Raw genomic sequence first — 57,671 nt, forward strand, 5'->3', positions numbered from 1 at the left:
CATGGATGAAATATTCTTACCATACATGCTTAACAAGCAAGGACAGACTTTCTTCCAAGCATACCAACAAAAATTACTAGAATAATAAAATCTGATTTTTAAATTACACAGGGTGGCTGAATTTTAGGCTACCCTTTAGGAGGTGCTAAATATGTACGAGTTATTAAACATTGAGGTTAAAGATGGTAAGCAGCTAATTAGTGGTAGAGAGTTACATGAAAAATTAAAGGTACAACAAGATTTTAGTGATTGGATGAAAAAACAACTTGAATTAGTAGATGCGGAAGAAAATATTGATTATACTCGCTTCCCTTTTAAAAGGGCAGGGAATAATGCAACATTGATAGAGTATTCACTAACCGTTGATATTGCTAAAGAAATATGTATGGTTGTTGGTGCTTCTCCTAGGACTAATGAGGAGACTAGAATATTAAGTAAGAAAATTAGAAAGTATTTCATAGGATGCGAGAAATTAGCTAAGCAACTTACTACTTACTATGATGAAAAATTTGCAATTATCTCCGACAGGTTGGATCGTACGGAGAAGCTCATAGGGCTTAGAAGTAAATCTGTATTCAATTATGGAAGGTACATAAAAAATAAGATGGGTATTAACAGAGCTACCAAGGACTATGACAATGTTAAGATGGTTCTTTTCGCTGAACTTGGTGTGAATATGTGGGAGCAAATTGACTACTCTTTAGATGTTATCGCCAAGAGAGAGTATTAAATTGCATATGAGTGTTAAGCAGCCAGGGGAAGCATTTTGGCAGAGTAAATATGGACCGGCTAAAAGCACACAAACTTTAAGAGGTTGGGTAGGAGATATGTGTAAGATACTTAAGAAGTTAGATCCAAACGCACCACATTTCACACCTCATTCATTTAGGCATAGTTTCTTAGAGAACACAACAAATGGAACACATTATTTATGTGAAGAAATAGGAAGGCCATTAACTATGGAAGAGGCCCAGCTATTAGCACATCACAAGTCAATCGACATGACCAAGTCTTACTTAAAGCCAAAGGATAATGAGTTGATTTTCGGACTATTTGGCATAAAAATAGCATAGTAAACGAGTTTATGTATGCAATAACTCTTACTAGTATGGGTTTATGTATGCAATAACTCTGTTCAAATGGCTTTAAATACACTTTTGTACTACAGAAACACCCAAAGTATAGTAAAGTAAATAAAAGTATAGTATAGAAAAGTAAAGGAAAGAAGAAATAAAATAAACCAAAACCGTGTTGTTGTCAAGACCTTTTTTGAAAAGTTTGGAGGGATACACATTGGACATTATTAAGACTCTTAAGGATATCAAATATATAAAAATGGAAGCTGATTATACAAAGGATAAACTAGAAGAGATAAGAGAGAGAAGAAAAAGTATTAAATCATCTAGCAATAGTAATATAGCACCAGGTAGTCACGTTTCCACACCAAATAGTAGCATGATAGATTCTATCGTAAGTATTGAAGAACTAGAAAAGATGCTAGATGCTAAATTATCTCATATGTATAAATTAGAAAATGAAGTTGTAGAGAAATTAGAAGTACTAGAACCTAAAGAAAGAGTGGTTATTAAACTCCATTATTTTGAAGGAGAAACATTAGAACATATTTGTGGAGTTATAAAATATAGTTGGAGACACACTATGAGGATTTACAAAGGAGCTATGGAAAAACTTAAAAAGATGGCATAGAATGTCATATAGAAAATGTGATATTGTTAAAATGTGCTTATTAAATAAATGGTAAATCGTTGCTACCTGAAGAACAGTAGGATGCAACAAAAACAAAACGGAATATATTACATAAAGAGAGTATGGGTTAGCCTTGTAGTGGTGTGCAGCTTCCATACTCTTTTTGTTTTAGAAAGGAGAGTGGCATTATGGCAAAGGAGTTTAGTAAAAGATTCTACAACTCTAAACACTGGAAAAGATGTAGAGAGAGCTATATAAATAAAACCATAGATAAGCTTTGTGAAAGATGTGGAGAGCCAGGCGTAGAAGTGCACCACAAGATACATTTAACACCTAAAAATATCAATGACACAAACATAAAACTTAGCCACAATAACTTAGAGTTACTTTGTTATGACTGCCATCAAAACGAGCACTACAGAAAGAGCGATGTTAAAAGTGATGATGTTATGTTTGATGGTAACGGAGACTTAGTGTATAGTCCCCCCATAAAACAATTGTATGGTCAAATTCACAAGACCGAGAGTTCGAGCTTCAAATAACACACAGGAAATTTTCATATAACCCCACCCCATGAAAGGAGATGAATTTATGGGAACTTCAATAAACAAAGATTATATTTCAAAAGAGAATAAGAGACTTACTAAGATTTTCAAGGACATTGACCCAAAAAAGAAACAGACAGTACAAGGGCTCATAGAGGAAGCTGCTTTTATGCGTGGAACTATGAATGCGCTCAAGGAAGATTTGCTGGAAGAAGGCCCTATTGATGAAATGTGCCAAGGAGAGTATACAATACTTAGAGAGCACCCTAGCGCAAAGCTCTACAACACAACCATACAGCGCTACACAGCCATTATAGACAAGCTAACTAACTTGCTCCCAAAAGATGTGCCAAAGAATACAGATGATGGTTTTGACGGATTTATGGGTGGATAAGTATGGCTAAAATAATCCAAAAGAAACTTAAAATCATCTATGAGTTAACTTACAATCCAATCTTTGAATATTGGGAGCAGATAAAAAACAAAGAGGTTGTTGTAAGCATTAAGGTTTATAAAGTCTACAAAGAGATTGTAAGGTTTTTGAATGATCCAGAGTCAGAATGGGAGTACGACAATAAAAAAGCTAACCATGCTTTAGAGTTTATAGAGAACTTCTGCAAGCATAGCAAGGGTAAGCTGGGCGGCAAGCCATTTATTATGGAACTGTGGCAAAAAGCTTTAGTTGGCGCAGCTTTTGGGATAGTACACAAGATAGATGGACTTAGAAAATACCAAGAAGTCTTACTTATTGTGGCACGTAAAAATGGCAAATCTACTTTAGCAGCAGCAATAGGTTTATATCTACAAATTGCAGATGGAGAGCCAGGTGCAGAAATTTATGCAGCAGCTACCAAGAAAGATCAAGCTAAAATTATTTGGCTAGAAGCTAAGAGAATGGTTAAGAAATCTCCTGTTCTATCTAAGAGAATAAAGGGGCTTGTTGCAGAACTTGTTAGTGACTATAACGACAGCGCTTTTAAACCATTAGGTAGTGATAGCGATACACTAGACGGTCTAAATGTCCATGGTGCCCTACTAGACGAGATACACGCATGGAAAGATAAAAATCTATATGACGTTATAGTTGACGGTTGCACAGCAAGAGAGCAACCTTTAATATTTATAACCACAACAGCAGGAACCATACGAGAGTGTGTATATGATATCAAGTATGATGAAGCTGAAATGGTTATAAATGGCTATGGTCAAGAAGATGGATACAAAAACGAGCGCATGCTTCCAATAATTTATGAATTAGACAGCAGGGAAGAATGGACAGATGAAAATTGTTGGCAAAAAGCTAATCCAGGGCTAGGCACTATCAAAAAAATAAGTCAACTATCAGACAAAGTAAATAAGGCCATTGCAAACAATAAGCTAGTCAAAAACCTATTGTGTAAAGATTTTAATATACGAGAAACAAGCACAGAAGCATGGCTGAGCTTTGAACAAATAAACAATACAGCAAGATTTGATATAACTGAACTAAAACCAAGATATGGCATAGGTGGTATAGACTTGTCTAAAACAACAGACTTAACTTGCGCAACAGTTTTGTTTATGGTTCCAGGAGATACAAATATATATGTAAATCAGATGTACTGGATACCAGAAGACCTTCTAGAACAACGAGCAAAAGAGGACAAGGTGCCTTATGTTTTATGGCACGATCAAGGATTGCTTAGAACCTGCCAAGGTAGAGACATAAACCCTAAAGATGTATCAGATTGGTTTATGGAAATGCAAATAGAACATGACATATACCTTTACGATATCGGATATGATGCATGGTCTACTAAGTATTTTATAAATGATATGGAAAGCAGGTTTGGAAAAATACTTAATCCTGTTATACAAGGAAAGAAAACTCTTAGCGGACCTATGTATCAACTTGAAGCAGATCTAACAGCTAAGAAGATTATATATAACAACAATCCTATACTTAAATGGTGTCTAACTAATACAGCGATAGAAAAGGACAAGAACTTAAACATACAACCATGTAAAACTAATAACGAACGAAGGCGAATAGATGGAATGGCGAGTCTATTAGATGCCTATGTAAGATTAAGAGAGAAGTACGAGGAATACCAGTGTGTTATCTAACTGTAAATCTATAGCCGAAAGAAACCTTTAGGAGTGTGGAGTAAGTTACTACAGTTATTATACAGTCTTTAAGCAACAGACTTTAAACAGGCTTTATTTTTATGCTTAAGGAAAGGAGGAAATATAGTTTGAACCCTTTTAACAGATTTTTTAACAAGAATCCAACAGGAACAAGATTAAAAATGGTTACACAGCATGGTGCAAGTTTCTACGCTTGGAATGGCAAAATGTATGATAGTGATATTGTTAGATCATGTATAAGACCTTTTTACAAAGCAATAGGTAAATTAGTAGCTAAACACATCATTGACAATGGTAAAGAACTTAAAGTCAACATAGAGCCATATATTAAGATACTATTAGAAGATCCTAACCCTTATATGACAGGTCAGATGCTACAAGAGAAGCTCGCTATACAACTCAAGCTTAATAATAATGCCTTTGCTTATATCAACCGAGACGATAACGGATATGCAAATGAGATTTATCCTATACCTGCGACGTTTGCAGAAGCTGTCCATTTACCTAGTGGATACCTAGATATTAAATTCACACTTAAAAATGGGAATATTCTTCAATTTCCGTATGAAGATATTATTCATATCAGACAAGATTTTAATGAGGATGATATTTTTGGAACTAGTCAAATCAAGGCCATATCTAGTTTGATGAATATTGTAACCACAACAGACCAAGGTATTGTAAATGCAATCAAAAATAGCGCAGTTATTAGGTGGCTATTAAAATTTAGTAGTTCGCTTAGGCCAGAAGACTTGGAGAAGAATGCAAAAGATTTCGCTGACAGCTTTTTAAGCACAGAATCCAACGGAACAGGAGTTGCAGCAGTAGATGTTAAAGCAGATGCGCAGCAAATAAAGCAAGATGATTATGTTCCTAACTCTAGCCAGATGGATAGAACAACAGTAAGACTTTATAACCTATTCGGCACTAATGAAAAGATTGTACAGAGCAAATACAACGAGGATGAGTGGAATGCTTATTATGAAAGTGAAATTGAACCTATAGCTATACAGTTAGCCAATGAGTATTCGCGTAAGATTTTTTCGCGTAGGGAGCGTGCTTTTGGAAATAAAATTGTATTTGAAAGCAGTAGCTTGCAATACGCTGCAATGTCTACAAAGCTACAACTTATGCAAATGGTAGATAGAGGAGCTATGACACCTAACGAGTGGAGAAAGGTAATGAACCTAGGGCCTATAGAGGGCGGTGAAAAGGCAATAAGAAGGTTAGACACAGCAGTTGTCAAGGAAGGAGGTAAGTAATGGCAAAAGTAAAAATTAAGGGGGCTATTATAAACAATAGCCAAAAGTGGATTTACGATTGGTTTGAAATGGATAGCACATGCCCTAATGATGTGGTAAAAGCCCTAGCTATGGACAACGAAGATGTAGAAGTAGAAATTAATAGTGGCGGAGGCGATATTTTTGCAGGTAGTGAAATTTACACCATACTAAGAGCAGAAAAACGTTCTAAAAAATGCTATATAGTTGGTTTAGCAGCAAGTGCAGCAAGTGTAATAGCTATGGCTTGTGAAACATACATGAGTCCAACATCTATGATGATGGTACATAATGTATCGACTTATGCGGATGGTGATTGCAACGTCATGCAACATACAGCAGACACGTTAAAAAGTGCCAATCAATCCATAGCGCAATCTTATGTTGACAAAACAGGGATGAGTATGGAAGATGCACTTGAAATGATGAATAAAGAAACATGGCTAACAGCACAGCAAGCAAAAGAAAAAAAATTAGTAGACGGTATCATGTTTGAAAACAGTCAACCAGCAAGTTTGGTAGCTAGTTTTGAAAACGGAATGATACCTTTTTCTATTATTAAAAAAATGCAAAATGAAAGACTAGATAATTTCACAACAGAGAAGAGACAGAAGTTAAACAACAAATACAAATTCCTAAAAATGAAAGGGGAAATATAAAATGCAATTTAAAAATAAAGAAGATTACCAAAACCAAAGAACACAGTTATTGGCAAATGTGAAAGAACTCATTGATGCTGAAAAGCATGGTGATGCAGAAGTGAAAATGAATGAAGTTGAAACACTTGACAGCAAGTGGGCAGAAGATGCTAAGGAATTAGCCAATAAAGCAGCTCTCGAAGACCGCTTTAAAGCATTAAGTTTAGAGAATAAATCTCAAGCTAGAACAGGAGTAACAGTAGGAACATTAGATAACACTTTTGAGAGCGATATCTACAACAGCAAAGAGTATCGTGTAGCATTTATGAACTATGTTACAAAAGGCGTATCTATTCCATCACAATTCCAAAATGCAGATGCTAATACAAAAACAACAGATGTTGGAGCTATGATCCCATCTACTGTACTTGAGAAAATTGTTGAAAAGATGGAAGCAACAGGGATGATACTTCCACTTGTTACTCGTACATCAATCAAGGGCGGTGTAACAGTTCCAATTTCTAATGTTAAACCTGTTGCAACATGGGTAGCAGAAGGCTCAGGAAGCGATAAGCAAAAGAAAACAACAGGCACAATCACATTTGCTTACCACAAATTAAGATGTGCTGTATCTGTATCTTTAGAAACAGATACTATGGCGCTTCAAATTTTCGAAACTACACTTATCAGCAATGTTGCAGAAGCTATGGTTAAAGCTATTGAGCAATCAATTTTAACAGGTACAGGCATTGGACAACCAAAAGGAATTTTGAAAGAAACAGTAGTTGCAGGACAAAACATAGACATTGCCAAAGCAGGCTCTATTGAATATGCAACGCTTGTTGCAGCAGAAGCAGCTCTGCCACTTGCTTATGAAGCTGATGCAGTATGGTTGATGACTAAAAAGACATTTATGCAGTTTATCGGTATGGTAGATGCTCAAAAGCAACCTATTGCTAGAGTAAACTACGGTATTAGTGGTAAACCAGAAAGAATATTACTTGGAAGAACTGTAATTTGCAACGATTACATGGAAAGCTATGTAGCAGCACCAGCAGCAGATTCTGTCGTAGCAGCGTTATTCAACATGAAAGATTATGCACTTAACACCAACTTGGACATGACAATTAAACGCTATGAGGACAATGATACAGATGATCAAGTAACAAAAGCGATTATGCTCGTGGATGGTAAAGTGCTAGATGTTAACTCTCTTGTTACAGTAACTAAGAAAAGTGCTTAATTAAGGGCGGTCACAGCACCGCCTTTTAAATTTATGAAGGGTGGTGAGAATATGCCAGAAGAACAAAGTGCACTGCTTATAAAATGCAAAATGTATGTCCGCAAGTTTAAAAAGGATGTGCTAGACGAGGAGATACAAGATCTTATTGACTCCGCAAAGGCTGACTTAAAACTAAGTGGAGTAATTAATCAAGATGAAACTGACCCTCTAATAATACGTGCTATAACTTGCTACTGTAAGGCTAACTTTGGTTATGAAAATAAAGAAGCAGAACGCTTTGACAAGTCCTATGAAATGCTCAAGCAGCACCTAAGCCTATGTGAAGAATATACTAAGCCAAAGGTGGTGAGTGATAATGGGTGATTTTATTACACTAATAACTACAATAGAAAGTGATGGGCCATTTGGAGAAAAAACGATAGAAAGTGAGCCTATATATGCAGAAATAAGGTCTATTGGTATGCAGGAATTTTACCAGGCGAAAGGACAAGATATTAAAGTTGATATTAAGCTTGTTTTATATGCTAACGAGTATCAAAATCAAGATAAGCTAAAATACAATAATGAAACATACAGAATTGTAAGGACATACAGAACTGGATTAGATAAAATCGAGTTAGTATGTGCAAGGGCTTAATTATGAGTATGAAGATGACCGTAAGCAATGATGAAATAGATTTAAAGGTTATCATAAATGACAGCAAAATTGCAGGAGATAATATCTTAAAAGCCTGTGGCAAAATACTTAAGGCTAGAGTTGTAGGTAATCTCAATGCGATAAGAACAAATATCGAACACAGGCACATGGCTGATGATGTACAGTCTAGAATCGTAAAGGATAAGTTTGGTTATGATGTGCTTAAAGTTGGTGGGGGAAGTGCTACAGGCACCAAGTGGCATATTGTTAATGATGGGAACTACGGAAACCAAGGCACACACTTTATGGACAGGGCCATTGAACGTAGTCAGCCAGAAATAGAGGAATTGATTGATGAAGAACTTCGGAAGGCAGGTTTTTAAATGTATGCAATTATAAACACCAAAACTAAAAAATTTGTAAGTGGAACTGACTACAGAGGAAGACCATTCAAGCAAATAACATCATATGAAAAAGCTTTAACATATGAGCACTTAGAAGTGGTGGAATGTGAGTTTAAAACTAGAGAGTGTGGCAAAAAATATAAGATAGTAAATGTTAAGCTTGTCGTTTTGGGGGATGATTGCAATGATAAATAAAGTATATGAAATGCTTCAGGCTTGTAATGTACCATTATCGTACATTAGCAGGCCTTCTTTTAATGAGAAAGGAATAGTAATTTCTTATCACTTCTTTGGAGAAGGTGGAGAAGTGTTTGAGGAAGGAGAAGAAGTTGAAACAAGTGGAACTTTGCAAATAGACCTGTTTGCAAAAGAGAATGTTGATTTTACAACTATTAAGAAACAGATTAAAGAATTGTTAAAAATAAATGGATTTTTAGGCCCTTCAAGTTATGATACACAAGAAAATACAGACGGTATAGGACTTATTAATCATTTAGTAATCACGTCAAACTATTTAGAAAGTGAGGCATTAGGAAATGGGTAAAAGTATAAATGTAAAGAATTACTACCTAGCAGAAATCACAGAAGATGAATCTGGGGTTATTACGCATGGGGTACCAGAGAAGGTTTACGGTCTTATGAAAGCAAGTAGAGTTCCTCAAGCAGCAAGTGGAGAACTATACGAAGAAGGGGTTTTATCTGAGCAGTTAGATGAACTTGTGAGTCATAATTTAGCATTTGATTTCGGTAATTTGCCTCAGAAATGGAGAGCATGGATGAATGGATACAAAGTTGAAACTGGTGTTATGGCTGATGAAGGGCCATGTAGTCCGAAACCATTTGCGGTAGGATGGGAAGTTATTGGTACTAAAGGCAGAAGGCAAATGATGTGGTACATATATTGCAAGGCTAAACCTATTGAGGACAATGATGAGCAACGCACAAAAGATATTAAAATTAGTAATGATACAATTAATGTTGTAGCATTTAAAAAAGAACAGTTCTCATATAAAGGATTTGTACTTATTGATAGTGCAAATTCTGATGTAACTGAAACTATGTTGGATGATTTTTTTAAGAAAGTACAAACGACATACACAATAGAATCGCCAACACCATAAAGTCCCTAGGAATAGGGGCTTTTATTTTTGTATTAGAAAGGAGATTGCAATATGTCTATTGTAAAATGTATGCCAGTAGAACCTATTGTTTTGAAATTTAATGATGGTACAATCCTTAAATGCTATATAAACATAAAAGCAATAGGATTGCTTATAGCAGAATTTGGTGATTTTGAAAATGTAGTTAAACAAGCAGAAGAGGAGCCTTTTACATTCTATGCAAAGCTTTTATATGCTGGCATAAAGGTAAATAAAACTAGTTTTACACTAGAAGAAGCTGAGTCAATAATCTGCTCAAATTGTGGGAATCTAATTGAGGAATTGACAGATGCTTACATACGTTGTTGTGGAGATGTAGGTGGAGAAGATTTCTCAAAAAAATATATAGCCAAGATAGAGGAATATCTAGCAGAAAAGTAGATTTCAATCTAGATACTCTATTCTTTGGCTATTGCATAATGTTAAAAAGACCAGTGGATGAATTTTTCAAATCAACCCTATCACACGTTTACAATGTGCTTGAACAATATAAAAACTTAATGTGTGGTGATGAAGAAACAGAAACGCAATGTGAAGATATGATAGATTTCCTAGCGTAGAGAAAGGAGGAAATATGAGTAACTACAAAGGGTACAAGCGTACCATACAGCTGGATTTCAATTATGACAAGGTAAAAGAAGGAGTGTCAAAGGTTAATCAACAAATGGCACTCCTTAATGCCGAGTTTAGAAAGACTAGTGCACAAGTAGAAGCCTCTGGGAATAGCTTTGATAAATTAGGAATTAAGCAAGAACTATCCGCTAATAAAGTGAAAATACAAAAAGATAAAATATCAGAACTTGAAAGAGAACTCGAAAAACTTAACACAGCAGAAAACAAAAACGAAAAGGCTATTGCTAGTAAAACTATTGAATTGAAAAATGCACAGGCGCAATTAATGAAGATGGAAAAGGAACTCAAAAATGTAAATGAAGAAGTTGCAGCTCAAACTAGCAAGTTAGGAATTGTAAGTACAAAGTGGTCTGATTTCAAATCAAACATGAATGATGCAGGAATTAACATGGAAGAGCTTGGAGTCAACCTGACAAAAGTAGGTTTAGCTATGGCGAGCGTTGGTGCCATAGGTACAACAATGAGCATCAATTTCGACCAAAGCATTGTTAAGTCTAGGACTATTATGGATGAGACACAAGTAAGTTATGAGAATCTTAGAAAAGGTGCACTTAGAGTAAGTAGTGATGTAAATATGGCAGCTAATGATGTTGCTAATGGTCTTTATGATATTATAAGCTCAAACATTGAAACTAAAGATAGTTTAGTTGTTTTAGAAGCAAGTGCAAAGAATGCTAAAGCAGGGTTTACAGATGTAGCAACAAGTGCTGATCTACTTACGACTATGCTTAACGCTTATAAGAAAGAGGCTAAAGATGCAACAATGTATTCGGATCAGCTTGTTATTACTCAAAAATTAGCTAAGGCTACTATTGGAGATTTAGGTAAGGACTTTGGTAAGGTAGCTGGATTGGCAGCTACAGCTAAAGTAGAATTTGCGCAGGTAGGAGCAGCTGTTGCAGTACTTACTACAAATGGTATTAAGAGTAATGAGGCAATAACAGGATTAAAGGCTGTATTAAGCGCTGTTGTAAAACCAAGTGCAGAGGCTAAGAAAGCAGCAGAAGAAATGGGATTAAAATTTAATATTACTAACTTGCAAGCTAAAGGATTGGCTGATTTTTTAGGAGAAGTACAAAATAAGTGCAAAGGTAATACAGAGGAAATGGCTAAATTATTTGGTAGTGTAGAAGCTTTAAATGCTGTATTAGTGCTTACAAATAAAGAAGGAATGTCACAATTTAATAGTAACTTACAAACCATAAATAATAGTAGTGGTGCCACAGAAGAAGCTCTAAGTAAGTTAAAAACACCAGGAGAGGAACTAAGCAAGTCATTCAATAACCTTAAAAACACAATGATAGAAGTTGGAGATAGCTTTGCACCTGTAGTTACTTTAGTTGCTGGATTCTTTAGCATATTGGGACAGGTTCCTCCTGGTGTGCTTGTTACTATAGCTGTGTTAGGTACAATGATAGCAACTATAGGCGGTGTTATAACAGCTATAAATTCTACAATGACAGCAGTAAGTAATGTATCTACCATAGCAGCTAAGGTAAGTGGTGGGTTAAGCCCTATGGAATCTAAAATATTAAAAATAGGTGCAGCAGTAATGGTTGTTGTTTTGGCATTAACAGCATTATTAGCTATATGGGCTGTAATAAGGGGAAGAAGCAATGAAGTAAAGTCTACAATGGACAGTATTGGTAATAGCTTTAGTAATATGAATAGTAATGTAGATGAAATAAAAAGAAGTGCATATTCTTCAAATTCTAGAGGTTTTGCAACAGGTACAAACTTTGTTAAAGAAAATGGGATGTATCGTGTAAACGAATATGGCCAAGAAGAAATATATCTACCAAGGGGAAGCAAGGTTAAAAACGCAAGCCAAACTAGGAGTGAAATGCAAAATACTGACATGAGCGAAACAAACTCTCTTTTGAAAACACTTATAGCCAAAGTAGACAGCTTTGAAAGAACAACAGCTAATTTGCCTCGAACAGCCAATTATCTTAATCGTGGTACACCTATAGGAGGTGCTATGTAATGGCAAATGTGATAAGTATAATAGCCAGTAAAGCATGTTCAACAAATAGGCAGGACACTAGTAAATCAACGAACTTTTTGGCGGTAAACAATAGAGTGCTAAATTATAAGTGGTATGATTACGAAACTGCACTATTTTGGGATAATAGCAACATTGAGGACGATATAACTTATAATTTAAAGTATTATATTGAATCAGTATCATACGGAAGTTATATGCCAAGTGGTGAGGATAGATATATATCTTTAGGATGCTACACAACAGGAAAAACGTACGATACAGTTGCTTGGGATGATGCTAGAACGTATATTGGTCAGATTAAGCAGCCGAAGGTTGGGCAACAAACTATACAAGTTACAGGAGCACAAATAAAAAAAGGATTAGTATTGTACACAGAACGGTCTCAGCAAAATAGCATTTGGGAATTAGGTGCAGATTTAGGTAGGATTACACAAGGTGAGCCTTATGCGCCACGTTTAGAGTTTGTCATAGAAGATGCTACAGTATCTAATCTAGTTTTAGATCAATTAGACACAGACAAAAACATAGTTTGCTCCTGGAGCAGCACAAATCAAAAGTATCTTGAATTACAAGCTTTGCAAGGTAGTAATGTGGTATACAGCATAAATGGTACAACAGTAAATAGTGTATCAATACCTTATAATACTCTACCAGCAGGAGAGGTAAAATTTAGGGTACGTGTAGGGAATGGTTTTGGAAGTAATATATATTGGTCTAACTGGATAGAGACTACAAAAACACTTATTAAAAAGACTCCAAGCGTACCTTTACTAGAACCAGATAGGATACAAGTTAGGAGAGAAATACCTATAAGTGTTACAGCTACTGCTAGTAACGTTACAAATTGGATTTATGAATGCATACAGAATGGTATAACTAAATTTACAGATAGTGGCACAGCAGCCATAGCAACTACCATACCTTCCAATGTATTAAGCAATGGCACTGCAAAAAATAGGATTATAGCAACATATATTCCAGAATGGGCCACAAGTAGTGCAGATTATAGAACAGCAGTGAAAGAAACAGAGTTTACAGTATACGGAAAACCTTCCAATCCAATCTTACAATTAGATACTACTTACAGCACACCTTATCCGCTATTTAGATGGGCTAATGCTACAGAGCAAATAAGTTATAGGCTTAAAATAAAAGATGGTGCTGCAGTTATTTTGGATAGCTCGGAAGTCTTTGGTGCAAGTGTAAGAGAGCACAAGTTTACAAATACATTGCCCAATAAAAAGACTTACACTGCTGAATTGCAAATTAAAAATCAATATGGTCTATGGAGCGATGTTGTAACAGCTACTTTTAAAGTAGATTTTGCAGAACTTGCACAGCCTACATTTAACGTCTATGCTGATCCAACAAATGCATCTATAGTAATAAACCTAGAATCCGTTGAGGATGCAAATTTCCACTTCCATGAAATACACCGGAGGGAAATTAACGGTACATGGATTAGGATGGCAATAGACCTTCAGTTGATTGACGAATATAAGGATTATGGTGTTGCCAGTGGAGTGGAATATGAGTATAAGGTTAGAGCTGTAGATGCCAATACAGCCTACACAGACAGCGTTATTAAACCATGTAAGGTAAGTTTTAATAAGACCATTCTAAGCGTGCCCTTTTCAGACGCAGTTTTTTCTGTACGCTATAATCTTAAAAAATCTATAGATAATGCAGAAGATAAGACGTTTGTGCTCTATAGTGGCTTGAATAAACCCAAAATGATAGAAGGCACAGCAGATTATAAAATTATTGGTCTTAGTTGTAGTTTTAAAAGCCCTGTAGAGTTGGAAGAATTTAAAGCTATTGCAAGACAGAGAGTTTTGCTTCTTAGAGATGGAAGAGGACTTAAACTGTATGGAAATATACACAGCATAAAAGATACATACGAGGATCCTAATTATTATAATGTAAGCTTTACATTTACTGAAACTTATTACAAGGAGGGAGATTGGATTGAAGCTGAACAGTTACCTCTTAGATTTGTTGACTCAGAGTGGTAGGAAGGAATCCTATATCTTTGAGTTACTTGACTATCAAGATAATCATAAAACCTACCTCAAAAACTGTAGGAGTTTTAAGTTAGATTACAGTTCGCTAGATAGTATTAAGGGAAAGGCTAGTATTACTATGACGGATGATAGTCAAATTAATTTTTTAACGGATAGAATAAAAATAACAATGCAAATAGACACCATGGGAATGAGATTTTTATTTCCTTTAGGTGTCTTTCTTATGTCTAGTCCTAGTGCTAATCGTAATGGCGATACAAAAGAATTAAGCACAGATGTGCGTGATGTACAGATGTATGACAAGCTATATATCCTATATAATGATCCAGTGCTAGATGAACATATAATAATTAATGGGACTAGCATAGACAACGAAATAGCTAGACTACTAGGTACACATTTATACAATATACCAACAAGTGGTAGGTTTACTACAATAGATAAGGTCTTTCCGGTAGGTACTAGAAAGCTAGAGATTATCAATTATTTACTTGATGTAATTAATTATCATAGTCTTTGCGTAGATGGTGATGGAATGTACTATGCCTACCCTTATATAAGACCAGATGAACGTTCTATAGATATTGAGTATCTTAGTACAAAAAACAACGCTTTAGAGGTACAATTTCAAGACGAACTAGATATATTCAACATCCCTAATATTTTCTTTTTTACCACCAATAACGCAGATGGCACAAACTACAGTTATGTCTATACTAATAGCAACCCTGATAGCCCTACAAGTACCGTAAGCAGACACATGAATATAGGCAGCGAAGTGCAGACAGTAGATGATTGTAATAGCCTAGACGACCTTATCACTAAGGCTAAGAATTATGCTAGCGGAGTAACAACTAAGTATAGGCATATTAAGATTAATACAATGATAATGCCTATACATGGATATCTTAACTGCGTACTGGTTCAAAATGAAAAATATAATGGCAAGACAATAGAGACAAGCTGGGGCATAGATAGTCAGGCTAAAAGTATGTACCACAACTTAAGAGAGGCGGTGGCTATATAGTGGTAATTGGAGAAATTAGATTTGGTAAGGCAACAGAGGTCGCATCTAGTGGTGTTAAGGTTATATTTCCAACGCAAACACTACCTAGTAATATATATTATAAAAAGTATAAGCATGTTACTGTTAATGTAAATGATACAGTAGCGATGAAATGGACTGGAAACACCTATATATGCGAGGGGGTGATATAGTGGGTTTAAAACAATATTTTGGAGATATATTGCTCCATAAAATACTTAAGGTAAATTTGCCTACAGGTAGAGTAGCAGGAGATCATTTATACTTTACTAAGGACTCTAATAGTAAATATAGTATGTATGTTACAGATCAAGATGGTAGCTTAAAAGAATGTACATATAATAGTGAGTTAGATGATAAAATCAATATTTTAAACAATAAAAATTTATTAGCTAAAGCACTACTTAAAATTAATACTGGACAGATGTGTAAAATTTGTTGCTACGGAGATAGTGTTACTCATGGGTATAATGCAACAACACCTTATACTACAGTATTACAAGAGAAATACAGAAAAATAACACACAATGACAATATTACAGTAGTAAACTGTGGACACGATAACTGGACTAGCAATAATGGGCTTATTGGAATAGATGAAGTAATGGAGCATAGTCCCGAAGTTTGTATTTTGATGTTTGGTATAAATGATGCTAATACTAACATTTCATTAGATACTTATTATAGTAATGTGTCAAAAATGTGCGACATATTAAACGGATTGGGCGTGGCAGTAATATTAATGACTTCTAATCCTATATTTAAACTCAATCTATCATTTAAACTTAAAGCCTATGTGGATTGCATAAGAGAAATTGCTTTAAAAAAATCGCTATGTTTAATAGATATAAATGAAATTTTTAACGATTTATTTATGAGAAAAATAGCAATTCCTCTTGCTTTGATTCCAGACGAAATACATCCCAACAATCTAGGACTTAGTTATATTGCAGATAATGCTATAGCTACCATGCAATCACTTTTGAAAGTTAGAGAGGCATCATATTTTGCTTTTTATAACAACTCAGATGTAAAAACAGACATTACAAATAACTATTCCGATACTGGCATGACTTGTCTTAAAAACTATTACTATATGCCGTCATATGGTACATATTTTGTATTTCCGTTTTTTATAGATAAATTAACATCAATTCTAAGTTTAGAAACATTAAAATTTACAAATTGTGCATCTTACAATGTTAGAATTGATGGAGAAATCGTTAAAGAAGTAAATGGCTATAGTGCGAACTTGACAAAAAACGTACAAGAACAAATTGCTACAGTTGGCTATGGTTTGCATTTTCTAGAAGTATTGCAAAATGATAAAACTACAACATCTACAGGAACTAATTTTCATTTGTGTGCATTGATGACAAATTGACGATTCGCAACAACAAACGAAGATTTTATCTAAATCGAATGAGGAGCTTACAGCAGAGAATGAACTGCTAAAAGCACAGGTAGAAGCTCTTAGTACTCAATCAACATTTCTAGAAGATTGTTTACTAGAAGTAGGTCAGATAGTCTATGCTTAAAGCCATAAAGCATTTACTAATAAAAATTATAATCAAAGGAGATGATGGGATGATGGCTATGTTATTTGCAAGTAAGGTTATATTAGGAAGTATTACATGGGAGCAGGTACCAAGGCTACTTAAACAACCAGTAGCTGATATTCTTATTGAGAATGGTTGTGAGTTTTTAATTACAGAGGAAGAATACTTACCACAGCAAGCATAATAATTAAAGCAAGGCATAGGAGAGCAGCTTAATAGGCTGTATTTTTTATGCCTTATTTTATTAACAAACTAATTAAAATCCAAGGAGGAAACAAAAATGAGTTATGGATATTTAGATAAATACGGTATTTTACATGTGGTAAGCGACGAGGGAACAGCAAAGACCTACGCTAAGAATGGTAAGTATGTAAAGACGGATGTAGCAAATAGAGGCGGATATCCTTGCTTGCTCAAAGAGGTTGTAGTTTATTCACAGTCTGAAGCGTACATAGAAGGCAATAGGGGTGATGGAAAGAAAATAAGGCTATCAGAGTGCAAGGATATTGAAGCCTTATACAAACAATTAATATAGGAGGTGTGAGCATGGAAAAATATTTTAATAATTTTTCGTTGGTACTAGGTGCTATTGGTGGATTTTCTGCAGGAATGTTGGGAGGGTGGGACATACTCTTAAAAACAATGATTATTTTAATTATTTTAGATTATGTCACTGGGATTTTAAAAGGTATATATAATAAAGAGTTGTCTAGTGCAGTAGGTTATAAGGGTATTATAAAAAAGGTAATGATTCTTATTTTAATAGCCCTTGCCTATGCCCTACAAAGTAGCATAGATACGTCTTTACCACTTAGAGAGATTGTTAATACCTTCTTTATAGCAAATGAAGGTATTAGCATCTTAGAAAACGCTGTAGGTTGTGGGTTGCCTATTCCGGCGAAACTCAAAGAATTACTAATACAGCTAAGAGGAGATGATGAAGATGCAGATACAGCAAGCATTGCTAACCATAAATAAATACAGTAGACCAGGTACAAAAATAGGACCTATAAAAAATATTGTGGTGCACTGGGTAGGAAATGCTGGTAGTAAGGGGATAAGTAATAGAAACTATTTTGAGAGCCTTAAAGATAAAAAGACATATGCTAGTAGTCACTATATCGTAGGGCTAGACGGTGAGGTTATACTTTGTGTGCCTGAGACAGAGATAGCCTACCATGCTACAGTGGCAAATAGTAGAGCAATAGGCATAGAGTGTTGCCACCCTGATTGGGAAGGTCAGTTTAATCACAAAACCTATACTAGCCTTATAGAGTTACTAGCAGATTTATGTAAGAGATATAATCTTAATCCTCAAATAGATATCTTACGACATTACGATATAACAGGTAAAGAGTGTCCAAAGTACTATGTAAAAAATAATCTAGCATGGACAAAGCTAAAAAATGATGTAGCTGTAGAACTAAAAAAACTAGATGTAGATCAAGAACTCATATCTGCTATAAATAAACTTATAGCAGAAGGTGTAATGATGAACGCTTGCAACTGGAACTCTATAGATAAGATGGATTTAAGGTATGCAGAAACACTCATACTTCGTATAGGAGCATTGTTTGGCTTTAGTGACTATAAAGCTACCATAGATTACTTACAAGGCAAGGAAGTCATTACAGACCGTACGTTATGGGATAGGAAAGAGTTTGTGCCTAAGTACATTAGAACAATATTAATAAGAGTATCAAAATTAGTTTAGGTAGGGCTTAGGCTCTACCTATTTTTTTATGCCCAAAATGCAGATTTGATTGTAGAGAGGTGTTAAGATACTGATTTTAGTTGTCTTAATAATCTGATATACTATAATATAGATTAAATTATAAAGATAGGCAGGGGAAAATGTGAAGAATGAATTTTTGGATTATAACAGAAAGATTTTAGAAAAAAGCAATTTATCTCTAGAATATACAGAAGCGAAAGAAAAAGAGGAAATAAGGTTAAAGGATGGAATAGAGAGAGTATATAAGACAAAGTATTTAACGCTTCATGATAGAATAGGTGTGCAGCCTATAGATTTACAGTCGAATCCAATACTCGCTAATTTATGCGTATTTAGTATGTTTGATATGAATATTGATATAATCTATCCTACTGCTGAAGGGAAAAGCTTTAAAGCGAAGTATGATTTAATTGAATGTGATGATAATATTGGGATTATCACAAAAGCATTTTATCGTATTTTTAAAGTAATCAGGAATGCAATGACACATAGCATAGATAGTATAAAAATGGAGCAAGGCAATAATATAATAGATTATACATTTAAGGGAACAAAATTTTATTTAGAAATAAGTGATAAGTCTCTGGTAGAATTATACACAGCAACTATAATCTTATTAGATTCTAAGATTTCAGAAAAAAGGGGGTCTAAATTTAAAGAAGGAATATTATCATATTATTACAATCAGATAATAGAGAACATAACAATAAAAGATGATATTTCTCAAAGCAATGGTTTTACCCAACTAATATATGAGTTAGATCCAAGAAGAGAGATAGTTGTAAATGCTGTATACAGTATTGAAGGTAATAAAATAAAGATAAAAAATGCAGAGTTAGACAATACAGAAAAAAGAGATTTTGTAATAAAATATAATGATAAATGTTATATTATACCATTAGAAGTATTAGAGGAAAATTGTATAAACATAGGTAATTTACTAGAGTGGGAAGCTGATAATAGTTATTTAACAATTTAATAAAAATATCGTTTGTTTATAATGTAGAATTTAAGGCTATACTCCTAAAAAGGAGCGTGGCCTATTTTGGTTAAGTGTAGTGGAGATTGCAAAAACTATTGGTGGATCTGGACTTGTATTTTAAAGCTGCCTATATTGGATTAACAATTAATATTTATCCCCTTCATTTGTTGCAATAATATATTATTTTCTGTATATTATTAACTAGAGAGGGTGATCGAATGAATGAAATTAATATTGATGGGAAAAAGCAAAAGAAAGTTGCCATAAATTTAATTATATTTTTTATACTTCCTATCATCTTGTTGCTATTTGGTATTATATATGTAATAATAGAATCAAATTTTATAACAACTAAAGTAGTTAAAAATACAGTATTTGATTGTTTTAATGTGGGTAAACCTTATTATCCTATTAATGGGATTAATGATGCAGGTGATGGATATTTAATGATAAGTGCTAATGCAGATAATCAGATAGTAGCTATGGAGCAACTCAAAAATGTATATCATAAGCTTAGTAAAAAGATATCTATCGGAAAGATTGACAAAGTATCTATAACAATATATGCACCAGACAAGCAAACAATATTACTTACATCAGATATATGGATAAAAGATTTAAAAGCTACAAATTGGCTTGCTATAAATAAATATGATGATTTCATTGACAAAGCTGATATAATATTAAAATAAATTACTCCTAGCTAATTGCTATGGCCTTTTTTATACATAAAATTGTAAGCTGTAGTAATTGATAAGTATATCCAAAAATATACGTAAGAATATACGTAAACTAGACGTTCTTGATGCTATATTTAATATGAGATAGTGCGAATAAAAATGAAGCGTATCTCTTGATATACAAAGAAAATTTTATATATATCAATGATTTCGAAATTACTAAAATTAGAGTAGCTCATTCGTAATGAGCAAGTCAGGGGTTCGAGCCCCCTTATCGGCTTATTAAAGTTTGGTAATACCAAAAGATGGACGCTAAAGTAAGCGTCTATTTTTTTGGTTTATATAGGCAAGTAGTTCCATTAAAAACATTAAATTTAAACAAACCCTCATTTAGGAATAGGTATATAAAAAGACATTTAGCCATAAAAAATAATTCATGTGGTAGAAAGGAGGAGATGGGGTTTTCTAGAAAAAGCATTGTAAAAGGATAAATCATTGTAAATTAAGGAGAAGATCATATGAAGAAGAACGGAAAAAATGAAAAGAAAGGCATAACAAGTATTAAATTTAAATTAATAGCCCTTATTATCCCACTTGTAATTTTAACTATAAGCATATTGTTAAATATAACTTACAAAAAATCAAGAGAGATGATAGTTAATTATGCACAGCAATTAGTACAAGCCCTTACAGTATCTAATGAGCATGAGATTGAAACTTGGTCACAGGATATTATATCAGGTTTAAATCAGATAAAAAATACTATTGATGCTATGGAATTAAAGGATGATGAATTACTCGGTTATTTAAAAACAACAATGAATAAAAATGATAGTTATAAGAACGGTGTGTACATAGGAGAAGCAAATAATAAAATAGTTGATCCTTCAGGTTGGATTCCAGATAAGAATTATGTTGTGACAGAAAGGGATTGGTATAAAGAAGGATTACAAAATGAAGAAAAATTTAATTTTGGAAAAGCCTACTTAGATGAAGATACTGGTGAATACGTCATAAGTGCAACTGCTAAGCTTAAATCAATAGAAGGAATAAGTCGTGTGGCAGGAGCAGATGTTTCTTTAAAAACAATTTCTGATATTGTGGGTTCAAAAAGCATATTAAATACAGGCCGATTATTTCTTGTAGATAGTGCAAATAATAAAATTATTGCAATAGGAGAAGAAGAACTTATTCATACAGAATTTAATGATAACAATCAAAATGAACTAATTAGGGATATTGCAAAGCACACAAGTATGAGTGAAAAGGGTATTTTAGAAGTAACATCAGGAGGAGATACCTATTCAATATGTGTTCAAACTATTAATCATACACCATGGAAATTAATAGGTTACATATCCTATGAAGAAGTACTTGCTTCTCTTAAGGGATTTCAAAAAGCTGTATTAGGTATTTTTATTTTAACCTTAATTCTATTAATAGTATTAATAGAAAGGACTATTCATCATATAATAAAGCCTATAAAAAGCTTAAACCATACAATTCATAGAATTACAGAGGGAGACTTTACTAGTGAGGTTAAAGTCAAGGGAAATGATGAAATAGCAACAATAGGTAGAAGTATGAAAAGATTCATTGAAACCATGCGTGAAATCATCCGTGAGGTAAATAAAATGTCAGATAAGCTTGAACAGCAAGCAGAAAATAGTAGCCATGTGGCAATAGAATTATATGAATCAGCAGAAGTGCAGTCTACTTCGATGTCGGAACTAAATCAGACAGTGGATGAATTAGCTCGGGCAGTTACAGAGGTAGCTGAGAATACCTCCACACTTTCTATGGTAGTTGCAGAAACAGATCAAAGTGGTCAAGAGGCAAGTGAAAAAATGAAGAATACAGTATCCTTATCTGAAAAGGGAAAAGCAGATATGGGACAAGTCTCCTTAGCAGTAAAAAATCTTGATGAAACAGTAGAAAAGCTTATAGAGTCTGTTGAAGAGGTAGATAACTCCAGTGAAAAGATTAATGGTATTGTAGAATTAATTGGAAATATTGCGAACCAGACAAATTTATTAGCTTTAAACGCTGCAATAGAGGCAGCAAGGGCAGGAGAAGCAGGAAGAGGCTTTTCAGTAGTAGCAGAAGAAATAAGAAAGTTAGCAGAGACAAGTCAACAATCTGTGAAAAGTATTACTCATCTTACCAGTAATATTAAAAACCTAGTGAATAATACCATTGATAAATCACAGCAAAGTGCCAAAAGTATTAAGCAAAGTATAGAGTTAGTAGCTACAGCAGAAGATACTTATGGAGTTATTTATAGCATGTTAAATGAAACAAATGCCATTGTTCAAGAAATGATTCAAAAGGTAAGTAAAGTAGATGAGGTAGCCAGTTCCGTAGCAGCAATTACACAAGAACAGTCAGCCGCGGCGGAACAAATACTTGCAACATCAGAGAATCTCTCCAATCATGCAAAAAAAGTTACTAATAATAGTTATAGAGTAGAAAAAGATGCAGCTGAATTATCAGAAACAGCAGAAAATCTAAACAATCAAATGAAACTCTTTAAGATTTAATAGAATACAAAAGTTAAACCTTTATAGACAAGAGAACTTATTTAAATTCTTGTTTATAAAGGTTTTTTAGTTTATTGTATAAAGTGCAATAGGGAACTATTTATATAAATCTATGAATAGTTATATTTTACAATATAAAATTTTAAAAAGTTAAAAATATACTATGAATATTAAAAATGTACGGTTTGTTTTGTATAAAACATCTAGTATAATAAATACATGAAGTCGTAAGTACGACGAGTAGTGTGTAATCAAATAGGAGGGAAAAAAGATGAATAAAAAAATAGTAGCAACACTTTTAAGCGCATTAATGGTGGCTTCCATGTCAGGTTGTGGATTAAAATCTCCAGAGGCACCAGCAGCACCAGCTGCATCAACTGCACCAGCAAAGGAAGAGGCAAAAGCAGAAGAACCAAAGAAGGAAGATACAGCAGCAACACCAGAGGTTACTCTTGTATATGCAGAAGTTAACCCACTAGATACCATTGTTGGGCAAACAGGTACTGCATTTAAAGAAAAAGTTGAAGAACTTTCAGGTGGAAAAATTAAAATTGATGTTCAAGCAAGTGGTGTATTAGGTTCAGAAAATGATGTACTTGATACCATGCTTGGTGGTGGCGGAACTATTGATATGTCTCGTATCTCCGCATTTGCTCTTACAAGCTATGGCGGAGCAAAATCAAAGCTTCTTTCCATCCCTTATACATTCGTAAGTCGTGATCATTTTTGGAATTTTGCAACATCAGACTTAGCTCCAGAATTCCTTCTTGAACCACATGAAAATGGCAGTGGTGTAAGAGGTTTATTCTATGGGGAAGAAGGATTCCGTCACTTCTTTACAGTTAAACCAGTTAACACAATGGAAGATTTAAAAGGTATGAAGATTCGTGTATCCAATGACCCTGTTATGAATGGTATGGTAGAAGGACTTGGTGCTTCTCCAACAGTTGTATCTTTTGGTGAACTTTACTCAGCATTACAAACAGGTGTTGTAGATGGTGCTGAACAACCTATTGCTAACTACAAATCAAATGCATTTCCAGAAGTTGCTCCAAACTTAATTCTTGATGGTCATACACTTGGGGCTATTCAAGTTATTATTACAGATGAAGCTTGGGATAAACTTACAGAAGAACAACAAAATATCCTTGTAGAAGCTGGTAAATATGCTTCAGAATTTAATAGAAAGATTTCACAAGAAGCTGAAAACAAAGTGCTTGAAGAGTTAAAAGCAGATGGAGTAAATGTAGTAGAAGTTAAAGATATCACACCATGGCAAGAAGCATGTAAAGATGTTATTACTTCTTCAACAGCAGATAATGCTGAACTTTATCAACAAATTCTTGATATGAAGTAAGAATTTTATAAAAACGAATAAATTGACTAAGTATAAATAAATTGATATGTTTAAAAGGTACAGAGGAGGAGTTTAACCTCTGTACCTATAACTTTTTAAGGAGGTAAAAAATGCCTAAGATTTTTGAAGCAATTGATAAAATAAAACCGGCATATGATGTAGCTTACAAATTTGTACTTTTTGTATGTAAGATACTTCTAGTGATTGATATTTTAATCACTACTATGGCTGTAGCAGGTAGATACATAGCTTTTATTCCTGACCCAGCATGGAGTGAAGAAATTGTTTTAACATGTATGGCGTATATGGCGGTTTTATCTGCAGCTTTAGCTATTAGAAGAAATGCCCATATTCGTATGACCGCATTTGATAAATATTTACCTAAGAAATTCGTAAAAACTTTAGACATTATTGCAGACGTAGCTGTTCTAGCACTAGCAGTAGTGATGCTGGTAGTAGGCTGGAACTATGCAATGCAAATTGGTGCAAAGGGAAGCTATGTAAGTATGCCAAGTGTTTCTCGGTTTTGGATGTATTTCCCTGTTCCAGTTGCAGGTATGGCAATGATAATTTTTGAAATAGAATCTATCTATAATCACATAAAGGCATTTTTTATAGAGGAGGGGGATAACGCATGAGTGCTGAGAGTTTAGCGATATTAGTTTTGCTAGGTAGCTTTTTTATAATGATATTTTTAAGATTTCCTATTGCTTATGCAGTAGCTCTTTCATCTTTATTTTGTCTTTTGTACCAAGGACTTCCACTTACAACTATTTGTCAACAGATGGTAAAAGGAATTAGTTCTTTTAGTCTTATGGCAGTACCTTTCTTTATTACCATGGGATGTTTAATGGGTTCAGGTGGTATCTCTGAAAAGCTCATTGCATTAGCTAATGCATGTGTTGGTTGGATGCGTGGAGGAATGGCAATGGTTAATATCGTTGCATCTTATTTCTTTGGAGGTATTTCTGGTTCTGCTTCTGCAGATACCGCTTCTCTTGGTACTATTTTAATTCCTATGATGGTAGAACAAGGTTATGATGATGATTTTTCAACAGCTGTTACCATTACTTCATCTTGTGAAGGACTTTTAGTTCCTCCTAGTCATAATATGGTTATTTATGCGACAACAGCAGGTGGTATTTCAGTAGGCAGTCTTTTCCTTGCAGGCTATATACCTGGTGCATTACTTGCATTAAGTTTAATGATTGGTTCTTATATTATTTCTGTTAAGAGAAATTATCCAAAAGGTGAGAAATTTAGTCTTAAAAACTTATTAAAACAATTAAGTATATCTTTCTGGGCACTTGCAGCAGTTTTAATTGTTGTATTCGGTGTAGTTGGTGGGGTATTTACAGCTACAGAGTCGGCAGCTATTGCAGTTATTTATAGTTTGATTGTTAGTGTATTTATTTATAAAGGGCTTGATTGGAAAGGTGTTTGGAGAGTGTTGGGAGATTGTGTGGACACACTTTCTATTGTATTGATCCTTATCTCAACCTCAAGTATTTTTGGTTATTGTTTAACCCGTTTACACGTACCTGAGTTAGCAGCTAATTGGATTATTGGTGTAACAGATAACCCAATTCTTTTAGCATTACTCTTAAACCTTATTCTTTTAGTACTTGGTTGTATTATGGATATGGCTCCTATTATCTTGATTGCCACACCTATTTTACTTCCAATTGCAACCTCAATTGGTATTGATCCTATTCAATTTGGAATCATGGTTGTATTAAACTGTGGTATTGGTCTTTTAACACCACCGGTTGGAGCCGTACTCTTTATAGGTTCCGCCATTGCTAAAGTACCAATGGAACGTGTTGTAAAAGCTACATTGCCATTCTATGTTTGTATGATTATTACACTTCTACTGATTACCTTTATTCCAGCTATTAGTTTATGGCTTCCAGCAGTGCTGGGGTAAGAAGTGATATGAAATATAAATTTTCTTATCAAACAACTCCTTTTGATTTCTGGCAGCTGTCTATGTACTATACTTATGGTTCTATAGTAGGTGTGTGTAATATTCTGTTTACCGTGGCGATGTTTATACTTACTCTAAAATTTTGGAGTAATGTAAATGATTTTGTAAAAATACTTTTAATTATCGCATGTAGTTTATTTACAGTTATTCAACCTTTAGTGGTTTATAGAAAAGCCAAAAAACAGGTAGCAACTCTTCCAAAAGATATGGAAATAGGCTTTGATGAACGAGGGATTCATGTAAAAGCAGGAAATCAAAGCTCTTATTTAAAATGGAATACTATAAAGCGTATATCGAAGAAGCCTAGTATGCTTGTAATCTTTTCTAATACCACACATGGTTTTATTTTAACAAATAAAACATTGGGAAAGCAAAAAGAAGAATTTTATACTTATGTAGTTTCAAAAATGAAAAAATAATATTTAATTATTAATAGAAAATAAAGTTGTATTTACATAACATGTACTTACAGCTTTATTTTTTTTGTGAAAAAGTACTGAAATATGTTATAATTAATAAGAGTATTTACGGAAGGAAGAAGTACATGAAAAAAAAGACTTGGAGATATAAGTGGCATGATACATGGCTGTCTTTAACCATTAAGAAAAAAATTAGTTTTTTTACAGGTGTTGTATTTCTTATTATTTTATTATCAGTAATGTTTGATGTTTGGGTAGTAAACTTTTCTTTAAATGATTTTAGGGTTATTTTAGAAGATAATGCAAGAAGTAATGATTTTATGGAAGCAATAGAAAATGAAAGTAATTGCTTTGAAGTCTATGTAAAAAACCCCATGGATGAGAACCTAGAAAAATTAGAAGAAGCCTATAAAGAAACGCGTTTAGCTATTTCAAGACTACCTTATGACTCATCTATAGGAGCTTATCGGTATGCAAAAACATGGTCTATCCGAAATAGCTACACAGTCTATGAGGAGAAAAGAGATCTTCTCTTAAAAATGGATGAAGAAAATCCAGGTTATATTCAAGAACTATATAAAGTTTATAATATGCAGAGCTTTTTACAGGATTATGCAAGAGCACTTATGCGCTATACCCTTGAAGAAGGAACGGAAACCTATATTAAAAAGATACCTAATTTAAGAAGGGTTCCTATAGTAGTTTTCATTTTTGGTGTTTTATTACTTTGGGGAATTATTAGTTTAGCACGCCTGATGAATAAAACAATTATTTTGCCCATTGTCAATTTAGTAAGTGCATCCAAGAGGATTGCCACAAATGATTTCTTTGTAGAAGATGTAAAGGTTGAAAACAAGGATGAAATGGGAGAATTAGTAACAGCTTTTAATAAAATGAAATATGCGACAGGGCAGTATATTATGGCGCTAGAAGAAAAAAGAGAAATGCTTCATTTACTCCATAAAGAAGAGCTAGAAAAACTAGAGGTAGAAAAGCGTCTAGAAGCTACAAATTTAGAGCTATTAAAGAATCAAATCAATCCTCATTTTTTATTTAATACATTGAATGTAATAGGTGGTATGGCAAATTTAGAGGAAGCAAAAATAACTGAAAAGATGACAAAGGCGCTAAGTTCTTTGTTTCGTTATAATTTAAAAACTCCAGAGGCTGAAGTAGTGCTAGCACAAGAACTTAAGATTGCAAGAGATTATATGTATTTGCAACAAATGCGCTTTGGCAGTCGTATTCGTTATGAAATACAATGTAAATTAGATACAGATAAAGTAAAAGTCCCCACTTTTTCTTTTCAACCCTTAATAGAAAATGCTGTTATACACGGATTATCTAAAAAAGAAGAGGGAGGAAAGGTGAGTATACGTATTTGGCGGCAAGGATACTATGTGATGATTACTGTTGTGGATACTGGTGTGGGAATGACTCAAGAGGAATTAGAAAAGCTAAGGAGTGCCTTTAAAGAAGGTGCTACTGAACGGATTGGGATTGGCTTAGGGAATATTTATAAAAGGGTACATGGTATGTACCAAGATGGGGAAGTGGAAGTTTTTAGTAAGAAAAATAAAGGAACAGCTGTACGAGTAAAAATTCCATATAGAGAGCAGGAGGAATAAGATGTATCGCGTATTAATTGCAGATGATGAACCAATAGAAAGGGTAGTGGTAAGTAGGACGCTTCACAAGTATTTTCAAGATCAACTAGAAATTATTCAAGCAGTAAACGGAAGGGAAGCTATTGAGAAATGTCAGGAGCAAAGATGCCAAATTGTGATTTTGGACGTTGAAATGCCTGGTATCAATGGCTTGGAGGCAGCAGAGCAAATAAGGCGATATGACAAAGAGTGTAGCATTATTTTTTTAACAGCCTTTGATTATTTTACATATGCAAAAAAAGCAATTACCGTAAGGGCACTGGATTATTTATTAAAACCAAGTTCGGAAGAAGAACTTATAGCTGTAGTAGAGGAAGGTATGCGATTGGCTGATGCACAGAAGGAAGATGGTGTTTCAGAAATAGCTGTGGCCAATGAAGCTTTTGTAACAGAAGGTGAAAAAATAGAATGTATTCGTATGAATATAGTACAAGAAAAGATTCTTGATTTTATTCAAAATCACTATACAGAAGATATTTCCCTACAAGATGTTGCAAGAGCAATGAATTATTCGGATGCCTATTTCTGTAAGCTATTTAAACAATGCTTTGAAAAAAGCTTTACCACTTATCTTTCTGAATTCAGAATAGAGAAAGCGAAGCAATTACTAGTTGATGTGACAATTAATGTAAAGGAAATTAGTGATAAGGTGGGGTATAGGGATTCCAATTATTTTGCTAAAGTATTTAAACGAAGAGAAGGAGTTACTCCAAGTGAATACCGCATCCTAGCTTTAGGAAAATAATAGAAGCTCAATCATTCAGAAAGTGGCAAGGTGATTAGATGAAAAAGGGAATAATAAGACTAATAGTATGTCTTTCTATAGTTGGATTATTTGTAAGTTGTGTTGGAAAAAAACAAGCAGGAGTTAAAGCACCTGAATTTGTGTTTTTCTATGCAGAGAATCAACCAGAGGATTATCCTACTACGTTAGGAGCCTATAAGTTTGCAGAACTAGTAGAAGAAAGAACAGAGGGGCGCATAAAAATTATTGTACAAGCTGAAAGTGCTTTAGGCTATGAAAAAGATGTTATTAAACAGCTTCAGTTTGGTGGAATTGATTTTGCACGTATTTCTTTATCTCAATTAGCAGAGGTGGTTCAGCTATTTAATGTATTACAAATGCCCTATTTGTATAGGAACTCCAAGCATATGTGGGAAGTACTAGATGGTGAGATTGGGGAAGATTTTTTGGATGCTGCAGAAGCGTTTGATATGGTAGGGCTCTCTTGGTATGATGCCGGTGCTCGAAACTTTTATAACTCTGTAAGGCCAATTACTTCATTAGAGGATATAAAGGGATTAAAAATCCGTGTACAAGAATCAGAAGTAATGGCACACATGGTAGAAGCATTAGGCGCAACAGCAGTACCACTTGATTATAGTGATGTTTATTCAGGTTTGCAACAAAGGAGTATTGATGGTGCAGAGAATAACTGGCCGTCCTATGAATCCATGGATCATTATGAAGTGGCTAAATATTATACAATAGATGAACATACGCGTGTACCAGAATTGCAGTTATGTGCGAAAGCAACATGGGATAAACTTTCGCTAGAAGATCAAAAAATTATCCGTGAATGCGCCAAGGAATCTGCTTTATATGAAAGAAAACTGTGGGTAGAAAGAGAAAAGCAATCCGAAAAAATTGCTATTGCAAATGGTACGCAGGTTACAGTTTTATCAGCAGAAGAAAAGGCAAAATTTCAGGCTGCTGTAGCAAAGGTATATGAGAAATACTGCATCGAATATATGGATATTATAGAGGCCATTATTGCAACAGGGAAATGAGAAGTATTTAATAGAATTTCCTTTTAAAAAAACTTGTAGATAGAAGACGTTTCATATAGAATAATAAGGAGAAAATGGATATTAAGTAGTTTAGGATGGAAAAGTAATTTTTTGCACATTTTATCAATAAACTATGGGGATAATAAGTAAAAAGATAAAAGGAAATAAGAGAAAAATAATGACACTAAAAAAAATTAATCAAAAGGGATTTAAGATACTGCAAGATAGAATCCTATTTATGGCGGTTGTAATAGGAGCTATGTTTGCTGTGCTTTTTTTGAAATTTTATAAATTACAAATTCTAGATCATGATAAATATGCAGGAGACTTAAGAGCAAGTGTAGAACGTACGGTAGAAATTCCTTCAACACGTGGCATGATTTATGACCGTTATGGTAAACCATTAGCGATTAATAAACCTGTCTATGTACTTAAAATAGATCAACAAGCTGTGATGAAGAAAAAAGATCTCAATGCCCTTTTACTCAAGGTAATACAGCTCCTTGAAAAGAATGGGGATACATATAAGGACATGATTCCTCTTTCTAAGACAGAGCCTTTTAGCTTTACAGAAAGTGAAACAGCTGTAAGGTCATTTATTACGAATTATTTGCCATATAATGGAATAGAACATCGTGATGAGTTAGCGGCTTTAAGTGCAGAGGAGCTCTTTCATTATTTGAGGGGAGAGGATGTTTTTCAAATTGATCCAGCTATTAGCAATGAGGATGCACGCAAGATTATGGCTCTTCGTGTAGAAATGTATCAATACAGTTATCAAAAGTATAAAAAAGTAATTTTAGCAGAAAACATTTCAGAGAAAACCTTAGCAACAATTGATGAAAACCAAAATGAATATCCAAGTATTTTAGCAGAAGTAGATGCTAAACGCTATTATCCTTATGGGAAAGAATTTGGAAATGTACTAGGCTATACACGTGCCATCACAGCCAATCAGTATGAAAGTATGAAGGAAAAAGGCTATGATAAAGATGATATCATTGGACAAATGGGTATAGAACTTAGTATGGAGGAAGAGTTAAAAGGTCAAAAGGGTATAGAACTTATTGAAGTAGATAATGTTGGACGGAAAGTATTTACACTGGATAAAACAGATGCAGTACAGGGAAACAATGTCTTTCTAACAATTGATGCAGATTTGCAACTCTCTGCCTACCAAGCTATTGAAAAACGTTTAAGCGAAGCCATTGTTCAGCGTATTAAAGGAGGCATGCGTAATGTGCAGCCTTTAACAGGACGAGAAATTCTGGTTTCTATGGTTCGAACCAATCAGCTTAATCTAAAAACCATGGAAAAAGCACCTAAAGAGCATATGCAAAGGCAGCTTTATGAAAAAATAAAGGCAAGCTATGATGAAACAATAAAGAGTTTGCCAAAGACCACTGTAAATGAAGAGGGAGAAGAGGTAGAAGTTAAAATCCCAACACTTAAAGAACATTTTGTAACCTTATTAGAAGCAGATCAGTCAGTGATCACTAATAGAGAACTTTTACTTGCTTTATCGGAGCAAGGAAGCTTAAAGCTAGATGAGAATTTAGTTGAAAAAATATGGAATAATGCCTATCCAAGCCTGGAAAGTATCTTAATTCAAGAATTAGAATCAGGTGATTTAAAGCCAGACCAGCTCTGTGTGGATCCTTTTAGCGCATCAGCAGTAGTAGTAGATGTTAAGACGGGAGAAGTATTAACCCTTGTAGGTTATCCGTCTTATGATAGTAATGAGATGACTAATAACTTTAATAGCTACTATACGCAGTTACAAGATGAGTTAGATAAAAGACATTTACTTACCAATAGAGCCCTTCGAGCAGCTGATGCACCAGGCTCTACATTTAAAATGATAGTGGCTCTTGCAGGACTAGAAGAAGGAGTTATTACTGCTAATACTCAAATAAATGATACGGGTATTTATACAAAAGCAGGTACGCCTTACCCAAAATGTTGGATTCAAACTAATAGTGGACATGGACATGGCTTGGTGGATTTAAAACGAGCTTTAGAAGTTTCCTGTAACTTTTATTTCTATGATGTAGCTTACCGTTTAGGCCTTAAAAGTAGTGACATCTATGGTGGTATTGATGCATTAACCAAATATGCTTTAATGTTTGGCTTGGATCAAAAAACAGGGATTGAATTAGAGGAAATGGCACCGAACATTTCTCATCCGAGTAGTATTGTAAAGACGAATATGGCAAGGGCTATTAATATTATTAAAGATACAAGTGATGAGCGTAAAAAAGAGCTTCGTGAGCGTATTGGAAATGCTTTAGAGAAAGGCTTTTATCCTTATGGAAGTTCTAAAGCAACAGATATAGAGGGAAGAATTGATTATCTTACACAATATGAGATGAAGTTATTCATTGATAGTGCACTTCAAGAAGTATTAAGTGATAATATTGAAGTGATATGGGAGAAGATGTTGGAGGACTTTCAAAAAGAGATAGGTAAAGATAGCCAGGGAATTACGAATCAGCTCATTGAGCAAGTATTAAATGATACTTCAGATAGTTCTCTAAAAAGCAAATCTCAAATTTATTTAAATGAAAAGCTTCTTGCTATGGTGTCTTCTTCTACAAATAAATTAATTACAAAAAGCATCAATAATTTGCCAAAGGAAACGGTAGAAGACGCTTATTATAAGGTCTATAGCAACGCTATAAGACGTAATCAAAACAAGGAAAATGAAAAGCAGTATGTGGAGGAAATGGAAAGACGCTTACAGGAAATTGAAGCAGGTACTTTTGATGCCAATGAGCGATTAGTGGCTAAAGTAAAGGAATCCCTTATGGATATTTTACTTGCTTATTTATTTGAAAATATTGATATGACATGGAATACAGGCATTACAGTTCGTACAGCCATAGGTCAAGGTCAAAATGCTTTTACCCCTGTGCAAATGGCACGTTATATAGCGGGTCTAGCCAATGGTGAGGAGGTTTACGATTTAAGAGTTGTAAATGGCATATTTGATAACAAAGAAACAGGCGCTTATGAAGCGACTACACCTAAAATTTATAATACACTTCATTTTAAAAAAGAACATTTAGAGGCAGTTTATCAAGGCATGTACAATGTAGCTAAAGGAAGAGAGGGAACTGCACGTACTCACTTTACAGATTATCCTATTGAGATTGGTGCCAAAACAGGAACGGTCCAAAAAAATAATACAGAAAATGCTTTTTTTGTAGGATTTGCTCCTTATGATAATCCTCAAATTGCCGTTGTGACGAATATGTATGTAGCAGATGGCCTGGGAACCTATAATACACAATTAGCAAAAGATATTTTATCAGCATACTTCAAATTAAATCAAGAACCACAAAATACGACTATAGATAATCAATTAGTACCTTAATAAAAGGCTGGCTCTGTTTATGAGCCAGCTTTTTTGAGGTTAAGGTGTACGAATACCTTCAATATGGATAAAGCGTGCAAAGAAATAGTCATAGGTAGCTAATGGGCGATAATCAGAGTCGAGAGTATGAGTGGCAATAAGAAGGTTAGAAGGAGAAGGGGACCCTAAAACAGCAACAATAAGAAGGGAATGATAAAAGGTGTTTTCAGCATTAGCTAGTTGAATAATATCTCCAGGTAGAACTTCATCTATGGTAACTTCTTTACCAAAGGGACCGATGCCTTCATTTTGTGTTAAGAATTTATGAAGAAATTTCACACCCGTCCAAGAAGCTGTACGCTGAGAAGGCGACCAATAATACCAGCCATAAACAGGTGTGGGATTCATGATTTCACAACCTGCATAGAGGCACTGAGAAATAAAGTTCGTACAATCTCCTCCTAAAAGAGAAAAGTCCATATAATTAGGATTACGAAAATAACTCCAAGCATGGGCATAACGTAAAGCATTTTTACGATTATAAGGTTTTAGATTAAACATGCTATCCTCCATCTTTCTAATTACTCTATAGATATTAGTAATAAGAAGGACTTTATAACTATTTTTTAAAATTTGTCATAAAGTGGACAGGTTTTAAATAGATTGTAAAGAATATATTTTTAAAAGGGGGATAAAAGCATGGGGAAATCAAAAAGAGGTAAAGCCATTAAAGGAATTGTTAATTGGAGAGGTACATGTCCAGTTTGCAATAGACCTCGCGTAAAGTTAGTATGGCAAAAGGGTCCAGGGAAGGATGCTATTAAAATATGCAAGGCTTGTTATGGGAATATAAATAGAAAATAGCTTAAAAGTTTTAGGTAATTCTTAGGAAAATATGATATAATATAAAGAAATAAGGCTTTTAATTCATAACAGAATAAAAATAGGACATTCTATACATAAAGGCTTTTAATTATTTTTCTAGGAGGAACAAATATGGCAACACCACATAATGCAGCAAAACCAGGAGATATTGCAGAAACAATACTTTTACCAGGTGACCCTTTACGTGCCAAATTTATTGCAGATAACTTTTTAGAAGATGTTAAAGAGTATAATACCGTTAGGAATATGTTTGGTTATACAGGAACTTATAAAGGTAAAAAAGTTTCTGTACAAGGGACAGGTATGGGGATGCCCTCTATTGGAATTTATGCACATGAGCTGATTCACTTCTATGGCTGCAAAAATCTTATCCGTATTGGCTCAGCAGGAAGCATGCGTGAGGATTTACCATTACGTCATATTGTATTTGGGATGGGGGCTTGTACAAATTCTAATTTTGCAAGTCAATTTAATTTACCAGGTACTTATGCACCCATTGCAAGCTATGAATTATTAGAAAAAGCAGTGGCAGCAGCTAAATCACATGGAGCAGACTATCGTGTAGGAAATATTCTTTCTTCTGATATTTTCTATAATGCAGATCCAACTGTAACAGAGAAGTGGTCTAAGATGAATGTCTTGGCTGTAGAAATGGAAGCAGCGGCACTTTATATGGAAGCAGCAGCAGCAGGTGTAAATGCCCTTGCTATGGTAACCATTTCAGATAACCTGATTACAGGGGAAGAAACAACAGCAGAAGAAAGACAAAACACTTTCACGAAAATGATGGAAGTAGCATTAGAACTCGCATAAAGTAGGAGGACTTTTGCAAAGAACTCAATTTGCTAGCTAGTAGAGTAGTTAAAGCTCTACAGGTGGATTAAGCAGTATTGAGACTTGCAAAGGTCCTTTTTATATCTTCTCAATCAAATAAATAGAAGGTTTAATGGATTTATTCTCGTGATGCGACAGTAATTTTGCTAGAATAGATTTATGACATGAACAAAAGGAGAATTTAGATGAATAACTTAATGTTTGCTATTAATGTTATTATCCCCCTATTTTTAATGATTGTGTTAGGGTATGGATTAACCCAGTTTAAAATATGGGATAAAGCATTTGTTTTAAAAACAAATAAAATATGCTTTCGTATATTTTTACCGATTTTATTATTTAACAACATTTATCAAACAGACATGTATGCTATTTTAAATACTAAACTATTACTAACTACTGTGATAGGAATTCTTTCAGTTATTTTAGTTGCTAGCAGTATTATTATAAGAATCGTAAAAGAAGATACTCGTAAAGGTGTACTTATTCAAGCTATATTTCGGTCTAACTTTGTACTTTTTGGGATTCCCATGGTAGAGAATATATTTGGTAATCAAGGCACAGGTGTGGCGTCTACTCTTATTGCTATAGTCATTCCTATTTTTAATTTTGCAGCTGTGTTTGTATTAGAACTTTTTACAAATAGTAAAAAAACATCTTTACTTCAAGTGGGAAAGGCGATTATTCATAATCCACTTATTATTGCATCTCTTTTAGCCATTACTGTAAGTTTGTTGCATGTTCATTTCCCAATAGCTATTGAGAAAAGTTTGAAAGATCTAGCAGGAGTTGCTACACCTCTTTCATTGATGATGTTGGGTGCGCAATTTGAGTTAAAAGGAACAAGAAAAAATATCAAGCCTATCTTAATAGGGGTTATAGGTAAGTTATTTGTTGTGCCAGCTATTGTTTTACCTATTTTTATGCAAATGTCTTTTAATGCTTATGAAATGGTAGCTTTATTAGCTGCATTTGCTGCACCTACAGCTGTTAACTCATTTATTATGGCACAGGAAGCAGGGGCAGATGGAGAGTTGGCAGGGCAAATTGTAGTTATAGGTACAGTATTATCACCTCTTAGTCTATGCTTATTTATTTACCTATATAAGGTGTTTGAAATTATATAAGAACATTCTTGAAAATCATTGTAAATAAATACTAAATGTTTTATAAACTTCAAAAATTTAACTATAAATACAGGTAGAAAAAGGTTATAATAAAAGTAGGACTCTTGCAGTCAAAGGGAGGGATTAATGTGTTAAAGAATAGAAAGCTCAGAGATGGACATATCCATTCACCTTATTGTCCACATGGAACAGCCGATGCAATGGAGCTTTATGTAAAGAAGGCCATTGAACTTGGACTAAGAGAAATGACTTTTACAGAACATATGCCGCTACCAAACACTTTACAAAAATTTGATTTACCTCAAGATGCAGCCATAAGTCTAGAGCAAGTTAAACCCTATTTAAATGAAATTGAGCAGTTAAAAGAGAAGTATAAAAAAAAGATAAAAATTTATAAAGGCTTTGAAGTAGATTACATAGAAGGTCTTGAAGAGGAAACAAAGAAGCTTTTAGAGCAATATGGTGGGGAAATAGAGGATAGTATTTTGTCTGTGCACTTTCTTAAGTTAGGTGAGGAATATGTATGCGTAGATTGGAGTCCTAATAAGTTTGGTGAAATCATTACTAAATGTGGAGGAATTGATAAGGTATATGATCTTTATTTTGAAACACTGTTAAAATCCATTAAGGCAAATTTAGGTGAGTATAAACCAAGACGAATAGGTCATCCGACTTTAGTAAAAATTTTTCAATTACGGTATCCTTATACCTACAAAAATCATAAATTATTAGATAAAATTGTAAAGGAGATAAAGACAAGAGGATATGAAGTAGACTATAATACGGCTGGTTTTAGGAAGCCTCTTTGTAGAACTTCCTACCCTTCAAGTTACTTATTAGATTTGCTAAAGCATCATCATGTGAAGCTTGTTCTAGGTTCAGATGCACATACAGCTACAGATGTGGGAAGAGATTTTAACAAAGTTTATTGATAAAGTAGAAGATATAAAAAATGGAGGAGGCATTTAAATGAAAGGTGAGATAAAGCAAAAAAAGCATATTGGTAAGGCAATATTAGGGATTAGTTTAGGTTTATTGCCGCTTATAGGGGTAACAGTTGTTACTTTTTTGAATTTTAATTTAAGTATACTACCTTCTATTTTAATAGGGGTAGGAATTGGGATATTGATTATTCCTTTCTTTTTAATTATGACGGCAAAAGAAGGTTGGAATAAAAAATGGTATATATGGGTAGAACTTATCTTTGTAGTTGTTCTACTCTTTGTCATTCCTTTCCTTAAACGAGGAGCAAATGAATCAATGGGCCCAGATAACCCTATGAATAGTATGCCTAAAGAGAGAGGCGGAGCTACAATATCAGTAGGGATGCTTGAATAAGGAGTAGGGAGAAAGGATAAAAAATGTAAAAAAATCCTTGACGTTAGACAATAGTAAAGGTATACTATAAAAGTACTCTATGCGCGAGTGGCTCAGTTGGTAGAGCATCTCCTTGCCAAGGAGAGGGTCGCGGGTTCGAGTCCCGTCTCGCGCTTTGTAGTACAACCTATATGGGAGGATTCCCGAGTGGCCAAAGGGGGCAGACTGTAAATCTGTTGCGATAGCTTCAAAGGTTCGAATCCTTTTCCTCCCACTACTTAAAAAGCTAGTATAATGTGTAGTCATTATGCTAGCTTTTTTGATATAAAAAATGATTTTATAGATTCGTTATGAAGACTTCATTTTACTTATTAATTTTTGTTTTTTGAGTTGTTTACGGATTTTTCGGTTATAATGGTTAGATAAAAATTTACGGTTTTGAATACGGTAGGTATGAGAGAGGGAAAAAACTGTTTGAAGACTTTCAGGAAACCTTTTACGAACATCTTCTAGGTAGACTTGGGCCTCTTTATATTTTTTAGTACTGTAGTAGCATTCCGCTACATGAAGTGCATAGTCTAAGTTGTCTGGTTTTAAGACAGTAGCTTGAGTGAGATAATCAAGAGCTTCCTCTGACTGACCTAGTTCCATAAGAGCAAGACCGATTAGATTGCAAAGCATGGCATTAGGGGGATTTAACTGCAGAGCTTTCTTATAACAACTGACTGCTTTAGGTAAATCATAGAGAAGATGATAGGCTGTCCCTTTAGAATAATAAATTTCTTCATAAGTAGGATGTACTTTTAGGACAAGGTCACAATAGGCAATGCATTCATCCAATGCATCATGAACCATGGTTTCTTCAATAAAAGGAATTAAAGAAGCTACTGATTGTGTTAATAAAGCACTATAATGTTTACCAAGTATATTTGGAAGCTTTAAATGAGATAAAATGGAGTCTAAGGCTTCAGGTGTAGAGTGAGCTAGCTTAACATAGTAGTGGAGACTACGGCAAGTAATATAAAGAGAAGCATGGCGATAAAGAAAGTTCAGTTGGCTAAGGATATATTTTTCACACTGGAGGGGATTTATATGAACTAAAAATTTAATTTTTTGGTAGATATAAAAAGGACAATTAGAGCTAAATAAGATAGCTGAATCTATATATTGAAGAGCAAGCTGATTTTCACCTTGTTTCAATAAGGTCAAAGCCTTCTTAAAATAGCTAAAAGCCGATAATGTACAAGACGTTTTATGTGTAGCATCCATTGGATCATCCCACCTATTCATCAGAGTTTCAATTATATCTATTGTAATGCAAAATTCAAAAGTATACAATATGAAGGAATAGGTTTATAAAGGGAAGCTAGAGGAGGAAAAATGTGAGTTGGCAAGTAGAAGTATTACAATATTTAGAAAGCATACGAACAGATTTTTTAACCATGTTATTAACGACCATTACTATTTTAGCAGAGAAGTACTTTATGATTATGGTAATTGCTTTGCTTTATTGGTGCGTGGATAAAATAAAGAGTATACGTTTGGCTTGGTTTGTCTTAATAGGTGCAAGTATTACCGGTGTGATTAAAAATAGCGTACGTATGCCAAGACCTTTTCAAACAGGTGTAGTCATGCCTATTCGGGCAGAAACAGCTACTAGTTATTCTTTTCCCAGTGGACACACAGGTGTAGCGACTAGCTTCTGGGGAGGAAGTATGTTTATTTTTAAATCACCTGCTATGGTAGTAATAGGCCTTACCTTTATTATATTAACAGGCTTTTCGCGCATCTATTTAGGTGTTCACTGGCCTATCGATGTTTTAGGTGCCTTTTTATTTGGTGCAATTAGTGTGTATTTAGCAGATGTTTTGTTAGGGGAAAAGGCTATTATGACAAGATGGCATGTAATAGGTGTAAGTCTTTTTACATGTCTTATTATGCTTCTTCCTATAGACGGAGATTTGTATAAAATAACAGCAGCTTTATGGGGAACGACACTGGGTGTTTATATAGAGCAAAACTTTATTAATTTTGAGCCCAAGCAAAAAACAAACTATCAAGTAATAAAGATAATAGTAGGAATTATAGGCATTTTGTTCATTTATGGAGGTCTTAAAAAAGTATTACCTGATCAAAAACTATTTCATATGCTACGTTATGCCACTGTTCTTTTATGGATAAGTGCTGGGGCACCTTATGTATTTAAAAAATATCTCTCTAAAAAGAAGGCCTAATTTTTTAGAAAGTGTAAGGTATAAAACGGCTTAAACGTTACACACTAACTATAGGTTAAAAAGGAGTGGATCAAGATGAATATGAGTATTGAATGTTTGGTAACAGAATGCAAATATAATAATGGTACTGAGAAATATTGTACACTAAATCGTATCAAAATCATTAAACATGGTGAAGGCTTAGCAACAAGCAATGAAATCACTGATTGTGCAAGCTTTGAATGTAAAAATTAAATTTTACCTATAAAAAGGTTGCTTTCTCCTTAAGGGAGTAAAGGGACCTTTTTTTAGTACAGATTTAGATAGTTTCTAGGCATTTCACTAGGTTATTTAGATTAGGATATTTTTTAAAAGATGTGTACATTTTTCAAAAAAGAAGATACATAAAGTAAGACGAGCCTTCATATATATCCAGTAGATAAATAGAATTCTTATTTCAAGTGGAGCTTTTATCCTCTGTCATTAAGAAAAAAGAGTGAGAGGCAGAGTAACCGCTAATACTTCTTAAATAAGAGGATGTATTACAGATAATAGTCATAGGACAAAGAGGGGGAGGCAATATGGAGCAAGGGCAATTAAGGAAACGTAAATGGAAAATAGGAATTTTTTTAATAGGAATCCTAGTTTTAGGAACAATTTTTTTAATTGGGGATTATTACTGGGGACCTAAAAATGTGTTAAATACTTATTTAGCGTATTTAAAAGAGAAAAAATATGATAGGTTATACGAACTACTAGATTTAAGTGAAATGGATAAGGCGTATGAGAAGGAAGATATTATAGCATGTTATAAAAGACTTTACGAAAGAGAGGCTAAGCTTGTACAAGTACGTAAAGCTTCTTATGGAATAAATAAAGTATTAAATAAGGAGCAACAAGCTTATGTTTATATTGACTATATTTATGATGAAGAACAAAAAGTAGAAAAGTTAGAGCTCATTAAAGTGGGGAGACAATGGAAGGTCAAATGTCCATTTGTTTTAACCGATTTAAAAGTCTATGCTCCTATAGGCTCTAGAGTATTTATAGAGGGAAGAGAAGTGAAAGATTATACAGGAGATTATTATTATATGGAGCAAGCTCTTCCAGGTCAATATAGCGTAAAAATTGAATTTCCCAATCATATTTACTCTGATTATATAGGTATTATGGAAGTACCACAGCATGCAGAACTTTTTTTAGATTATACAGCCCTTACAGTGGAGATTAAAGCTTTAAAAGGAACTATTGTAGAGTTAGCAGGAGTAAAGCAGATCAATACAGGTGGACAAGTGGTATTTAAGAATATTTTAGAAGGGACCTATGATTTAAAAATTTATCATCCTAATGATGCTATTAAGCCGCTAACAGAAAAGATTGTTATTAATAAAGAAAATAGGTGCTTTGATTGGACAGGAGCCCAACTTTCTACTTCAGGGATGGAAAGTTTGAAGCATTATATAACTGACTTTTATCAAATATACATAGATGACATTAAAAAACACTCTACCAATGGTATAAGTAATTACGTAGCTTTAGTAAATAAAGACAAGCTATTAAGTGATTTTAAAGAATGGTTTATTAACAATAAAGATGTGCTTGATGCAAGGATAGCAGTCCAACCAAAGGATATCAAGATAAATAAAGAAGGTCTACTAGAGATGAGTATTGTAGAAACTACTGAAGTAATCAATAAAGAGTATGATGAATGGAGTAGAAAGGAAGTTGAGCGTTCTTATAAAATTTGGATTGAGTGGAAGACGCAAATAGATATGTCAGAAAAGAGATGGAAGATACTAGATAGAGATATTATACAAAGTATGGTTTGTTATAAAGATGAAGAGGGGAGATGGATACAATATTAAGAAAAACTATTGAAAGATACGTGAAATTTGCTAAAATGGTTGTATACAATAATACCAGTTTAAAATGTCACTATGAGGAGGATAATAGTGCTTGAACAATTAGATACATCCGACAAATCGTCATTAAGAGAGAAAGTTTTTGCTACTATGAGAGAATCTATTCTGGAGGGCAGGTATAAACCAGGAGAGGTTTTAAGGGAGACAGTTATTGCTGCTGAACTTCATGTAAGTCGTACACCTGTTAGAGAGGCCATTAGAAAGTTAGAGCTTGAAGGACTTGTACAATCCATACCAAACAAAGAAACGATTGTAACAGGGATTTCAGAAGAAGATGTACAAGACATTTTTAAAATTCGTAATCGACTCGAAGGTTTAGCAGGAAGTATGGCAGCTGAACGTGTTACTAAGGAAGAGCTTGTGGAGATGGAAGAAATTTTAACGCTTACTGCCTTCTATATTGGAAAGGAGGACTGTAGTCATGTACTAGAGTTAGACCATCGTTTCCATGACTGTATTTATAAAGCAACGAAAAGTAAAATTCTAATGCATCTTTTATCTGATTACCACTCTTATATACAAAAAGTTCGTAAACAATCAGTAGAAATACCAGGACGTATGCAACGTCTTTTAGAAGAACATACTGCAATCTATAAAGCCATTGAAGAAGGTGATGGGAAGAAGGCAGAAAATCTTATGAATAAGCATGTTCATAATGTAACAACTAATATTAAATTATAACTAAAAGTCCTTTTAGATCAGAAGAAAAACTTCAGAGGTAAAAGGACTTTTTAATTTATTCTATCCGTAAGCTATCAAGTGTTTCAGATAATTCCTCCCACTTAGTATAATCTTCTTGAATAAGAAGAGTGAGATTTTCTTTTTCTTGCATTAAATCTTTAGAGCGTGTAAAGTCAGTATAGACTTCCTCAAGACAAAGGAGTTCATCAATTTCTATAAGGCGTGCCTCTTTTTCTTCAATACTATTTTCTAATTTATGCATATCATTCTCACATTTTTTAATTTTAGCCTGTTGCTCCTTTTGTTTTTTCCAATCATCTTTAGTAGGAGAAGTGATAGGAGTAGAAGAGAGAGAATGAAGAGGAGGTGTAGGAGCCTTTTCCTTTTTCTTTTCTACATAGTAATCATAGTCACCTAAGTATTCGGCAGCTCCTAAAGCATTCATTTCAATAATTTTTGTAGCCGTTTGATTAATAAAGTAACGGTCGTGAGAAATATAGAGTACAGTACCTTCATAGTTACATATGGCGCTTTCAAGTATTTCTTTAGAAAGGATATCTAAATGGTTAGTAGGCTCATCAAGGATAAGGAAGTTAGCTTTAGAAAGCATAATTTTAGCTAAGGCCACACGTCCCTTTTCCCCACCACTTAGAGTAGAAATAGACTTAAAGACATCATCTTCTGTAAATAAGAAAGCTGCTAAGACATTACGGATTTCCCCTATTTTAAGGTCAGGGAAAGCATCTTCAATTTCTGATAAAATAGTATTTTCAGGAGTAAGGTTCATATGCTCTTGGTCATAATAACCAATCACCACATTACTACCAAGTTGAGAGTTACCAAATGAAGCTTCGAGTTCTCCCATAATAATTTTGAATAAAGTCGTTTTACCTACACCATTAGGACCAACTAGAGCTACCTTATCTTCTTTTTTTATTTGAAGATTAAAATTTTGGAAAAGAGGTAGTTGGTCAAAGGACTTACTTAAATCCTTTATGGTTAACACATCATTTCCACTGGTAATGCGAGGAACAAGGCGAAGCTGCATGGGTTTATTATCTAACATGGGTGCATCAAGGCGTTCTATTTTTTCAAGTTGTTTTTCACGGCTTCTAGCTCGCCTAAGAGATTTTTCACGATTAAACTGTTTAAGTTTTGCAATAACAGCTTGTTGTTTAGCGATTTCGCGTTGTTGTTTTTCAAAATGCTTCACAGCTACTTCATACTCTTTTTCACTTTTAATGACATAATCACTATAGTTGCCATTATACGTAAAGGCTCTACCAAATTCTAAATGAATGACTTTGTTTACAATCTTGTCTAAAAAGTAACGGTCATGAGAAATGATAATAACAGCACCTTTATAAGCTTTTAAAAAACCTTCAAGCCATTCAATAGCTTCAATATCTAAATGATTAGTGGGCTCATCTAAAAGTAAAAGAGAAGGCTCTTCAAGAAGTAATTTACCAAGGGCTACACGATTTTTTTGCCCCCCAGATAAAATAGAAAGAGGCTTATCATAAACACTTTTATCAAAACCTAGACCTTTTAGTACACCTTTTACAAGGCTGCGATATTCATAACCTTTATTATTTTCGAAGGTCATGCGTAAATTATCATAGGCATGTATCAGTTCAAGTGATGAGGTTTTAGCAATTTCTTCTTCCATTTCATGAAGTTTGTGCTCCATTGCAATGACAGAATCAAAAACATGAAGGAGCTCTTCGTAAACGGTAGCACCTGATTCAAAATCCATTTCTTGCTTTAAATAACCGATGCTACTCTCTTTAGAGTAGGTAACAGCACCTTCATCAGCAGTTAGCTCACCTGTTAAAATTTTGAATAAAGTTGTTTTACCAGCTCCGTTATTGCCGATAAGAGCCACCTTTTCATATTCTTCTATATGAAAACTAATCGTATTTAGGATGGTTTTTTCATCAAAAGCTTTTTTTATATTACTACAAGAAATAATCATATCTATCCTCCTTATGGGTTACACTTTAATAGTATCAAAAAAATAGCTAAAATAAAAGAAATACCTTAATTAGGAGAGATTGACAATAAAAAAACTATAATGCTATACTAGATAGAATAGAAAGAGTTAAGGAGATGAGAAGGTGACGGAAGAAAGAAAAATATCTATGGCTGTAATAAGAAGATTACCGCGTTACTATAGATACCTAGGGGAACTATTAGAAAAAGGGGTCGATAAGATCTCTTCTAGGGAGCTTAGTGAAAAAATGAATGTAACTGCTTCACAAATTCGTCAAGATCTTAATAATTTTGGTGGTTTTGGACAACAAGGATATGGGTATAATGTTGAATATCTTCATTCTGAAATTGCAAAAATACTAGGTCTAGATCAAAATTATAAGATGATTATTGTAGGAGTAGGTAATCTGGGACAAGCTCTTGCAAATTATGGGTCTTTTGAAAAAAGAGGTTTTCATCTGGTTGGTTTATTTGATGTTAATCCAAGGCTTATTGGCATGAGCATTCGTGGGATAGAAGTAAAAGATATTGATCAAATGGAGCAATTTGTAAAGGAAAACAAGATAGATATTGCTATACTTACTGTACCTAAAACAAGAGTAAAGGATATTGCAGAGAACTTAGCTAGCTGGGGGATTAAAGGACTTTGGAATTTCTCACCTGTTGATTTGTTTTTACCTAGTGAAGTGCAGATAGAGAATGTGCACCTTTCACATAGCCTGATGACGCTTGCATATAAGATCAACGAAGGTGATAATTTATAATATGTTTTTAGAAAAATGTTCATTTTTCTTAAGGGGAAATCTTAAGATAAATGAACATTTTTTTATGATTTATATAATGCAATAGGATTTTTTTAGGGAATGAGCTATAATATAATAAAAGAAAAGATAAAAAATTGAAGTGGTAAAGGTCTAAATAGAGCCTATAAAAGGATGGGGAAAAATGTTTGATTTTTTGAAAAAGCAACGAAAAATTATTTTAGAAGATCACGTAGAACATGAAGTTACTGTTTCAAATGAACAAATCGATACTAAAAAAATGTATATTAAAGAAATACTAGAGACTAAAAAATTGCCGATAGTACTACTTGATCCTCTGTGGCATTCTATACGTGGACAAATTGTAAGTGACCTTATTGCAAAAAATGAGAGAAAGCTTCATGACCTTTTAAAGGAACAAGGAAAGCTTAATAATGATTATAAGGATTATAATGTAGTAAAACAAAATTTTTTAAAAGAGATTTTAGAACTCAGTGGGGCCTTACATACTGAAGATGATGTAGCTAAGATAGCTAAGCTCAATAAGCTTCATGAAAGTACTTTGGGTGCTAATCAAAAGTTAGAGGATATTGAAAAGCGTTTACAGGAAGTAGAATCAGAAATTGAACAAATTAACAAAGAAATTATTGAAGAGATTGTAGCAGTAGGTTATGGGTATATTACTCTTTGTAAGGTCCAGGTTCAGACATTGGAAAGAGAAATAGATACCCTAAGACAAAAGGTTGTGGAAAAAACCAATGAAAAGAAAAAAAATGAGCATGTTTTAAAAGGTATTTATCAATACTTACATCATGTAATAGGTCAGCAGCAAATTGAAGTAATAGATAAGGAATTGTGGGATAAAAAGAAATGATAATAGGAATTGGGACAGATATTATAGAAATAGCGCGTATACAAAAAGTAGCTCAAGGCACAACAAGCTTTTTAAATAAAGCATTTACAGAAAAAGAACAAGCTTATTTTTTTAAGAAACAGTATAAAGCAGAGACCATTGCTGGAATTTTTGCAGCTAAAGAAGCCATCAGTAAGGCCTTTGGGACAGGATTTAGAACCTTTTCACTTATAGACATTGAGATTTTACCCAATACATTAGGAAAACCAACAGCAACTGTTTATAATAATGCAAAGGAATTGCTTCAAGAACTTGGGGCTAAAGAGATTCAGGTGAGCATTTCACACTGTAAGGAGTATGCAGTTGCCTATGCTTTAATAGAAAGAAGTGAGTAAAATGAAAGTATTAGTTCCTCAGCAGATAAGAGAGTTAGATAAAAGAGCTATAGAGGAATATGCCATTCCAAGTGTTCTTTTGATGGAGCATGCAGCACTCTGTGTGGTAGAGCGAATAAAAGCACTTGACTTTGCTAAGCGTATTGTTATTGTATGTGGTCCTGGAAATAACGGAGGAGATGGCCTAGCAATAGCTAGATTGCTGGCAGGTTTAGAAAACAGGAGAGTGGATGTTTTTTTAGTTGCCTCACCAGATAAATTATCGGCAGATGGTAAAATCTACTATGAAATAATAAAAAAACTAGGAGTTCATATTATTTCCCTTAATGAAGGAGCTGAAGTTTTATTAGAGGAATATCTTAATAAAGCAACACTTATTATAGATGCACTTTTTGGAACAGGGTTAACACGTCCTATAGAGGGAAAATACAGGAAGGTAATAGAGAAAATAAATGAAGCAGATGCCTATGTAATGAGTGTAGATTGTCCGTCAGGTATAGAAACAGAAGAAGGCAAGGTACTAGGGACAGCTGTTTTTGCAAATGAGACCATTACTTTTGTGGCACCTAAACTGGGACTTTTGCTTTATCCAGCTTTTGAATATACAGGTGAAGTTAGAGTAGTGGACATTGGTATTCCCAAGGCTTTATTGGAGGAAATAAAATCACCTTATTGGCATATAGATAGACTAGAAATGAGGAAGTACTTACCTAAAAGGTATAGTCGAAGTAATAAGGGTACTTATGGAAGAGTACTAGCAATAGGGGGGCAAATGGGGATGTCAGGAGCTATTGTCCTAGCTAGTCAAGCAGCTCTTAAAGTAGGAGCAGGTTTAGTTACAGCAGCCGTCCCTAATAGTATCCACCAAGTAATTGAGTGTAAGCTAACAGAAGTGATGTCCTTACCTCTTGCAGATAAAGAAGGGCAGTTAAGTGAAGAAGCTATCCAAGTATTAAAACCACTTATACAAAAGCAAGATATTGTACTAATAGGTCCTGGAATGGGAAGAGGAACAGGAGCAGAAAAAGTAGTTTTCCAAGTCCTTATTAGTGATAAACCTTGTGTAATAGATGCAGATGCTCTTGTGCTTTTGAAAAACAAGTTAGAATTACTTAAAAATCGTAAAGCGCCAACCATTTTGACCCCTCATCCAGGTGAGCTGGCAGCATTAACAGGCTTAACGATACAAGAAATAGTTGATAATCCAATAAAAATAACAAAAGATTTTGCAAGCAGGTATCACGTTACGATGGTATTAAAAACAGAAAGAACACTGGTAGTAGAACCTACAGGTAATGTATATATTAATACAAGAGGGAATAGTGGTATGGCTAAAGGTGGCTCAGGTGATGTACTCTCAGGTGTTATAGCAGGTTTATTAGCACAAGGGCTATTGGCATCAGCAAGTGCACAATTAGGTGTCTATCTGCACAGCTATGCAGGGGATCGTGTAGCAGAGAGAAAAACAACCTATGCTTTTTTACCGACAGATTTGTTTGAAGGGATCGAACAGGCTTTTAAAGAACTTATTGGGTACTAAGTCAATTTAAAAGGGGAGAGGGCTATGCAAGTAAAAGATATCATGAAAAGAGAAGTCATCTCAGTGAGCGAAGAAGATTCATTGGTAGATGTTTTGATGGTATTACTAGAAAATAATATTAGTGGTGTTCCTGTACTCAATGAAAGACAAGAGGTAATAGGTATTCTTACAGAACAAGATTTGATGACAAAAAGAAAAGTATTAAATATTCCATCATATCTTGAGTTTATTCAGAGTATATTATCTATAGATGGGGAGTTGCAGCAGGCTAAAAAAGACGCCATTCAAAAGTTATCTGCAAAAGACATTATGTCGTCGCCTGTTTATACAGTAGGAGAGAATCATTCTATTGAAGAAGTTGTTTGTATGATGGTAAATAGGCGAATCAATCATATACCAGTTGTAGATAAGAAAAGAAGTTTAGTAGGCATTATAGGCAGAGGAGATTTACTTCCCTTACTGATTAATCAATTAAGGAGGTAATATGTTTAAGGTACGGAAGGTTGTATTATTCATTCTTTTACTAATGACTGCCTTCACCTTTTATGGGTGTAATAAAAAAATAGGAAAGATAAAAAATATAAGTTTACCAGAGTTTCTAAAAAGTATGAAAAGCTATGAAGCAAATGTAACCATTACTTTTTTAGCAGAAGGGCAAGAGAATGTAATGGAAATGTATCAAAAGGTAGAAATAGGTGGCAAATATCATTTAAAGATTGAAGCACCTCCTCACCTTAAAGGTTATATTCTTTATTTTGATGGAGAAAAAATAAAGGAATATAATCCCAATAGCCAAACAGAAACGTTAGCTAAAGCTAGTAACGCAAGAAATGAAACAATGCTTTCCTCTTTTTTAGAACGTTATGAAAAGATGAGTGAAATACAGACATCTAAAAGCACATTGGAGGGTAAAGAAGTCCTTGTAATAGAGATGGAGATACCTGGTAATTATAAGTATTTAGCGAAACAGAATATCTATTTTATGGAGGAAACTTTTAAACCTATTAGAATGGAAATACTAGATGTTGAAGGGAAGAAGTCGATACAAGTTGATTATAAAGATTTTAAGTATAACCCAGAGATAAAGTGGGATATTTAATAGGATATTCCAAGGAGGTAGGAAATGAATACTCTTAGACCACGTGTAGTCGCAGAAATTAGCATAGAGGCTATTAAACATAATTATACACAGATTAGAAGTATTATACCTAAACATACAGAGATTATGGGAATCATTAAGGCAGATGGTTATGGTCATGGAGCCATTGAGGTAGCTAAAATTCTTCAGGAGCAAGGAGTTAATCGTTTTGCAGTAGCCATTGCAAAAGAAGGAGAAGAGTTAAGAAAAGAAGGGATTACTTCACCGATTTTAGTTTTAGGTTATACACCTAAGGCAGATATCAAAACGCTTATTGAAAATGATTTAACACAGACTGTTTTTTCACTAGAGATGGCAGGCTATATTTCTGATGAAGCCAAGAAGTTAAATAAAACAGTTAATATTCACTTAAAAGTAGATACAGGTATGGGTAGGATTGGCTTTCTCTCTTCTTCACAAAGCATTGAAGAGGTAAAAAAGATAGCAGAGCTTCCTCATATTAATATGGAAGGAATTTTTACACATTTTTCTACAGCTGATGAAGAAGATATAACCTATACAAAGAATCAATGGAGCATTTTTGAAGGTTTTTTAAAGGAATTAAATGAAGTAGGGATTGATTTGCCTGTTATTCATGCTGCTAACAGTGCTGCAACAATGTGTCATCCTTACACCCATCTCAATATGGTAAGACCAGGTATTATTTTATACGGTTATTATCCTTCAAGTTACTTACAAAACAAAATACTTGATTTAAGACCAGCTATGACACTTAAATCACAAGTGGTACATGTAAAGGAATTACCAGAAGGTCACTATGTTGGCTATGGAAGAAAGTTTTACACCAAACAAAAAACAAAGATTGCTACGATTCCCATTGGCTATGCAGATGGTTACTCCAGAAGACTTGCAGGAAAAGGAAAAGTCCTCATTCATGGACAATTTGCACCTATAGTGGGAAATATTTGTATGGATCAGTTTATGGTAGATGTGACACACATCAAGGGAGTAAAAGTAGAAGATGAAGTCGTTATTTTTGGAAAACAAGGTGATAAGACTATTCCTATAGAAGAACTAGCGATAGCATTAGAGACTATTAATTATGAGATAATGTGTATGATTGGAAAACGTGTACCACGATTATATGTTTAAAAGATTGAAAAAATTAAATAACATCGTATAGAGTTATGAAAAAATGGCAAAAATAGTAATAGCTAGAGTAGGAGTAAATCACGATGTTAGGTGGGAGTGATTTGCAATGACTGAGTCAAGAGGTAATACAAAAGCCAACGGGTTAGAGAGCCTTAAAGGCACTGCTAGCAAAATTAAAGTAGGTACGATGAAAAAAGGATATCAAGAGATGGCAGATATCAATTTATCACTTTCAAAACTTTATTTTGAAGTAGAAAGAGAGGTCGAGTCTTATTACGATCGTATAGCGGAGTGTGAGTAAAAGTGCAAGTAAAACGTGGAGATATATTTTATGCAGATTTAAGTCCAGTAATTGGTTCAGAACAGGGCGGTATTCGCCCAGTCCTTGTAGTACAAAATGACGTTGGTAACAAATTTAGCCCTACAGTAATCTGTGCGGCGATTACTTCTAAGATTAATAAAGCAAAACTTCCTACCCATGTGGAGATTGATGCAGCAGAATATGAACTTGTTAAAAATTCTGTTATCCTCCTTGAGCAAATACGAACGATTGATAAAAGAAGACTAAAAGAGAAGATCTGCCATTTAGATGATGAGCTTATGGCTCAAGTAGATAGGAGTATTAAAATTAGCTTTGCAATAAATACATAAAATGTATAAAGAGGCCTTATTAGTGCCTCTATTTTTTTACTCCAGTACCATTAATAATATCTCCTTTCTTAGTTCAAAACCCAAATGAAGTATGATAGAATAGAACAATGCACATAGGGAGGGGAGACTTCATGGAATTACAAAATGTTTATATTCAATTAGGGATTTTATTTTTATTGCTTATTTTTGGTTATTTATTAGGCAAACTGCAAGTGATTACAGAGGAGGGGACACAAGAATTCTCTAGCTTTGTCATTAAAGTCTGTATGCCAGCACTTATGATTTCAGGAATGCTTATTCCTGCTACCCCTGAAAAATTATATAGAGGCATGTTATTATTAGGAGTAGCTACAGTAAGCTATGCTTTAGCAGTTATAGTAGGAACTATAACTGCACATTTTCTTACAAAAGATAAGGCTAAAAAGGGAATTTATAGTTATGTTATTACTTTTTCAAACTGTGGATTTATGGGTATTCCTGTTTTACAGGCTATTTTTGGCAAAGAAATTATATTTTATGTGGTGATACATAATATAATTTTTAATGTTTTGGTCTATACTCTAGGTGTGAAATTGTTAAGTGGTCATTTAGAAGGGAAAAAAGCTTTTAAGTTAAACGCACTTATTAATCCAGGGACAGTGGCAAGTATAGTAGGACTCATACTTTTCATGCTCAATTTGCCATTACCAAGGTTTGTGACAGGCGCAGTAGATGCAGTAGGTGGACTTTGTACGCCTTTATCAATGATTGTCATTGGTGCTATGCTAAGTGAGCTTCCTCTTTCACAAATGTTTAATAATAACAAAGCCTATATACTTGTAGCCATACGTCTTATTATTTTACCGTTGTTAACACTTATTTTAATCAAATATATTCTTCGTGTAGAAGACCTCTTTTTATTAAGTATTCCTGTTATTATAGCGGGTATGCCAGTAGCTACTAATGCGGGACTAATGGCTAAGGAATATGGAAGTGATGCGCTATTAGCGTCACAGCTTATTTTTATTTCTACGTTGTTTAGCTGTATCTCTATCCCACTCTTGACACGAATCATTTAAAGCATCATAAGGAATAGACTAGAAAAACATAAGGAATTTGACTATAATAAAGAAAATAGTAAATAGATAGGAGAGCGATACTATGAAAGATATATTTACTAAAATTGGAGAGAGTATTACAAGTACAGTAAAAGAAATGGGAGAGCAGACACAAAAATCTTTTGATCAAACCGTTTATCGCACCGAGCTCCTTGGACTAAAAAATGATTTGAAAAAACTTTATCAAAAATTAGGTGAAGAACAGTATACAGCTTATATACAGGGAGATGAATCAAAAGTTCAGACGGTACTTTATAACCAAATTACCAATCTTATTCATGAGATTGAAAAAAGAGAAAAGATTATTAATGATATAGTAAGTAATCAAAAGGACAGTTTTGATAGCTATAAAAGAGATGTAAAAACAACTTGGGATGAAAATATGGCAGCAGCTCAAAAACCAGAAAAAAATAAAGAAGGTTTTGAAGTCATGAAAATCTGTGAAAATTGTAATACGGGCAATCATGTGGATGCGACCTATTGTATTTACTGTGGGGAAAAATTCTAATAGACGATGCAAAAGGAGATGGACAATAGATGGAAATTAGATTTACAAAACAAGCTCAAATAGCCATTGAATATGCAGAACAAGTGATGACACAGTTTGGTCATGGGTATTTAGGTACAGAACATTTATTAGTTGGTCTGATTCATGCCAATGATTCAGTTGCCCAAAAAGCAATTGAGGATTATGGCTTAACAGAAGAGGATTTGTTAGAGCGTATACGTGACGTCATAGGAATAGGGAGTGTTACTTTAGTACATGGTAGAGACTTTACCCCTCGTGTTAAACGTATTTTTGAGACCAGTGCTCAATTGGCACGTCAATTGGGAACTGCAGCAATAGGAACAGAATATCTTCTTGTTTCTATTCTAAAGGAGAAAACCTGTGTAGCTGTAAAACTACTAGAATCTTTAGGCGTCAATACAACAAAGCTTTCCAATAGTCTTATTGAGATGCTGATGGGTAACAGTCAAAAACCAGAAGCAAGCTTTTCAAGTACAAAACAAACCAATCAAGTAGGGAAATCGACAACACCTACTTTGGATAAGTACAGTAGGGATTTGACACAACTAGCAAGAGAGGAAAGATTTGATCCTATTATTGGAAGAGAGATGGAGATTGAACGTGTTATTCAAATCCTATCTCGTCGTACCAAGAATAATCCTTGTTTAGTAGGAGAGCCAGGTGTAGGTAAGACTGCTGTAGTAGAAGGACTAGCTCAAAAAATTGTAGCAGGAACGATTCCAGAACTTCTTAAAGATAGACGAGTAGTGTCCTTAGACCTTTCTAGCATGATTTCAGGTACGAAATACCGTGGTGAGTTTGAAGAACGTATCAATAAGGTACTAGATGAGGTGCGTGCTGCAAAGGATATTATTCTTTTTATTGATGAGCTTCATACAATTATTGGAGCTGGAGCGGCAGAAGGAGCCATGGATGCCTCTAATATTCTAAAGCCTTCTTTAGCTAGAGGGGAAATTCAACTAGTAGGAGCAACTACTTTAGATGAATACAGGAAGCACATTGAAAAGGATGCTGCCCTTGAAAGACGTTTCCAGCCGGTACAGGTAGAAGAGCCTTCAGAGGATGAAACCTTAGCTATCCTAAAGGGGATTAAAGACAAATATGAAGTACATCACCAAGTACAAATTACAGAAGATGCCCTTGAAGCAGCTGTTAAACTTTCAAGTCGTTATATAGCTGATCGTTATTTACCTGATAAAGCTATTGATCTTCTAGATGAAGCGGCCTCTAAGGTACGATTAAGAGCTTATACATCACCTACAAATGTAAAAGAATTAGAAGCTGAACTTTTAAAATTAAATAAAGATAAAGAAGAAGCTATTATTAATGAAGAGTATGAAAAAGCTGGCCAAATTAAGCAAAAAGAAAATTTAGTAAAAGAAAAAATAGCTAATGCTAAAATGGAATGGGAAACGAAGCATACAAAAAGTAGTCAGATTGTATCTGAAGAAGAGATTGCAGATGTAGTTAGCACATGGACTCATATCCCAGTTAAACGTTTAGCAGAAGAAGAGTATGAACGTCTTCAAAACCTTGAAAAAATTCTTCATGAGAGAGTAATTGGTCAAGACGAAGCCATTAAAGCCGTATCTAAGGCAGTAAGAAGAGGACGTGTAGGACTTAAAGACCCTAACCGTCCAATTGGTTCTTTCTTATTCTTAGGTCCTACAGGGGTAGGTAAAACAGAGTTAACCAAAACACTTGCTGAGGCTATGTTTGGTGATGAAAATACGATGATTCGTATTGATATGTCAGAGTATATGGAAAAACACACAGTCTCAAAACTCATTGGTTCACCTCCTGGATATGTAGGTTATGAAGAAGGAGGCCAACTTACTGAGAAAGTAAGGAGAAAACCTTATTCCGTTGTGCTCTTTGATGAAATAGAAAAGGCGCATTCAGATGTTTTTAATATTTTATTGCAAATATTAGATGATGGGCATATTACGGATTCAAGAGGGCGAAAGATTAACTTTAAAAATACTATTATTATTATGACATCTAATATTGGCGCACGTAATATTATTGAACCTAAAAAGTTAGGTTTCATATCAAATGAAGATGCAGAAAAGTCTTATCAAGATATGAAAAAAGGTGTGATGGAAGAGGTAAAACGCCTCTTTAGACCAGAATTCTTAAATCGTATTGATGAGCTTTTAGTATTCCATCCACTTACAACGGAGAATATTCGAAGTATTGCTGATGTCATGATTAAAAATCTTTTAAAACGCATTAGTAAAAATATAGGGATAGAGCTTGAACTTACAGAAGAAGCTTTAGAGTTTTTAGCTAAAAAGGGTTATGATAAAACCTATGGTGCAAGACCTCTTCGTCGTACCATTCAAACCTATATCGAAGATAAGCTTTCAGACGAAATACTTGAAGGCAAGGTAAAAGAAGGAGATACTCTAAAGGTTAGTTTAGAAGGAGAAAATTTCCTATTTACTAGACAATAAGAATGTAGGCTATAGATAATATCTACTACAAATTGGCAAATGAATTTATTAAAGAATAAGCATATACTTTTTAGGACACTTCATGTATAATTGTAAGTAGTTAGAGCTTAAAAAGTGATTAAAGAGATAAATATTGGAGGATTTAGCAATGGCTGTTGTAAGTGAAATTATTCGCGTGGAGCAAGATGGCACACTTAGCTTTGGAAATTATGAGCTTCCAGAAAAAACAAAGGTATTAGATTTTGAAGTAGAAGGTAGACTTTATAAAGCTAAAACTTTTTATGAAGTAACAAAGCTTAAAAGGGATGGAGAACTTGTTTATGAGTCTATGCCTGGTACAGCTGTGCATAACCTAAAAATTACAGATAAAGAAATAAGCTTTTGTGTAGAAGGTAATGGTAACTCACAAATTACATTAGAGTTAGATTCCAATACAGAATATAAATTAGTTATTAGTGATATAATAGTGGGGAATGTGAAATCAAGTGTGGGAGGAAAAGTGATTTTCTCTGTAGATTGTACAAAAGAACCACAAAACGTAATACTTAAAAGATTATAGTAAAATAAAGCTGGTTAGGGAACACAAAAGGTTTCTTAATCAGCTTTTTGTTAAGGATGAGAAAAATGAAGTTGAAAACAAACTATGTATGTAAAGAATGTGGACAAGTTTATTCGAAATGGCAAGGCAGGTGTGATGCATGCAAAGAGTGGAATACCATTATAGAACAAGAAACACCCTCTATTAAAAAAGCAGGAATAGTGAGTAAGATGAAGGGGACTAGCTTATCTAAAAGACTCATTGATGTAACAGGCAGCAGTTCAGAACGTATTATAACAGGTATAAGTGAGTTTAATCGTGTAATGGGAGGAGGTATTGTAAAGGACTCTTTAACAATTATTACAGCAAGACCAGGAGCAGGCAAATCAACGCTTCTTTTACAGGTAGCACAAGATATAGCGGAAAAAGGAATGAATGTGCTTTATGCATCAGGAGAAGAAAGTGAAAGTCAGATTAAAAATCGAGCAGAACGTATTTTTCAATCCATTAGCCCTAATATTTGGATTCATTCAGATGTAAGTATGAATAATGTCTTAGCAACTATTCAGCAAGTTGAAGCGGACCTTATTATTATTGATAGTATACAAACATTTATTATGGAGGAATATCCTTCACGTCCAGGAAGTCCTGTACAAACGATGGAGTGTGCAAATGCCCTCTTGCAGGTGGCTAAAAATGGGACTAGACCACGGGCAGTTATTATTGTAGGGCAGATGACAAAGGATGACGAAATTGCTGGAGTAAGAGCTTTGGAGCATCTGGTGGACACCGTTCTTATTATAGAAGGTGAAAGTGGTGAAGAGTTAAGGGGAGTAATTGCCTCGAAAAATCGTTTTGGTTCAACAGGAGAAGCAGCATTTTTTGCTATGACAGAAGGCGGAATGAATCCTATCGAGAATCCTTCTGAATATTTTATGACTCAAAGAGAAGCAAATGAGCAAATTTCTGGATGTGCGCTAACCGTAGTTAAAGAAGGAACAAGACCGATTATTGTAGAGATTGAGAGCTTAGTAAGCACTTCCTTTACTCCTTATCCTGCTCGGATCAGTGAGAATGTCAAAAGAGAGCAGCTTAACACACTTATTTCTATATTAGAACAACGTGGAAAAATACAGCTTTATGATAAAAATGTAGTGGTAAAAACAACGGGTGGCTTAAAGCTTAAAGAGCAGGCAGTTAATTTAGCAGTGGCTATGAGTATTGTTTCTTCTGAAAAAGGCAAGGCTATTCCAAGTCATACTTTATTTATAGCAGATGTTGGCCTAACTGGTGAGTTAAAAAGAGTTCCTACACTAGAAGCCCGATTAAAAGAAGCTGATCGAATGGGCTATAAAAGAGTTTATGTGGCACGAAGAGCAATGCAACGTGCTGTAAGTTTTGAGAATTTACAAGTCATTGAAAAAAATACATTAAGTGAAGTGATTTGGAGTGTTTTTGAAGAACGTTCAGATTTACCTTTTTGAATTGTATAGATTAATTTAATAAATGAAAGAAAAATAGAGAACAAATGTAGTGACCTTTTACTTGTAATAAGTAAAAGGTCACTTTTTAAGGTTAAAAGAGTAAAATAAAATGTTTACATAAATTTCTTGCAAGAGAATGTTGTATTAGCATCAAAAACTTGATATACTGTAGAAAAAACAAGTTAACATAATTTTAAAACGAGATAGATAGGAGGATAATGTGAGAGAGAAAAATATGAAAAAACCATCTATTATTGAGAAAATTGGAAAAAAAATACCTGATCCAGTTATCATATTTATGATTTTATATGCAGTAACGTTAATAATTACACTTTTCCTTGGAGAAATGACTTTTAGTATGGTCGCAAAGGATGGTAGCATGATTACTTATGAAATTAAGAACATGTTTACCGCTGAAAATATCAGATGGATATTTGACAACGCACTTCTTAAAAATTGGTTATCTTATGGTGGAGGAGTATTAGGAACCATTTTAGTTGTTATGCTAGGTGTTGGACTTGCAGAGCAATCTGGACTTCTTTCTACATTAATTAAAAAAGTAGGTATAAAAGTATCTGATCGTTTCCTACCATTTGTATTGGTATTTTTAGGGATTATGAGT

The 57,671-nt window shown here is 34.1% G+C and carries 63 protein-coding genes and 2 tRNA genes (1 of these 65 running past the window's edge); 62 read left to right on the forward strand and 3 right to left on the reverse strand.

Annotated elements, in window-relative coordinates:
* The first annotated feature begins 151 nt into the window (after positions 1 to 151).
* From CS063_RS13700 to CS063_RS13875, 36 genes are all read left to right on the forward strand, one after another.
* On the forward strand, positions 152 to 730 hold the full coding sequence (locus CS063_RS13700; RefSeq protein ID WP_099450268.1) for an antA/AntB antirepressor family protein: 579 nt from the start codon (positions 152 to 154) through the stop codon (positions 728 to 730).
* 7 nt (positions 731 to 737) lie between these two features.
* Complete coding sequence (locus CS063_RS13705; RefSeq protein WP_308415517.1) at positions 738 to 1,073, forward strand: site-specific integrase; 336 nt, start codon at positions 738 to 740, stop codon at positions 1,071 to 1,073.
* 220 nt (positions 1,074 to 1,293) lie between these two features.
* A complete protein-coding gene (locus CS063_RS13710; protein WP_099450269.1) occupies positions 1,294 to 1,707 on the forward strand; it encodes a sigma factor-like helix-turn-helix DNA-binding protein in 414 nt (137 codons plus the stop codon).
* Positions 1,708 to 1,895: 188 nt separating this feature from the next.
* Positions 1,896 to 2,249, forward strand: coding sequence for an HNH endonuclease (locus CS063_RS13715; protein ID WP_099450270.1), 354 nt, complete (start codon positions 1,896 to 1,898; stop codon positions 2,247 to 2,249).
* Between the two features lie 49 nt (positions 2,250 to 2,298).
* Positions 2,299 to 2,646 (forward strand): hypothetical protein, encoded by a 348-nt coding sequence (locus CS063_RS13720; protein ID WP_099450271.1) that lies wholly within the window; start codon positions 2,299 to 2,301, stop codon positions 2,644 to 2,646.
* 2 nt (positions 2,647 to 2,648) lie between these two features.
* Positions 2,649 to 4,358, forward strand: coding sequence for a terminase large subunit (locus CS063_RS13725; protein WP_099450272.1), 1,710 nt, complete (start codon positions 2,649 to 2,651; stop codon positions 4,356 to 4,358).
* 128 nt (positions 4,359 to 4,486) lie between these two features.
* Positions 4,487 to 5,641 (forward strand): phage portal protein, encoded by a 1,155-nt coding sequence (locus tag CS063_RS13730; protein ID WP_099450273.1) that lies wholly within the window; start codon positions 4,487 to 4,489, stop codon positions 5,639 to 5,641.
* Positions 5,641 to 6,318 carry a head maturation protease, ClpP-related gene (locus CS063_RS13735; RefSeq protein ID WP_099450274.1) on the forward strand — a complete coding sequence of 226 codons (678 nt, stop codon included), beginning with the start codon at positions 5,641 to 5,643 and terminating at the stop codon, positions 6,316 to 6,318. Before CS063_RS13730 ends, CS063_RS13735 begins: the two co-directional genes overlap by 1 nt.
* 1 nt (position 6,319) lies before the next feature.
* Positions 6,320 to 7,540: a phage major capsid protein gene (locus tag CS063_RS13740; RefSeq protein ID WP_099450275.1), complete on the forward strand. Its 1,221-nt coding sequence runs from the start codon at positions 6,320 to 6,322 to the stop codon at positions 7,538 to 7,540.
* 51 nt (positions 7,541 to 7,591) lie between these two features.
* Complete coding sequence (locus CS063_RS13745; RefSeq protein ID WP_308415518.1) at positions 7,592 to 7,903, forward strand: phage head-tail connector protein; 312 nt, start codon at positions 7,592 to 7,594, stop codon at positions 7,901 to 7,903.
* Positions 7,896 to 8,177: a phage head closure protein gene (locus CS063_RS13750; protein ID WP_099450276.1), complete on the forward strand. Its 282-nt coding sequence runs from the start codon at positions 7,896 to 7,898 to the stop codon at positions 8,175 to 8,177. Before CS063_RS13745 ends, CS063_RS13750 begins: the two co-directional genes overlap by 8 nt.
* Before the next feature lie 2 nt (positions 8,178 to 8,179).
* Positions 8,180 to 8,560, forward strand: a complete 381-nt coding sequence (locus tag CS063_RS13755) for an HK97-gp10 family putative phage morphogenesis protein (protein WP_099450277.1) — start codon at positions 8,180 to 8,182, stop codon at positions 8,558 to 8,560.
* Positions 8,561 to 8,776 (forward strand): hypothetical protein, encoded by a 216-nt coding sequence (locus tag CS063_RS13760; protein WP_099450278.1) that lies wholly within the window; start codon positions 8,561 to 8,563, stop codon positions 8,774 to 8,776.
* Positions 8,766 to 9,125: a hypothetical protein gene (locus CS063_RS13765; protein WP_099450279.1), complete on the forward strand. Its 360-nt coding sequence runs from the start codon at positions 8,766 to 8,768 to the stop codon at positions 9,123 to 9,125. The genes CS063_RS13760 and CS063_RS13765 overlap by 11 nt, the downstream gene beginning before the upstream one ends.
* Positions 9,118 to 9,702, forward strand: coding sequence for a major tail protein (locus tag CS063_RS13770; protein WP_099450280.1), 585 nt, complete (start codon positions 9,118 to 9,120; stop codon positions 9,700 to 9,702). Before CS063_RS13765 ends, CS063_RS13770 begins: the two co-directional genes overlap by 8 nt.
* Positions 9,703 to 9,753: 51 nt before the next feature.
* Positions 9,754 to 10,122, forward strand: a complete 369-nt coding sequence (locus tag CS063_RS13775) for a hypothetical protein (RefSeq protein ID WP_099450281.1) — start codon at positions 9,754 to 9,756, stop codon at positions 10,120 to 10,122.
* Positions 10,123 to 10,315: 193 nt separating this feature from the next.
* Positions 10,316 to 12,361, forward strand: a complete 2,046-nt coding sequence (locus CS063_RS13780) for a phage tail tape measure protein (protein WP_099450282.1) — start codon at positions 10,316 to 10,318, stop codon at positions 12,359 to 12,361.
* Positions 12,361 to 14,397, forward strand: a complete 2,037-nt coding sequence (locus tag CS063_RS13785) for a hypothetical protein (protein WP_099450283.1) — start codon at positions 12,361 to 12,363, stop codon at positions 14,395 to 14,397. The genes CS063_RS13780 and CS063_RS13785 overlap by 1 nt, the downstream gene beginning before the upstream one ends.
* Positions 14,351 to 15,433 carry a hypothetical protein gene (locus tag CS063_RS13790; RefSeq protein WP_099450284.1) on the forward strand — a complete coding sequence of 361 codons (1,083 nt, stop codon included), beginning with the start codon at positions 14,351 to 14,353 and terminating at the stop codon, positions 15,431 to 15,433. The genes CS063_RS13785 and CS063_RS13790 overlap by 47 nt, the downstream gene beginning before the upstream one ends.
* Complete coding sequence (locus tag CS063_RS13795; RefSeq protein ID WP_099450285.1) at positions 15,433 to 15,624, forward strand: hypothetical protein; 192 nt, start codon at positions 15,433 to 15,435, stop codon at positions 15,622 to 15,624. Before CS063_RS13790 ends, CS063_RS13795 begins: the two co-directional genes overlap by 1 nt.
* Positions 15,624 to 16,835, forward strand: a complete 1,212-nt coding sequence (locus CS063_RS13800; RefSeq protein ID WP_180270800.1) for an SGNH/GDSL hydrolase family protein — start codon at positions 15,624 to 15,626, stop codon at positions 16,833 to 16,835. Before CS063_RS13795 ends, CS063_RS13800 begins: the two co-directional genes overlap by 1 nt.
* Positions 16,836 to 17,038: 203 nt before the next feature.
* Positions 17,039 to 17,194 (forward strand): hypothetical protein, encoded by a 156-nt coding sequence (locus tag CS063_RS17695; protein WP_180270801.1) that lies wholly within the window; start codon positions 17,039 to 17,041, stop codon positions 17,192 to 17,194.
* A gap of 96 nt (positions 17,195 to 17,290) precedes the next feature.
* A complete protein-coding gene (locus CS063_RS13805) occupies positions 17,291 to 17,545 on the forward strand; it encodes a hypothetical protein (protein WP_099450287.1) in 255 nt (84 codons plus the stop codon).
* 11 nt (positions 17,546 to 17,556) lie between these two features.
* Positions 17,557 to 17,988, forward strand: coding sequence for a phage holin family protein (locus CS063_RS13810; protein WP_099450288.1), 432 nt, complete (start codon positions 17,557 to 17,559; stop codon positions 17,986 to 17,988).
* Positions 17,954 to 18,724, forward strand: coding sequence for a peptidoglycan recognition protein family protein (locus CS063_RS13815; protein WP_099450289.1), 771 nt, complete (start codon positions 17,954 to 17,956; stop codon positions 18,722 to 18,724). The genes CS063_RS13810 and CS063_RS13815 overlap by 35 nt, the downstream gene beginning before the upstream one ends.
* A gap of 142 nt (positions 18,725 to 18,866) precedes the next feature.
* Complete coding sequence (locus tag CS063_RS13820) at positions 18,867 to 19,724, forward strand: hypothetical protein (RefSeq protein ID WP_099450290.1); 858 nt, start codon at positions 18,867 to 18,869, stop codon at positions 19,722 to 19,724.
* Positions 19,725 to 19,945: 221 nt separating this feature from the next.
* Positions 19,946 to 20,419 carry a hypothetical protein gene (locus CS063_RS13825; RefSeq protein WP_099450291.1) on the forward strand — a complete coding sequence of 158 codons (474 nt, stop codon included), beginning with the start codon at positions 19,946 to 19,948 and terminating at the stop codon, positions 20,417 to 20,419.
* Positions 20,420 to 20,925: 506 nt separating this feature from the next.
* Positions 20,926 to 22,947 (forward strand): methyl-accepting chemotaxis protein, encoded by a 2,022-nt coding sequence (locus CS063_RS13835; protein ID WP_099450292.1) that lies wholly within the window; start codon positions 20,926 to 20,928, stop codon positions 22,945 to 22,947.
* Between the two features lie 271 nt (positions 22,948 to 23,218).
* Positions 23,219 to 24,304, forward strand: coding sequence for a TRAP transporter substrate-binding protein (locus CS063_RS13840; RefSeq protein WP_099450293.1), 1,086 nt, complete (start codon positions 23,219 to 23,221; stop codon positions 24,302 to 24,304).
* Between the two features lie 110 nt (positions 24,305 to 24,414).
* Positions 24,415 to 24,942: a TRAP transporter small permease gene (locus tag CS063_RS13845; protein ID WP_099450294.1), complete on the forward strand. Its 528-nt coding sequence runs from the start codon at positions 24,415 to 24,417 to the stop codon at positions 24,940 to 24,942.
* Positions 24,939 to 26,231 carry a TRAP transporter large permease gene (locus CS063_RS13850; RefSeq protein ID WP_099450295.1) on the forward strand — a complete coding sequence of 431 codons (1,293 nt, stop codon included), beginning with the start codon at positions 24,939 to 24,941 and terminating at the stop codon, positions 26,229 to 26,231. Before CS063_RS13845 ends, CS063_RS13850 begins: the two co-directional genes overlap by 4 nt.
* Before the next feature lie 8 nt (positions 26,232 to 26,239).
* Positions 26,240 to 26,710, forward strand: a complete 471-nt coding sequence (locus CS063_RS13855; protein ID WP_099450296.1) for a YcxB family protein — start codon at positions 26,240 to 26,242, stop codon at positions 26,708 to 26,710.
* Between the two features lie 125 nt (positions 26,711 to 26,835).
* Entirely contained in the window at positions 26,836 to 28,338 is a 1,503-nt protein-coding gene (locus CS063_RS13860; protein WP_099450297.1) for a sensor histidine kinase, read from the forward strand.
* 1 nt (position 28,339) lies between these two features.
* Positions 28,340 to 29,122: a response regulator transcription factor gene (locus CS063_RS13865; RefSeq protein ID WP_099450298.1), complete on the forward strand. Its 783-nt coding sequence runs from the start codon at positions 28,340 to 28,342 to the stop codon at positions 29,120 to 29,122.
* Positions 29,123 to 29,160: 38 nt separating this feature from the next.
* Positions 29,161 to 30,168, forward strand: coding sequence for a TRAP transporter substrate-binding protein (locus CS063_RS13870; RefSeq protein WP_099450299.1), 1,008 nt, complete (start codon positions 29,161 to 29,163; stop codon positions 30,166 to 30,168).
* 178 nt (positions 30,169 to 30,346) lie between these two features.
* The gene (locus CS063_RS13875; RefSeq protein ID WP_180270802.1) at positions 30,347 to 33,544 is read left to right on the forward strand and encodes a penicillin-binding transpeptidase domain-containing protein; all 3,198 of its coding nucleotides are present in this window, start codon (positions 30,347 to 30,349) and stop codon (positions 33,542 to 33,544) included.
* A gap of 39 nt (positions 33,545 to 33,583) precedes the next feature.
* Here CS063_RS13875 and CS063_RS13880 read toward each other — a convergent pair whose 3' ends face one another.
* Complete coding sequence (locus CS063_RS13880) at positions 33,584 to 34,084, reverse strand: amidase domain-containing protein (protein ID WP_308415519.1); 501 nt, start codon at positions 34,082 to 34,084, stop codon at positions 33,584 to 33,586.
* Between the two features lie 138 nt (positions 34,085 to 34,222).
* Between CS063_RS13880 and CS063_RS17700 the strand changes: the two genes are divergently transcribed.
* From CS063_RS17700 to CS063_RS13910, 7 genes are all read left to right on the forward strand, one after another.
* Complete coding sequence (locus CS063_RS17700) at positions 34,223 to 34,387, forward strand: hypothetical protein (RefSeq protein ID WP_180270803.1); 165 nt, start codon at positions 34,223 to 34,225, stop codon at positions 34,385 to 34,387.
* A 132-nt stretch (positions 34,388 to 34,519) separates the two neighbouring features.
* Positions 34,520 to 35,221: a purine-nucleoside phosphorylase gene (gene deoD / locus CS063_RS13885; protein ID WP_099450302.1), complete on the forward strand. Its 702-nt coding sequence runs from the start codon at positions 34,520 to 34,522 to the stop codon at positions 35,219 to 35,221.
* Between the two features lie 206 nt (positions 35,222 to 35,427).
* Positions 35,428 to 36,369: an AEC family transporter gene (locus tag CS063_RS13890; protein WP_099450303.1), complete on the forward strand. Its 942-nt coding sequence runs from the start codon at positions 35,428 to 35,430 to the stop codon at positions 36,367 to 36,369.
* 128 nt (positions 36,370 to 36,497) lie between these two features.
* Positions 36,498 to 37,301 (forward strand): histidinol-phosphatase HisJ, encoded by an 804-nt coding sequence (gene hisJ / locus CS063_RS13895; RefSeq protein ID WP_099450304.1) that lies wholly within the window; start codon positions 36,498 to 36,500, stop codon positions 37,299 to 37,301.
* A gap of 37 nt (positions 37,302 to 37,338) precedes the next feature.
* Positions 37,339 to 37,707, forward strand: coding sequence for a hypothetical protein (locus tag CS063_RS13900; RefSeq protein ID WP_099450305.1), 369 nt, complete (start codon positions 37,339 to 37,341; stop codon positions 37,705 to 37,707).
* Between the two features lie 81 nt (positions 37,708 to 37,788).
* Positions 37,789 to 37,861 (forward strand) — tRNA-Gly (locus CS063_RS13905).
* Positions 37,862 to 37,879: 18 nt separating this feature from the next.
* A tRNA-Tyr gene (locus tag CS063_RS13910) sits at positions 37,880 to 37,960 on the forward strand.
* Positions 37,961 to 38,034: 74 nt separating this feature from the next.
* Here CS063_RS13910 and CS063_RS13915 read toward each other — a convergent pair.
* A complete protein-coding gene (locus tag CS063_RS13915) occupies positions 38,035 to 38,955 on the reverse strand; it encodes a tetratricopeptide repeat protein (protein ID WP_180270804.1) in 921 nt (306 codons plus the stop codon).
* A gap of 113 nt (positions 38,956 to 39,068) precedes the next feature.
* Here CS063_RS13915 and CS063_RS13920 point away from each other — a divergent pair, with 113 nt between their 5' ends.
* From CS063_RS13920 to CS063_RS13935, 4 genes are all read left to right on the forward strand, one after another.
* Entirely contained in the window at positions 39,069 to 39,920 is an 852-nt protein-coding gene (locus CS063_RS13920) for a phosphatase PAP2 family protein (protein WP_099450307.1), read from the forward strand.
* 75 nt (positions 39,921 to 39,995) lie between these two features.
* Complete coding sequence (locus CS063_RS13925) at positions 39,996 to 40,154, forward strand: DUF1540 domain-containing protein (protein WP_308415520.1); 159 nt, start codon at positions 39,996 to 39,998, stop codon at positions 40,152 to 40,154.
* A 326-nt stretch (positions 40,155 to 40,480) separates the two neighbouring features.
* A complete protein-coding gene (locus tag CS063_RS13930; protein WP_099450309.1) occupies positions 40,481 to 41,764 on the forward strand; it encodes a DUF4878 domain-containing protein in 1,284 nt (427 codons plus the stop codon).
* 87 nt (positions 41,765 to 41,851) lie between these two features.
* Positions 41,852 to 42,502, forward strand: a complete 651-nt coding sequence (locus tag CS063_RS13935; RefSeq protein ID WP_330401021.1) for a GntR family transcriptional regulator — start codon at positions 41,852 to 41,854, stop codon at positions 42,500 to 42,502.
* Between the two features lie 55 nt (positions 42,503 to 42,557).
* On the opposite strand, the gene abc-f is transcribed toward CS063_RS13935, so the two are convergent.
* Complete coding sequence (abc-f, locus tag CS063_RS13940; RefSeq protein ID WP_099450311.1) at positions 42,558 to 44,477, reverse strand: ribosomal protection-like ABC-F family protein; 1,920 nt, start codon at positions 44,475 to 44,477, stop codon at positions 42,558 to 42,560.
* A gap of 142 nt (positions 44,478 to 44,619) precedes the next feature.
* Between abc-f and CS063_RS13945 the strand changes: the two genes are divergently transcribed.
* The 15 genes from CS063_RS13945 to CS063_RS14015 all read left to right on the forward strand — a co-directional run.
* Positions 44,620 to 45,258, forward strand: a complete 639-nt coding sequence (locus tag CS063_RS13945; RefSeq protein ID WP_099450312.1) for a redox-sensing transcriptional repressor Rex — start codon at positions 44,620 to 44,622, stop codon at positions 45,256 to 45,258.
* 181 nt (positions 45,259 to 45,439) lie between these two features.
* Positions 45,440 to 46,129: a hypothetical protein gene (locus CS063_RS13950; RefSeq protein ID WP_099450313.1), complete on the forward strand. Its 690-nt coding sequence runs from the start codon at positions 45,440 to 45,442 to the stop codon at positions 46,127 to 46,129.
* Entirely contained in the window at positions 46,126 to 46,503 is a 378-nt protein-coding gene (gene acpS / locus CS063_RS13955; RefSeq protein WP_099450314.1) for a holo-ACP synthase, read from the forward strand. Before CS063_RS13950 ends, acpS begins: the two co-directional genes overlap by 4 nt.
* Position 46,504: 1 nt before the next feature.
* Positions 46,505 to 48,043, forward strand: coding sequence for an NAD(P)H-hydrate dehydratase (locus CS063_RS13960; protein ID WP_099450315.1), 1,539 nt, complete (start codon positions 46,505 to 46,507; stop codon positions 48,041 to 48,043).
* A gap of 24 nt (positions 48,044 to 48,067) precedes the next feature.
* Positions 48,068 to 48,526: a CBS domain-containing protein gene (locus CS063_RS13965; protein ID WP_099450316.1), complete on the forward strand. Its 459-nt coding sequence runs from the start codon at positions 48,068 to 48,070 to the stop codon at positions 48,524 to 48,526.
* A 1-nt stretch (position 48,527) separates the two neighbouring features.
* A complete protein-coding gene (locus tag CS063_RS13970) occupies positions 48,528 to 49,142 on the forward strand; it encodes an outer membrane lipoprotein carrier protein LolA (protein ID WP_099450317.1) in 615 nt (204 codons plus the stop codon).
* A gap of 24 nt (positions 49,143 to 49,166) precedes the next feature.
* Entirely contained in the window at positions 49,167 to 50,294 is a 1,128-nt protein-coding gene (gene alr, locus CS063_RS13975) for an alanine racemase (RefSeq protein WP_099450318.1), read from the forward strand.
* 106 nt (positions 50,295 to 50,400) lie between these two features.
* Entirely contained in the window at positions 50,401 to 50,595 is a 195-nt protein-coding gene (locus tag CS063_RS13980) for a hypothetical protein (RefSeq protein ID WP_099450319.1), read from the forward strand.
* 2 nt (positions 50,596 to 50,597) lie between these two features.
* The gene (locus CS063_RS13985; protein WP_099450320.1) at positions 50,598 to 50,945 is read left to right on the forward strand and encodes a type II toxin-antitoxin system PemK/MazF family toxin; all 348 of its coding nucleotides are present in this window, start codon (positions 50,598 to 50,600) and stop codon (positions 50,943 to 50,945) included.
* 131 nt (positions 50,946 to 51,076) lie between these two features.
* Positions 51,077 to 52,003, forward strand: coding sequence for an AEC family transporter (locus tag CS063_RS13990; RefSeq protein ID WP_099450321.1), 927 nt, complete (start codon positions 51,077 to 51,079; stop codon positions 52,001 to 52,003).
* An 82-nt stretch (positions 52,004 to 52,085) separates the two neighbouring features.
* Entirely contained in the window at positions 52,086 to 52,550 is a 465-nt protein-coding gene (locus tag CS063_RS13995; protein WP_099450322.1) for a zinc ribbon domain-containing protein, read from the forward strand.
* Positions 52,551 to 52,579: 29 nt separating this feature from the next.
* Positions 52,580 to 55,027, forward strand: a complete 2,448-nt coding sequence (locus CS063_RS14000) for an ATP-dependent Clp protease ATP-binding subunit (RefSeq protein WP_099450323.1) — start codon at positions 52,580 to 52,582, stop codon at positions 55,025 to 55,027.
* Positions 55,028 to 55,175: 148 nt separating this feature from the next.
* Positions 55,176 to 55,586, forward strand: coding sequence for an endosialidase (locus tag CS063_RS14005; RefSeq protein WP_099450324.1), 411 nt, complete (start codon positions 55,176 to 55,178; stop codon positions 55,584 to 55,586).
* A gap of 65 nt (positions 55,587 to 55,651) precedes the next feature.
* Complete coding sequence (gene radA / locus CS063_RS14010; RefSeq protein WP_099450325.1) at positions 55,652 to 57,049, forward strand: DNA repair protein RadA; 1,398 nt, start codon at positions 55,652 to 55,654, stop codon at positions 57,047 to 57,049.
* 220 nt (positions 57,050 to 57,269) lie between these two features.
* On the forward strand, positions 57,270 to 57,671 hold the beginning of the coding sequence (locus CS063_RS14015) for an AbgT family transporter (protein ID WP_308415521.1). The gene runs 1,146 nt beyond the window's last position; the window shows 402 of its 1,548 coding nt (coding positions 1–402); its start codon is at positions 57,270 to 57,272; its stop codon lies beyond the right edge, outside the window.

The organism is Sporanaerobium hydrogeniformans (genome assembly GCF_002735925.1).
GTDB lineage: Bacteria > Bacillota > Clostridia > Lachnospirales > Cellulosilyticaceae > Sporanaerobium > Sporanaerobium hydrogeniformans.

Bases quoted from the DNA above. Each gene is read 5' to 3' on its own strand.
- CS063_RS13815 (WP_099450289.1), top strand. From the start codon at position 17,954: ATGCAGATACAGCAAGCATTGCTAACCATAAATAAATACAGTAGACCA.
- CS063_RS13745 (WP_308415518.1), top strand. From the start codon at position 7,592: ATGCCAGAAGAACAAAGTGCACTGCTTATAAAATGCAAAATGTATGTC.
- CS063_RS13810 (WP_099450288.1), top strand. From the start codon at position 17,557: ATGGAAAAATATTTTAATAATTTTTCGTTGGTACTAGGTGCTATTGGT.
- CS063_RS13825 (WP_099450291.1), top strand. From the start codon at position 19,946: ATGAATGAAATTAATATTGATGGGAAAAAGCAAAAGAAAGTTGCCATA.
- CS063_RS13880 (WP_308415519.1), bottom strand. From the start codon at position 34,084: ATGTTTAATCTAAAACCTTATAATCGTAAAAATGCTTTACGTTATGCC.
- CS063_RS13850 (WP_099450295.1), top strand. From the start codon at position 24,939: ATGAGTGCTGAGAGTTTAGCGATATTAGTTTTGCTAGGTAGCTTTTTT.
- CS063_RS13770 (WP_099450280.1), top strand. From the start codon at position 9,118: ATGGGTAAAAGTATAAATGTAAAGAATTACTACCTAGCAGAAATCACA.
- CS063_RS13715 (WP_099450270.1), top strand. From the start codon at position 1,896: ATGGCAAAGGAGTTTAGTAAAAGATTCTACAACTCTAAACACTGGAAA.
- CS063_RS13840 (WP_099450293.1), top strand. From the start codon at position 23,219: ATGAATAAAAAAATAGTAGCAACACTTTTAAGCGCATTAATGGTGGCT.
- CS063_RS13835 (WP_099450292.1), top strand. From the start codon at position 20,926: ATGAAGAAGAACGGAAAAAATGAAAAGAAAGGCATAACAAGTATTAAA.
- CS063_RS14000 (WP_099450323.1), top strand. From the start codon at position 52,580: ATGGAAATTAGATTTACAAAACAAGCTCAAATAGCCATTGAATATGCA.
- acpS (WP_099450314.1), top strand. From the start codon at position 46,126: ATGATAATAGGAATTGGGACAGATATTATAGAAATAGCGCGTATACAA.
- CS063_RS13875 (WP_180270802.1), top strand. From the start codon at position 30,347: ATGACACTAAAAAAAATTAATCAAAAGGGATTTAAGATACTGCAAGAT.
- CS063_RS13925 (WP_308415520.1), top strand. From the start codon at position 39,996: ATGAATATGAGTATTGAATGTTTGGTAACAGAATGCAAATATAATAAT.
- CS063_RS13760 (WP_099450278.1), top strand. From the start codon at position 8,561: ATGTATGCAATTATAAACACCAAAACTAAAAAATTTGTAAGTGGAACT.
- CS063_RS13755 (WP_099450277.1), top strand. From the start codon at position 8,180: ATGAGTATGAAGATGACCGTAAGCAATGATGAAATAGATTTAAAGGTT.
- CS063_RS13785 (WP_099450283.1), top strand. From the start codon at position 12,361: ATGGCAAATGTGATAAGTATAATAGCCAGTAAAGCATGTTCAACAAAT.
- CS063_RS17700 (WP_180270803.1), top strand. From the start codon at position 34,223: ATGGGGAAATCAAAAAGAGGTAAAGCCATTAAAGGAATTGTTAATTGG.
- CS063_RS13775 (WP_099450281.1), top strand. From the start codon at position 9,754: ATGTCTATTGTAAAATGTATGCCAGTAGAACCTATTGTTTTGAAATTT.
- CS063_RS13705 (WP_308415517.1), top strand. From the start codon at position 738: ATGAGTGTTAAGCAGCCAGGGGAAGCATTTTGGCAGAGTAAATATGGA.
- deoD (WP_099450302.1), top strand. From the start codon at position 34,520: ATGGCAACACCACATAATGCAGCAAAACCAGGAGATATTGCAGAAACA.
- CS063_RS13805 (WP_099450287.1), top strand. From the start codon at position 17,291: ATGAGTTATGGATATTTAGATAAATACGGTATTTTACATGTGGTAAGC.
- CS063_RS14005 (WP_099450324.1), top strand. From the start codon at position 55,176: ATGGCTGTTGTAAGTGAAATTATTCGCGTGGAGCAAGATGGCACACTT.
- CS063_RS13990 (WP_099450321.1), top strand. From the start codon at position 51,077: ATGGAATTACAAAATGTTTATATTCAATTAGGGATTTTATTTTTATTG.
- abc-f (WP_099450311.1), bottom strand. From the start codon at position 44,477: ATGATTATTTCTTGTAGTAATATAAAAAAAGCTTTTGATGAAAAAACC.
- CS063_RS13960 (WP_099450315.1), top strand. From the start codon at position 46,505: ATGAAAGTATTAGTTCCTCAGCAGATAAGAGAGTTAGATAAAAGAGCT.
- CS063_RS13900 (WP_099450305.1), top strand. From the start codon at position 37,339: ATGAAAGGTGAGATAAAGCAAAAAAAGCATATTGGTAAGGCAATATTA.
- CS063_RS13780 (WP_099450282.1), top strand. From the start codon at position 10,316: ATGAGTAACTACAAAGGGTACAAGCGTACCATACAGCTGGATTTCAAT.
- CS063_RS13890 (WP_099450303.1), top strand. From the start codon at position 35,428: ATGAATAACTTAATGTTTGCTATTAATGTTATTATCCCCCTATTTTTA.
- CS063_RS13740 (WP_099450275.1), top strand. From the start codon at position 6,320: ATGCAATTTAAAAATAAAGAAGATTACCAAAACCAAAGAACACAGTTA.
- CS063_RS13865 (WP_099450298.1), top strand. From the start codon at position 28,340: ATGTATCGCGTATTAATTGCAGATGATGAACCAATAGAAAGGGTAGTG.
- radA (WP_099450325.1), top strand. From the start codon at position 55,652: ATGAAGTTGAAAACAAACTATGTATGTAAAGAATGTGGACAAGTTTAT.
- CS063_RS13735 (WP_099450274.1), top strand. From the start codon at position 5,641: ATGGCAAAAGTAAAAATTAAGGGGGCTATTATAAACAATAGCCAAAAG.
- CS063_RS13725 (WP_099450272.1), top strand. From the start codon at position 2,649: ATGGCTAAAATAATCCAAAAGAAACTTAAAATCATCTATGAGTTAACT.
- CS063_RS13720 (WP_099450271.1), top strand. From the start codon at position 2,299: ATGGGAACTTCAATAAACAAAGATTATATTTCAAAAGAGAATAAGAGA.
- CS063_RS13700 (WP_099450268.1), top strand. From the start codon at position 152: ATGTACGAGTTATTAAACATTGAGGTTAAAGATGGTAAGCAGCTAATT.
- CS063_RS13995 (WP_099450322.1), top strand. From the start codon at position 52,086: ATGAAAGATATATTTACTAAAATTGGAGAGAGTATTACAAGTACAGTA.
- CS063_RS13750 (WP_099450276.1), top strand. From the start codon at position 7,896: ATGGGTGATTTTATTACACTAATAACTACAATAGAAAGTGATGGGCCA.
- CS063_RS13980 (WP_099450319.1), top strand. From the start codon at position 50,401: ATGACTGAGTCAAGAGGTAATACAAAAGCCAACGGGTTAGAGAGCCTT.
- CS063_RS13870 (WP_099450299.1), top strand. From the start codon at position 29,161: ATGAAAAAGGGAATAATAAGACTAATAGTATGTCTTTCTATAGTTGGA.
- CS063_RS13950 (WP_099450313.1), top strand. From the start codon at position 45,440: ATGTTTGATTTTTTGAAAAAGCAACGAAAAATTATTTTAGAAGATCAC.
- CS063_RS13930 (WP_099450309.1), top strand. From the start codon at position 40,481: ATGGAGCAAGGGCAATTAAGGAAACGTAAATGGAAAATAGGAATTTTT.
- CS063_RS17695 (WP_180270801.1), top strand. From the start codon at position 17,039: ATGATGGCTATGTTATTTGCAAGTAAGGTTATATTAGGAAGTATTACA.
- CS063_RS13765 (WP_099450279.1), top strand. From the start codon at position 8,766: ATGATAAATAAAGTATATGAAATGCTTCAGGCTTGTAATGTACCATTA.
- CS063_RS13965 (WP_099450316.1), top strand. From the start codon at position 48,068: ATGCAAGTAAAAGATATCATGAAAAGAGAAGTCATCTCAGTGAGCGAA.
- CS063_RS13855 (WP_099450296.1), top strand. From the start codon at position 26,240: ATGAAATATAAATTTTCTTATCAAACAACTCCTTTTGATTTCTGGCAG.
- alr (WP_099450318.1), top strand. From the start codon at position 49,167: ATGAATACTCTTAGACCACGTGTAGTCGCAGAAATTAGCATAGAGGCT.
- CS063_RS13915 (WP_180270804.1), bottom strand. From the start codon at position 38,955: ATGGATGCTACACATAAAACGTCTTGTACATTATCGGCTTTTAGCTAT.
- CS063_RS13860 (WP_099450297.1), top strand. From the start codon at position 26,836: ATGAAAAAAAAGACTTGGAGATATAAGTGGCATGATACATGGCTGTCT.
- CS063_RS13845 (WP_099450294.1), top strand. From the start codon at position 24,415: ATGCCTAAGATTTTTGAAGCAATTGATAAAATAAAACCGGCATATGAT.
- CS063_RS13970 (WP_099450317.1), top strand. From the start codon at position 48,528: ATGTTTAAGGTACGGAAGGTTGTATTATTCATTCTTTTACTAATGACT.